This window comes from Micromonospora inaquosa (genome assembly GCF_003857055.1).
Classification (GTDB): domain Bacteria; phylum Actinomycetota; class Actinomycetes; order Mycobacteriales; family Micromonosporaceae; genus Micromonospora; species Micromonospora inaquosa.
The window spans coordinates 1-55,349 of sequence record NZ_QGSZ01000216.1; the positions used below are offsets into that span (position 1 = coordinate 1).

A 55,349-nucleotide genomic window follows, 5' to 3' on the forward strand; every position below is an offset into this window, starting at 1 on the left:
GCTGCGACGCGATCTGCTGCACCGTGGCCTGCTGGTGGGGGGTGGTGCGGCCGTCGGCGCGGGGGCGTCCGAGGCGTGGTGGCTCACCCGTCGCCGCCGGTTGCCGATCGCCGGCGGTCCCGCCAGTGCCACCCTCGGCAACGGCCAGCAGGATGTCGGCTCCGGCGCGCTGGAGGTCGTCTGGTCGGGGCGGACCGACCAGCGCGTGGTGGCCCTCACCTTCGACGACGGCCCCGCACCACAGTGGACTCCGATGGTGCTCGACACCCTGGCCGAGCATCAGGTTCCGGCCACCTTCTTCATGGTCGGGACGCAGGTCCGCCGGCATGCCGACGTCGTCCGCGACCGGCTCGCCGGGCACGAGGTGGGCAGCCACAGTTGGGCGCACCGGGACCTGGCCGAACTGGACGCCGCCGAGGCGTACGACGACCTGCGCCGCAGCCACGACGCGATCGCCGAGCTGACCGGGGAGCCGCCGGTGCTGTTTCGTCCGCCGTACGGCCACCTGGGCGGGGCGGTGCTCCACGCGGCGGCCCGGCTGAACTATCGGCTGGTGCTCTGGTCGCTGCAGATGGTGGAGGGTACGTTCCCCGACGACCCGGTCGGCCACGCCCGGCGGATGGTGGCCGAGGTCCGACCGGGAACGATCGTGCTCGGCCACGACGTGGGGACGCGCCAGCGATTGGTCGCCCTGCGCGGTCTGACCGACATGATCAACGGGTTACGGTCGCACGGTTACACCTTCGTCACGGTCTCGTCGCTGCTGGGAGTGGGTGTGGCTCCGACATCGACCGGGTAGGGTCGCGCTCCGTGGCGTCCACCCTCTCGGTTCTGACCGGCAATCGGAGCTTCCGTAACCTCTTTCTCGCCGAGTTGGTGGTCTTCGGCGCCGACTGGTTCGTCATGGTGCCGCTGTTGGTGCTGCTGCCGGACCTGACCGGCAGCGGCGTCTGGGGCGCACTGGTGTTGGCGGTGGACACCGGCATCGTGGCGTTGCTGCTGCCGTACACCGGCACGATCGCCGACCGCTTCGACCGCCGGAAGATCATGATCGCCGCGAACGTGGCCGCGCTGGCGGGCGTACTGCTGCTGCTCGGCGTGCGCAACGCCGGAACGGCGTGGCTGGCGCTGGTCGCGATCGGGGCGGTGGCGGTCGCCAAGGCGTTCTACTCGCCGGCCGCCCAGGCCGCGCTGCCCAACGTGCTGGAGCCGCACGAGCTCGCTGCCGGCAACGCCGTCGCCGGCTCGGCCTGGGGCACCATGACCGTGGTCGGTGCCTCGCTCGGCGGCGTGCTGAGCACCGCTGCCGGCCCGTACGTCTGCTTCTGGGTGGCGGCGGTGGGCCTGGCGGTCGCCGCGGCCGTCGCCACCCGGATCCGCCGGCCGTTGCAGGCACCCCGGGACGTCGACCAACCGGCCCAGCGGACCTGGTCGGCCGTCCGCGAGGCGCTCAGCTACATCGGTCACCGCCCCCGGGTGCTCGCGCTGGTCACCGTGAAGTCGGCGGTGGGCCTGGGCAACGGTGTGCTGACCGTGTTTCCGCTGCTGGCCGGTGTGTACGGTGTCGGCCCGCTCGGCGCCGGCCTGCTCTTCGCGGTACGCGGCGCGGGAGCGTTGGTGGGACCGCTCCTGATGCGCCGGGTGCTGACCAACCGGGGCTGGCTGCTGCCCGGGCTGGCGTTGTCCATGTCGCTCTACGGCCTGTCCTACCTGGGTACCTCGGTGGTGCGCTGGTTTCCGCTGGTGCTGCTGCTGGTCTTCGTGGCGCACTTCGCGGGTGGCAGCAACTGGGTGATGTCCAACTTCGCCCTCCAGGGCGAGGTCCCGGACCGGTTGCGGGGCCGCGTCTTCGCCACCGACATGATGCTGGCGACGTTGGCGATCTCGGTGAGCCAACTGGCGGTGGCAGTGGTGGTGGACGTGGTCGACGAACGGGTGGTGCTCGCCGGTTGCGGTCTGATCACCCTCGTGTACGCGGTCGGATGGCGGATCGCCACCCGCCGGCTCTCGCTCACCGATCCGGCCGCCGAGCCGGTCCCGGACCCGGCCGGCTGAAGTCGGTGGTCCCAGGCAGCGGGCGCGGAGCCGGTTCGGCGAGTCCCGAGCCCTAGCATGGGCGCGTGCTGACGAACTTGACCGCCGGGCCGGTCCGGGTCCGGACTCCCGCGACCAGCGCCAACCTGGGCCCGGGCTTCGACGCGCTGGGCCTCGCCCTCGGGCTCTACGACGACGTGGCCGCCGAGGTCGTGTCGGGCGGTGTCCGGGTGACAGTGACCGGGCAGGGCGCCGGTGAGCTGCCCGACGACGACCGACACCTGGTGGTGCGGGCCATGCGCGCCGCGTTCGACGTGCTGGGGGTCCAGCCCGACGGGCTGAGCGTGGAGTGCGTCAACCGGATCCCTCAGGCGCGTGGGCTGGGCTCCTCGTCCGCCGCGATCGTCGCCGGGGTGCTGCTGGCCCGCGCCCTCGTCGTCGACGGGGAGCACCGCCTCGACGACGCCGGCGCGCTCCGGCTGGCCGCCGAGATCGAGGGCCACCCCGACAACGTGGCGCCATGCCTCCTCGGCGGTTTCACAGTGGCCTGGTCCGAGCCGGGCGGGGCCCGGGCGGTCTCCCTGCCGGTCGCCGACGCGGTGCGGCCCACTGTTTTCGTCCCGGCGGAACGCGGATTGACGGCGACCGCGCGGGCGGTTCTGCCGGCCACCGTGCCGCATGGCGACGCCGCGTTGACCGCGGGAAGGGCGGCGCTGCTGGTGCACGCGCTCACCACGGACCCGGGTTTGCTGCTGCCGGCGACCGTCGACCGACTCCACCAGGATTATCGGGCAGCCGGGATGCAAGGGACATCTTTCCTGGTCAACGCGTTGCGAGCGGCGGGTGTGGCGGCTGTGGTCAGTGGGGCGGGGCCGACTGTCCTGGCGCTCAGCGAGCCTCCAGCGGACTTCCCGGTGGGAACAGACTGGGAGATCTGGCAGTTACCGATAGACGTCAGCGGGGCGCGGGTCGCGCGGGGTAGACTTGGACACGCCGAGCGGGACCCTGTTGCCGCAGGTCGGAAGAGTTGATTACGCTCTAGACCTAGCACAGCCGCGAAGCACGCGATCTCCTGCGGGGCGGCGCACCCCCGAAGCTCTCGGCGGTCAGCCCGTCTACCCCTGCCAAGGCCCACGCCGCACCGCAGTTTCCACAGGTCGCCGCAGACGGCGAGACCTGCTCACCGACGTTGGTGAGTCGGGATACCGACCGGCTGCTGTGTCACAGACTCCCGCGACGCGTCCTTGCGAGGCGGGTGCACCGAGGCCGCCCGGCCACCTGAGTTTCGACTCCGGGCAGTCCCGGCCTTATCGAGGGAAGGAATCCATTGAGCGACACCACCGACGTGACGTCGGATGTTTCCAACGTCGCTGGCGATGCCACCGCCGCCGCTCCCGCCCGTCGTCGGCGTAGCGGCACCGGTCTGTCGGCGATGCTGCTGCCAGAGCTGCAGAGCCTGGCTGCGTCGCTCGGCATCTCCGGCACGGCTCGCATGCGCAAGGGCGAGCTGATCGCCGCGATTTCCGAGCGGCAGGGCGGCAACGCCGCCGGGACCCCTCGACCACGAGCCGAGGTCGCCGCCGCGGCCGCCCCGACCCGTGAGGGGGTGCGTGCCGAGGTGCGGGAGACCGCCGACCGGCCGGCGGCCGAAGGGCGACGCGGTGCCGAGGAGGCGCCGGCCGAGCCGGCCGCCGAGACCGAGGGCCGTAGCCGCACCCGGCGCAGCCGGACGGCGACGGCGGAGGCCCGGGCCACCGAGGCGCGCCCCGCTGAGGCGCGTGCGACCGAGACGCGGGCGACTGAGACCCGTACCGACGAGGCGGAAGCCGGCGAGCGGGCCGACCGTGGCGAGAACCGCCGCGACCGGGCCGAGCGGGCCGAGCGCCCGGAGCGGACCGAGCGGGCCGAGCGCCCGGAGCGGACCGAGCGGGCCGAGCGCCCGGAGCGGGCCGACCGGGGCGAGCGGACCGAGCGTGCCGAGCGCGGTGAGCGTGCCGACCGGGGCGAGCGGACTGACCGTGCCGAGCGGACTGACCGTGCCGAGCGGGGCGAGCGCGCCGACCGGGGCGAGCGGACTGACCGTGCCGAGCGGGGCGAGCGCAACGACCGGAGCGAGCGGGCCGAGCGCACCGATCGTGGCGAGCGCAACGATCGTGGCGAGCGTGCCGACCGGGGTGAGCGGGCCGAGCGCAACGACCGACCCGACCGTGGTGACCGCAACGACCGCAACGACCGCAACGACCGTGGTCAGCGGGTCGAGCGGGACAGCGACGACGACGACGGCGAGGGTGGCGGCCGGCGCGGCCGGCGCAGCCGTTTCCGGGATCGTCGCCGCGGGCGCGGCGAGCGCGCCGAGACCGGTGCCGACACCGGCGGGCGTGAGCCGCAGGTCAGCGAGGACGACGTGCTCGTCCCGGTGGCCGGCATCATCGACGTGCTCGACAACTACGCCTTCGTGCGGACGACCGGTTACCTGGCCGGCCCGAACGACGTGTACGTCTCGATGTCCCAGATCAAGAAGTACGGCCTGCGCCGCGGTGACGCGATCACCGGTGCGGTGCGGGCGGCCCGCGAGGGCGGTAACAGCGGTGACCAGCGGCGCGACAAGTACAACCCGCTGATGCGGCTGGACACGATCAACGGGATGGAGCCGGAGGAGGCGCGGCGTCGTCCGGAGTTCTACAAGCTCACTCCGCTCTACCCGCAGGAGCGCCTGCGGCTGGAGACCGAGCCGCACATCCTGACCACCCGGGTCATCGACCTGGTCATGCCGATCGGCAAGGGCCAGCGGGCACTCATCCAGTCTCCGCCGAAGGCGGGTAAGACGATGGTGCTGCAGGCGATCGCGAATGCGATCACCCGCAACAACCCGGAGTGCCACCTGATGGTGGTGCTGGTGGACGAGCGGCCCGAAGAGGTCACCGACATGCAGCGGTCGATCAAGGGCGAGGTCATCGCGGCCACGTTCGACCGTCCGCCGCAGGACCACACCACGGTGGCGGAGCTGGCCATCGAGCGGGCCAAGCGCCTGGTCGAGCTCGGCCACGACGTCGTCGTGCTGCTCGACTCGGTGACCCGGCTCGGTCGGTCGTACAACCTGGCGGCGCCGGCCAGCGGCCGGATCATGTCGGGTGGTATCGACTCCACCGCGCTCTACCCGCCGAAGCGCTTCCTCGGCGCGGCCCGCAACATCGAGAACGGTGGGTCGCTGACCATCATCGCCACGGCGCTGGTGGAGACCGGGTCCATGGCGGACACGGTCATCTTCGAGGAGTTCAAGGGCACCGGCAACGCCGAGTTGAAGCTGGACCGGAAGATCGCCGACAAGCGGACCTTCCCGGCCATCGACATCAACCCGTCCGGTACCCGTAAGGAAGAGGTCCTGCTCGCACCGGAAGAGCTGGCCATCATCCACAAGCTCCGGAAGGTGCTGCACTCGCTGGACTCGCAGGCGGCGATGGATCTCCTGCTGGACCGGCTCAAGCAGTCCCGCACGAACATCGAGTTCCTGATGCAGATCGCGAAGTCGACGCCGGGGGAGTGATCCTCCCGCGCTGACCGACGACGAAGGGGCACGGCCACTGCGGCCGTGCCCCTTCGTCATGTCCCCGGCCCGTCGCCCTCGGCCCCCCGGCCCGTTGCCCTCGACTCCCCGGTGCACCTGTCATTGTGGAGTTTTCCTTCGCTTCAATCCAGGGGTCTTGAAACTTCTATTCATAACCGGGTTGACTGTCGTCCATGCGTACCCGCAGACGATCCGCCCGTCGCACTGGCGTCCTGCTGCTGACGCCGCTGCTCTCCCTGGCCGCGCCGCTGCCGGCCACCGCCGCCCCGCCGGCCCCGACCGTCGTCGCCTCGACCACCGTTGCCCCGTCCACCGTCGCCGAGGACGCGCCGCCGGCGTCGTCGTGGCCGTCCAGCTCGGTCGGGCTGGTCGCCGACCCCGCCGCAACCGCCTCGACCTCGGCCGTCGAAGGTCTGGAGCCGGCCGGCGGACTGGAGACCACGAAGGCCACCCGACCGGTCGCCCCGGGCGTGCAACTCACCTCCTTCGACCGGTACGACGCCGATGGCTGGCTGCGCGCCGACGCGCTCACCACCGACCTCACCGGTGGGTCCACCGTCGACTACGTCAACTCTGGGGCGGTCAGCCGGGCCGAGCCGTTGCGCAAGGCGGCGGACGCCACGCGGGCCGTCGCCGCGATCAACGGCGACTTCTTCGACATCAACAACTCGGGTGCCGCCCAGGGCGTCGGCATCCGCGACGGCCAGCTGATCCAGTCGGCGGTCGGTGGCCACCGCAACGCGGTGGCGGTCACCACGAGCGGGCTCGGCCGGGTGATCGAGGTGAACTTCGACGGCAGCGCCACCCTGCCCGCCGGGCCGGTGCCGCTGACCCAGTTCAACAACATGGTGCAGGCCGATGGCATCGGCGCGTTCACCGAACTCTGGGGGACGTACTCCCGGCAGCGGGCGGTGGAGGGCGCGGCCCGGGTGGTCGAGGTCACCGTCACTGGCGGCCAGGTGGTCGGGGTGAGCGGCGTGGCCGGCAGCGGCCCGATCGCCGCCGGCAGCACCGTGCTGCTCGGCCGCGACGCCGGCGCGGACGCGCTGGCGGGGCTTCGCGCCGGTGACCCGGTGGCGGTGGCCTGGCGCCCGAAGCCGTCCGACGGCAGCAGCCTGCGCGCTGCGGTCGGAGGTGGCGACGTGCTGGTTCGCGACGGCGTCGTCCAGAGCATCGCCGACCCGACGCTGGCGCCGCGTACCGCGGTCGGCTTCAGCGCCGACGGGCGAAAGATGATCATGCTGACGGTGGACGGCCGGCAGGTCGAAAGCCGCGGCGTGACGCAGACCGAAATGGGCCGGATGATGGCCGAGCTCGGTGCCCACCATGCGCTCAACCTCGACGGTGGCGGCTCGTCCACGCTGTTGGCCCGGGAGCCTGGCGCACCGGCCGTGCAGGTGGAGAACGGCCCGTCGGACGGCACCGAGCGGGCCGTATCCAACGGTCTGGCCATCTACGCGCCGAAGGGCAGCGGCCGGCTCACCGGCTACTGGGTCGAGACGGCCAGCGACCCCACCGCGGCCCCGGGCATCTCGCCGGTGCGTGGTGGCCGGCCGGACCGGGTCTTTCCCGGTCTGACCCGCGTCCTCACGGCCGCCGGCTACGACGAGACGTACGGCCCGGCGGCCGGCGCGCCCACCTGGCGGGTGACCCCGGCGGTACACGGCCGGGTCGACCGCGACGGGGTGTTTCACGCCGGCACGTCGGGGGCCAGCACGGTCACTGCGGCACGTGGCCGGGCCACCGGCTCGCTGGGTCTCACCGTGCTCGGCCCACTGACCCGGATCGGCTCCACAGTGCCACGGGTCGGCCTGACCGGGCGGGACGGACATGCCCTGGTCGGCGTGGTCGGGTACGACGCCGACGGCAACACCGCGCCGATCGAACCGGCCGACCTGACCCTCGACTACGACAGTGACCTGCTGCGGATCACCCCGACCGCAGACGGCAACCTCGCGGTCAGCGCGCTGCGGGACACCGGCTCCGGCCTGATCACCGTGCACGTCGGACGGTCCAGCACCGTCCTGCCGGTCACCGTCGGGCTGACCGACGTGCCGGTCGCTGGCTTCGACGACGCCGGGTCCTGGCGGTTCAGCCAGGCCCGCGCCAGTGGGTCGGTCGCGCCGGCGCCGGGGCACACCGGCACGGGCCTGCGGATGTCGTACGACTTCAGCCAGTCCACCGGCACCCGGGCCGCGTACGCCGACCCGCCCGCCTGGATCGAGGTGCCCGGCCAACCGCAGGCGTTCGGCATGTGGATCCACGGCAACGGCACCGGGGAGTGGCCAAGTCTGCACCTGCACGACGCCCAGGACACCCAGCACGTGCTGCGCGGACCACTGATCACCTGGACCGGTTGGCGGTACGTGGAGTTCGCGGTGCCGGCCGGGGTGCAGTACCCGGTGCGGGTGCGCCGGTTCTACGTGGCCGAGACGAACGCCGCGGCGCAGTACTCCAGCGAGGTGATCATCGACGATCTGGTGGCGAAGGTGCCACCGACGGTCGACGTGCCGGAGGCGTCCCCGCGTACCGATCGGGTGGTGGTACGCGACGGCACGGTCGACGGCGCACCGTGGCGGTTCGCGGTGCTCTCCGACGCCCAGTTCGTCGCCGCCGACCCGGACAGTGACCTGGTCGCCCAGGCCCGACGGACGCTGCGCGAGGTGAGAGCCGCCAGGCCGGACTTCCTGCTGATCAACGGCGACTTCGTGGACACCGCCTACCCGGCCGACTTCGCGCTGGCCAAGCGCATCCTCGACGAGGAGTTGGGCGACGCCCTGCCCTGGTACTACGTGCCCGGCAACCACGAGATCATGGGTGCCCCGATCAGCAACTTCGAGGCCGCGTTCGGTGCGACCTCGCGGGTGTTCGACCACAACGGCACCCGGTTCGTCACGCTGAACTCGTCCACCGGAACGTTGCGCGGCGGCGGCTTCGACCAGGTGCGGATGCTCCGCCAGGCGTTGGACGCGGCGGCCACCGACCGGCGGGTCGGCTCAGTCGTCGTGCTGCACCACCACCCGGCGCGCGACCCCAGCCCGGCGCAGGCCAGCCAGCTCGGTGACCGCAAGGAGGCGGCGCTGCTGGAGCAGTGGCTGGCCGACTTCCAGCACCGCACCGGAAAGGGCGCGTTGTTCGTGGGCGGGCACGTCGGCACCTTCCACGCCGATCGGGTGGACGGGGTGCCCTACGTGATCAACGGCAACTCGGGCAAGACGCCATCCACCCCGGCCGACCAGGGCGGCTTTACCGGCTGGACGGAGTTCGGCGTGGACCCGGTCACCTCGGCCGAGGCCGATCGTGCCCGCCGTGACCCGCTCGCCGAGGGGCCGGTCTGGGTGGACGCGGAGTTCCACGCGCACGCCGATCGGCTCACGGTGACCGCCCCGGCCAGCGTCGCGGTGGGCACCCCGGTGTCGGTCAGCGCCACGCTGACCCAGCCCGGTGGGCGTACGGTCCCGGTGGTCGCGCCGGTCAGCGCCGACTGGTCCGCGTCACCGGAGGTGTACATCGGCTCGGCGGCCGGCGTACGCCCATGGCACACCGCGCGCTTCGACCCGGCCACCGGCACCCTGACGGCGCTGCGCCTCGGCGCCCCGGTACGCCTCACCGTCACCGTCAACACCATCCGCGCCGAAGCCACCATCGCCCTCACCAGATAGGCGCCGCGGAGGGCCCTTCCCCGACGAAGGGCCCTCCGCGCGCTCAGGTCGCCATCGGCTGCCGGAAGGCGCTCAGAAGTCGCCGTCGGCCACCTGGAAGACGGTGAGGCCGAGGGATCGCCACATCTGGACCACCTGGACGCGGTCGTCGAAGACGCCGACCACCCGGTAACGGTCCCGGATCTCCCGGTCGTAGATCTCCCGCTTGACGATCGAGTCTTTGCGGGAGTCACCGACGGCCCGCAGGTGCAGGCCCAGGTAGGGCACCCGTACGTGCCGGGCCAGCCACGCCTCGGTGGCGCTGCGGGCGGAGGCGTCCCGCCCCGAGCAGAAGACCACCCCGTACCCGGCGGCGTGCATCGCCCGGACCGCCGAGATCACCGCCGTGTTCGGTTGGTCCTCGCCCACCCGGGTCATGTCGTACGGGCTGCGGGAGACGGCCAGCGCGACGGTGCCGTCGATGTCCACCAGAACGATCTCCGGTGGCTCGGTCGACGGCGGGTGCACCACGGCGGGGGGCCCGGTGCGGGCCTGTGGCACCGGCAACGGCAGTGTCCGCCCCCGCAGGTACCGCTCGTGCAGCCGGCGGATCGCGTCCGCGCCGACCTGCTCGGTGGCCGGGCGGGCGGCGTCGCGGCGCAGGCACTCGGCCAGCGGCACGTCGGTGAAATCGTGCACCTCGAAATCCGCGCCGTGCCGGGCGGCCAGGTCGGCCCAGCCGCGCAGGGTCCGCGAGCGCAGGTTGGTGTCGTCCACGCAGACGTCCGCGCGGGCCCGCAGCAGCGCCTCGACCTGAGCCTGTTGTACGGCGGTCACCTGCGCCTCGGCCCACTGGGTGAAGAGCCGCTCGCCGTGCAGCATCCGGCGCAGGTCGTCCCGGTTGACCCGGGAGACGGAGGGCTGGAGCGTGCGGGCGAATGTCGTCTTGCCCGAGGCGGGCAGTCCCCGAGTGGCGATCAGGCGGGTCATCGACGCACCTCCGGCTCGACAGTCGTACCCCGGGCGGGGCACCTGACGGTGGTCCGCCGGTTGCGCGAATGCCCCGCCGGGCGGCGGGAATGCGGACGGGTAGGCACGTGTTGACGATGCCGGACGAGGTGTGCGGCCCGATTACCGGGTTGGCTCAGGCCCATGGCACACTGGTCAATCGGCCACCGGTTCCGGTTCACGCCCGAGCCCGTCGCGTACGGCGCGACGAGCGATGACGGCGACCCGGCGACCACCAACGAGAGGACCGAGGCGAGATGAAGGCAAACATCCACCCGGAGTACGTGACCACCGAGGTCAGCTGCTCCTGTGGCAACACGTTCACGACCCGCAGCACCGCCAAGGGCGGGGCGATCCACGCCGAGACCTGCAGCGCCTGCCACCCGTTCTACACCGGTAAGCAGCGCGTTCTCGACACCGCCGGCCGGGTCGCGAAGTTCCAGCAGAAGTACGCCAAGGTTCAGGCCAAGAAGGCCAAGTAGCTCCTCGTTCGGCGCCCGCGTCCGGTTTTCCGCCGGACGCGGGCGCCGTCCGCGTTTCGCCCCGTTTTCGGCCGGCGGCCTGCTCTGAGGTCGGCCGGTGCCGCACCGTCGAAGGAGCATCCGCAGCATGAGCAGCGAGCGTCTGGCCGGCCTTCTCGACGAGTACGCGGAGCTGGAGAAGCGGTTGGCCGATCCGGCCATCCACGCCGACCAGGCCACCGCGCGCAGGGTCGGCCGCCGGTACGCCGAGCTGGTGCCGCTGCACAAGGCCGCCGACGAGTTGGAGCAGGCCCGCGCCGATCTGGCCGCCGCTCGCGAGCTGGCCGCCGAGGACCCGTCCTTCGCGGGTGAGGCGGACGCCATCGCGGGCTCCCTGCCGGTGCTGGAGGAACGCCTCGCCGAGCTGCTCATCCCGCGTGACCCGCACGACGCCAAGGACGTCATCGTCGAGATCAAGGCCGGTGAGGGTGGCGAGGAATCGGCGTTGTTCGCCGGTGACCTGTTGCGGATGTACACCCGGTACGCCGAACGGCACGGCTGGGTCACCGAGGTGATCGACGCACAGGATTCCGACCTCGGTGGGGTCAAGGACGTCTCCCTGGCGATCAAGACCAAGGGTGTGCCGGAGGGCGGCAACGGCGTCTGGTCGCGGCTCAAGTGGGAGGGCGGCGTGCACCGGGTGCAGCGCGTCCCGGTGACCGAGTCGCAGGGGCGGATCCACACCAGCGCCGCCGGGGTGCTGGTGCTGCCGGAGGCCGAGGACGTCGACGTCACGATCGACCAGAACGACCTGCGCATCGACGTGTTCCGCTCGTCCGGCCCGGGTGGCCAGTCGGTGAACACCACCGACTCGGCGGTGCGGATCACCCACCTGCCGACCGGCATCGTCGTCTCCTGCCAGAACGAGAAGTCCCAGTTGCAGAACCGGGAGCAGGCGATGCGGATCCTGCGGGCCCGGCTGCTCGCCGCCGCGCAGGAGCAGGCCGACGCCGCCGCCTCGGACGCGCGCAAGGCGCAGGTACGCACCGTGGACCGCTCGGAGCGGATCCGCACCTACAACTTCCCGCAGAACCGGATCACCGACCACCGGATCGGCTACACCGCGTACAACCTGGACCTGGCACTCGGCGGCGAGCTGGACGGTGTGCTGGACGCCCTCACCGAGGCGGACCGTGCCGCCCGGCTCGCCGGTGACACCGAGCTGACCCGCCGCTGAGCGCGGCGCTTGAGCTGAGCGTGGCGTGCCGGGCGATCAGCTCGCGCGGGGGCGGGTCTTGGCGCGGAGCATCTCGCGGTCGGCCTGCTCGAACGCGACGCTGAGCGCGTCGCGCAGCCCGCTGCCACCGGAGACCTCGGCGAAGCCGATGCTCACCCCGACCGGGGTGCCCGGCACCAACGATTCCCAGTCCTCCAGCCGGACTGCGGCCTCGATCCGGCGGGCCACCTCGGCGGCCTCGGCCATGCCGGTGTCCGGCAGCACCACCACGAATTCGTCACCGCCGTAGCGGGCCACGAAGTCGCCCCGGCGCATCACCCGGTTGATCACGCCGGCGATGCGTTGGAGCACCAGGTCGCCGGAGTGGTGCCCGTGTCGGGTGTTGACCGCCTTGAAACCGTCCAGGTCGCAGACGCCGATCACCACCCGTTCGCCACGGGTGACCACGGCGGTGATGTACCGCTCCAGCCGGCGGCGGTTGGGCAGCCCGGTGAGCGGGTCGGTCAACGCCTCGCCCTCGAAGCGCGCCGCCTCGCGGCGCATCTCCTCGTGGTCGATGCGGGCGGCGATGCCGTCGATGTAGACGTCGCGCAGCCGGTCGTTGCGTTGCGCGGCGAGCCGGAACGCCAGCCGGTCGGCGCGGTGTGCGGAGAGGTGGTCCCCGGCGCGGGTCAGCGCGATGCTGCGCAGCCGGGCCGGTTCGGCAGCCCCGAGCGTCTCGTTGGACACCTGGACGGTGTCCAGTCGGGCGACCGCCTCGATCGGCCGACCGTCGGCGACGGCGAGGCACACCTGCCCGAGCTGACGCAGGTCGCGGGCGCGGGCGCTGTCCCCGCCGTGGGTGATCAACCGGGCCGGCTCGGTGCCTTCGGTCTCCACCTGGTCACCGAGCGCGGCCTGTCGAGCCGCCGCGTAGCCGTACGCGGCGAGGCTGCTCGGGCGTAGCTGCCCGGCCCGCCCGGCGCGGACGAAGCGGGCCAGGTCGGCGGCCACGTCCCGGAGCACCCGCAAACAACCGTCGCTGTCGCCGTTGTGGTCCAGAGCCACGGCGTTGCGCAGTCGGATGCCCGGTGCGGCGAACGTCTCCTCCGGGATCCCGGCGGTCAGCCCGAGCTGCCGGGCCCGCTCGATGGCGCCCAGCGCGTACCCGTGGAAGCTGAGGTAGCTGTAGGCCATGGCCAGGTCGTGCCAGCCCCAGGCGGTGTCGCGGTCCGGGTCGGCGACGGCGCCCAGCGCCCGGGCCGCTCGGACGAGATGCATGACGCAGCGGTCCAGGGCGCCCTGGTGGTGCGCGGCGAGCGCGGCCAGCGCGTTGAGGTGACCGTGCAGGTACGGCTCGGCGAGGTCGCGGACCGCCGCCGACGCCTCTTCGATGGCCCGGGTGAACTCCGCCGTCCGACCGAGATTGATCAGCGCGGAGAGGCGCTGCACCATGGCGTCCGCTCGTGCCGCCGGGTCGGTGGTGGTGCGGATCACACGCTCCAACAGGACGTACGACTCCGCGGAGCGGCTCGCCTCCTGCAACGCCCGCGCGTGCGTGAGGGCGTCAACCTGGTCATCGACCCGGTCGAGCCAGCCCACCCGCCAACCTCCTGTCGTGCGCGCCTGGGCGCACCTGTTCGTCGCGTCGCCCGCGACGCTTCATGATTATGTCGTGAGTACTTTGCCGCAACACCCCCCCGAAGGGACAGGCCCCGTCCGGCCGTCCGCCGCGGTGGCCCGATCGGCCCACGCGCTCGCCGCCGCCGGGGTCGGCTCCGCCCGGGTGGAGGCCGAGTTGTTGGCGGCGTACGTGCTGGGGGTTCCCCGGGGTCGGCTGGCTCTCGCCGACGACCTCAGCGTCGACCAGCTGGCGCGGCTCGACGAGCTGACGCGTCGCCGCGCCGCACGCGAGCCGTTGCAGCACCTGACCGGTCGGGCCGGGTTCCGGCACCTGGAGCTGTCGGTCGGCCCGGGGGTCTTCGTGCCCCGGCCGGAGACCGAGCTGTTGGCCGGCTGGGGCGTCGAGCAGGCCCAGGGTCGGCCGGACCCGGTGGTGGTGGACCTGTGCAGCGGCTCGGGCGCGATCGCGCTGGCGGTGGCTCAGGAGCTGCCGGGGGCGCGGGTGATCGCGGTGGAGCGGTCCCCGGCGGCGCTGGCCTGGCTGCGGCGCAACGCGGCGGAGCGGGCTGCGGCGGGGGACCGGCCGATCGAGGTGGTCGAGGCCGACGTGACCGCGCCGGACCTGCTGGCGGAGTTGGTGGGCCGGGTGGACGTGCTGCTGTGTAACCCGCCGTACGTGCCGGACGACGTGGTGGTCCCGCCCGAGGTGGCCGGGCACGACCCGGCGGAGGCGGTCTTCGGCGGCGCGGACGGCCTGGTGGTGATCCGGCCGGTCGTCGCCCGGGCTGCGGTGCTGTTGCGCCCGGGGGGTGTGTTCGGCGTCGAGCACGACGACACCCACGGCGCGGCGGTGCCCGCGCTGCTGGCCGAGGACGGCGGGTTCACCGCTGTGGCGGAGCATCTGGACCTCACCGGGCGTCCCCGCTACGCGACCGCGTCCCGACGGGCGGACGGCCAGCAAGCCCCGATCGGCGCGGCGTGGCAGACTGACTCCTCGTGATGCTCTACGACTGCCGGTCGCCCGCCGATCGGGACCGCGGCATCGCCGCGGCGATCGAGGCGGTCAAGAACGGCGAGCTGGTCGTTCTCCCGACCGACACCGTGTATGGGATCGGCGCGGACGCGTTCACCCCGTACGCGGTGAAGGCGTTGCTGGATGCCAAGGGCCGGGGTCGGCAGATGCCGCCGCCGGTGCTGATCGGCTCGCGGCACACCCTGGACGGGTTGGTCTTCTCGCTGCCCACCGCCGCACGGGACCTCGTGGAGGCGTTCTGGCCGGGTGCGTTGACGATCGTGGTCGAGCATTCGCCGAGCCTCCAGTGGGACCTGGGCGACAAGACCGGCACGGTGGCGGTGCGGATGCCGCTGCACCCGGTGGCGTTGGAGGTGCTGCGCGAGACCGGCCCGATGGCGGTGTCGTCGGCCAACAAGACCGGCCAGCCGGCCGCGGTCACCGCCGACGAGGCGCGTGATCAGCTCAGCTACTCGGTGCGGGCCTATCTGGAGGCCGGGCCCTGCCCTGACCCGGTGCCCAGCACGATCGTGGATCTGACCGGTGAGGTGCCGCAGCTCTTGCGGGCCGGGGCGATCCCACTGGAGAAGCTGCGCGACGTGGTTCCGGATCTCGTCGACGGTCGGGCGGTCTGAGTGCCCCCGTTCACGGTTCTGCATGTTTGCATGGGCAACATCTGCCGCTCGCCCATGGCGGAGCGGTTGCTTGCCCTGGCGGTGCGGGAGCGGCTGACCCGGCGGGCGCAGGACCCGGCTCAGGCCGAGGCGCTGGTGCACAGCCACAGCGCCGGCACGGGTGGCTGGCACGCTGGCGAGGAGATGAACCCGCCGGCCGCACGGCAGGTCACCGGTCGTGGTGGGGACGTGGCCGGGTTCGCCGCGCGCAAGCTGCGCTCGGACCACATCGACGCCGCCGACCTGGTCCTGACCGCCACCGCCGACCAGCAGGAGTACGTGGTGGCGCTTCGTCCGGACGCGGCGGCCCGCACGTTCGTGTTGGGCGAGTTCGGCCGGCTGCTGGCCGCGGTGGACGCCGCCGCGCTGCCGCCGGACGGTGCCACCCCGGAGGCCGTGTACGCCCGGGGCGTGGCCCTGGTGGCGGCGGCCCACGACGCGCGGCTGGGCGCTTCGGCGCTGACCACCGATGACTTGGACGATCCGTGGGGTCGTGGCGACCAGTGCTTCAGCCGGGTCGCCGACGAGATCGAGGAGACGGTCCACCCGCTGGCCGGCGTACTGCTGCCCTGAGCGTGGTGCGAGTTTCCTCCGGGTTTGGGGAAAACCCGGGGCTAACGGGGTGTTCCGGGTCATTCTGAACGGGTCCTAGCGTGACCGGCTCCTGCGGGGAGAGCTGATGATCCGGGCCCGACTCGACAAACTGCTGACCGTGGTGATCGCCGGCGTGCTGGCCGGGTTGGTGCTGGCCGGAGCTGCCCTGCCCGTGGCCCTGGTCTTCGGGATCGGCTTCAGCGCCCTGTCGACGCCCTACTCGGAGCTGCCGAACACACTCCGCACGCCGCCCACCGCGCAGCGCTCCAACCTCTACGCCAACGACGGCACCACCCTGATCACGTCCTTCTACCAGGAGGACCGGGTGGACGTGCCACTGCACGAGGTGGCTCCGGTGATGCGTCAGGCGATCGTGGCCGCCGAGGACGTCCGGTTCTACCAGCACAGCGGCGTCGACCTGCGGGGCGTGGTGCGCGCGTTCACCGTCAACAAGCGCGACGGTCAGACCCGGCAGGGCGCCTCCACGCTGACCATGCAGTACGTCCGCAACGTGCTCAGCAACGACCCCCGACTGACCGAGGCGCAGCGGGAAGCAGCCACCGAACTCACCACCGTCCGCAAGCTCCAGGAGATGCGGTACGCGCTCGCCCTGGAGCGGGAACTCGACAAGGACGAGATCCTGACCCGCTACCTCAACATCGCCTACTTCGGCGCCGGGGCGTACGGCATCGCGGCGGCCAGCAAGCGGTACTTCTCCCGATCCCCGTCCGAGTTGACCCTGGCCCAGGCGGCTCTGCTCGCCGGCCTGGTGCGTTCGCCGGACAGCGACGATCCGATCAACGGCGACGCCGACAGCGCGGTGGCCCGGCGCTCGTACGTCCTGGAACGGCTGGTGGAGTCCGGGCAGGTGCCGGCGGACGCGGCCGCGGCGGCGCGTGCCGAACCGCTGCAGTTGCGGCCCAGCGAGACCCCGAACGACTGCACGGGGGTGCCCGACGGGCACAACGACTGGGGCTTCTTCTGCGACTGGTTCACCCGCTGGTGGAGCAGCCAGTCCGCGTTCGGGGCGACCGCCGACGAGCGGCAGCGCGCGCTGCGCCGGGGCGGTTTCTCCATCGTGTCGTCGCTGGACCCGGCAGTGCAGCGGGCCACCACCGAGCAGGTGTTGAAGATCTATCCCATGACCAGCGCCGAGGCGGTGCCCACCGCGGTGGTGCAACCGGGCACCGGGCGGGTGCTGGCGATGTCGGTGAACCGCGCGTACAGCGTGGCGGACAACCCGGTGGGGCAGAAGAACCGCCCGAACACGGTCAACCAGTTGGTCGCCGGCGGCGGTGCGATCGAGGGGTACCAGGGCGGCTCGACGTTCAAGCTCTTCACCCTGCTGGCGGCGCTGGAGTCCGGCCTGCCGCTGTCGACCGACTTCGTTGCGCCGACCCAGTTGCTCACCCGCTTCCCGGTGACCGGGGCGGCGAGTTGCGACGGCCGGTGGTGCCCGGCGAACGCCAGCCCGTCGTCGATGGACGGCCCCCGCACCATGTGGAGCGCGTTCGGCCGCTCGGTGAACACGTACTTCGCCTGGCTCACCGAGAAGGTCGGTGCCGACCGGGTGGTGGAGATGGCCGAGCGACTCGGCATCGTGCTGCGGGCCGAGTCCGACGCCAAGCTGGCCCGCTACGGCGCGAAGGACTGGGGGCCGTTCACCCTGGGCGTGGCCGCGACCACCCCGTTGGACCTGGCCACCGCGTACGCCACGGTGGCGGCCGAGGGGACCTGGTGCGCGCCGCTGCCGGTGGTCTCGATCACCGACTCGGGCGGCCGGCCGGTCGACGCCGCCAAGCCGGACTGCCGGCAGGTCCTCGACGCCGATGTGGCGCGGGCGGCCACTGACGCGGCCCGCTGCCCGGTCGGGGACCAGTCGATGTACGGGCGCTGCGACGGTGCCACCGCACCTGGGCTGCGGGCGAAGCTCGGCCGTCCGGTGGCGGGCAAGACCGGCAGCTCCGAACGGTACGAGACGGAGACGGTGGTGGCGTTCACGCCGCAGCTCGCGGTCGCCTCGATGGCCGCCAACCCGGACGATCCCCGGGACGCTGTCGGTCAGGCGGTGCAGGCCGAGATGGTGAACGCGGTCGGTGAGGTGATGGCCTTCGCCCTGCGCGACCAACCGGTCCGCGACTTCGTTCCGCCGAGCGAACGAACCGCCTTCCAGACCCAACCCCAAGCCGGCAACTAACCCGGGGCGGTCAGGGGGTCTGTTCGGCGTTGCGGGCTATGTTGCGGGCCATTCCGCCGAAGACGACAGCGTGGAACGGGGCCACCGACCCCCAGTAGGCGTGCCCGGCCAGGCCGCGCGGCAGGAAGACCGCGCGTTGCTGGTAGCGGCTGCGGTCGCCGTCGGCGGGCAGCACCCGCATCTCCAGCCAGGCCCGGCCGGGCAGCCGCATCTCGGCACGCAGTCGCAGCAATTCGCCCGGGACGATCTCCTCGACCCGCCAGAAGTCCAGCGCCTCACCGACCTGGAGGCGGTGCGGGTCACGTCGACCCCGCCGCAGCCCGACCCCGCCGACCAGCCGGTCCAGCCAGCCCCGGATCGACCAGGCGAGCGGGAACGAGTACCAGCCGTGCTCACCGCCGACGCCCTCGATGACCCGCCAGAGCGCCGCGGGTGTGGCGTCCACCGTCCGCTCCCGGATGTCGGTGTAGGCGGTGCCGCCGGACCAGTCCGGGTCGCTGGGCAGCGGCTCGGCGGGCGCGTCCGGGCCGCTCGCGGTGGACCAGCGGGTCTCCACCTGGGCGTCGCGCACCTTGGCCAGCGCCAGCGCCACCGCCTCGTCGAAGCCGGTCAGCCCGCCGGGCGGGTCCGGGACGTAGCGGGCGATGTCGTGTTCGTGGGCGACCGCCTCGTGGATCAGGCTCTCCACCAGTGGGCGGGCGATCTTGTTCGGCACCGGGGTGATCAGACCGACCCAGTGCGAGGAGAGCGACGGGGTGAGCGGACGGACCGGCACGATGATCCGTCGGCGCAGCTCGGCCACCCGCGCGTAGCGCTGCATCATCTCGCGGAAGGTCAGCACGTCCGGCCCGCCGACGTCGAAGCCCCGGCTGACCTCTGCCGGCAGGTCGGCGCAGCCGGCCAGGTAGCGCAGCACGTCGCGCACCGCTATCGGTTGGATCCGGTTGTGGACCCACCGCGGAGTGACCATGACGGGCAGTCGCTCGGTCAGGTAACGCAGCATCTCGAACGACGCCGAGCCGGAGCCGATGATCACCGCGGCCCGGAGCACCGCCGTGGGCACCCCGCTGGCCAGCAGGATCCGGCCCACCTCGGCGCGGGACCGCAGGTGCGGGGACGGCACCTCCGCGTCGGATGCCGGCTCCGGACCGCCCAGGTAGACGATCCGCCGTACGCCGGCCGCCCGCGCGGCGGCGGCGAAATTGGTCGCCGCCGCCCGGTCGGCCGCCTCGAAGTCGGACCGGCCCAGCGAGTGCACCAGGAAGTACGCGACGTCCACGTCGGCGAACGCGGCGGGCAGGGTCTCCGGTCGGCTCAGGTCGCCCTCGACGATTTCGGCCGCCGAGGCCCAGGGCACGTCACGCAGCCGCACCGCCTTGCGGGCGAGGCAGCGCACGGTGTGCCCGTTGGCGAGCAGCAGCGGCGTCAGCCGCCCGCCGATGTAGCCGGTCGCTCCGGTGACGAGGCATCTCACGGCTCCCAGTCTGCTGCCCCCTAGACTCGTTCGCTGTGGAGACCGAGACGAGCACCTTCTGGGGGCCGGATTTCGCCCAGCTCAGGGCCACCGACCCGGAGATCGCCGGGGTGGTCCTCGGCGAGCTGGACCGGTTGCGGGGCGGTCTGCAGCTCATCGCCAGCGAAAACCTGACCTCGCCGGCGGTGCTGGCGGCGCTCGGTTCGACGCTGACCAACAAGTACGCCGAGGGTTACCCGGGCCGGCGCTACTACGGCGGCTGCGCCGAGGTGGACCGGGCGGAGGAGATCGGCATCGCCCGGGCCAAGGAGCTCTTCGGGGCCGAGCACGCCAACCTCCAGCCGCACTCCGGGGCGAGCGCCAACCTGGCCGCGTACGCGGCGCTGGTGCAGCCGGGGGACACGGTGCTGGCGATGGACCTGCCGCACGGCGGGCACCTGACCCATGGCAGCCGGGTGAACTTCTCCGGGAAGTGGTTCCACCCGGTCGGCTACCCGGTCCGGCCGGACACCGAGCTGATCGACTACGACGAGGTTCGGGACCTGGCGCGGGCGCACCAACCCAAGCTGATCATCTGCGGCGCGACCGCGTACCCGCGCCTGATCGACTTCGCCCGGTTCCGGGAGATCGCCGACGAGGTCGGCGCGTACCTGATGGTGGACGCGGCGCACTTCATCGGCCTGGTCGCCGGTCGGGCGATCCCGTCCCCGGTGCCGTACGCGGACGTCGTCTGCGCCACCACCCACAAGGTGCTGCGCGGCCCGCGCGGCGGCATGATCCTGTGCCGCGAGTCGCTGGCCCAGCGGATCGACAAGGCGGTCTTCCCGTTCACCCAGGGTGGCCCGCTGATGCACGCGGTCGCGGCCAAGGCTGTCGCGTTGCGCGAGGCCGCCCAGCCGGAGTTCCAGACGTACGCCCGGCAGGTGGTCAGCAACGCCCAGGCGCTCGCCGCCGGGCTGGCCGACGAGGGGATGCGCCCGGTGTCCGGTGGCACCGACACCCACCTCGCCCTGATCGACCTGCGCGAGCTGGGGGTGACCGGCGCCGAGGCCGAGCGCCGCTGCGACGCCGCGTCGATCACCCTGAACAAGAACGCCATCCCGTACGACCCACAGCCGCCGATGGTGGCCTCGGGCATCCGGGTGGGCACACCGAGCGTCACCACGCAGGGGATGCGCGAGGGGGAGCTGCGTCAGGTGGCGACCCTGATCGCCCGTGCGGTGCGCACCGATCCCGGTGCTCCGGGCGGGGCCGACGAGCTGACCCGGCTCGGTGCCGAGGTGGCCGAGCTGGTCGCGGCGTTTCCGGCGTACCCCCGTGGCTGAGCCCGGGGTGGTCGAGCCCGACAGCGACCGGCGGTGGCGGCTGCGGCACCTGCCGGTGTTGCTGGCGGCGTCGGCGGGGCTTGCGGTGGTCGCGGCGGTCGTCGGCGCGGTGACCGGCGGCGCGACGGCGGCGATCGGCGCGGCGGCCGGGGTGGGCGTCACGGTGCTCAGCTACACGCTGACCACGGTGGTGCTGGCCCGGGCCGACCAGATCAACCCGCAGTTGCTGCTGCCGCTCGGGGTGAGCCTGTACGTGCTGAAGTTCAGCCTGTTGGGTGTCGTGCTGGTGGCGGTGGCCTCGACCGGCTGGCCCGGGTTGATTCCGCTTTGCCTCGGCATCGTCGCCGGGGTGGCAGTGTGGACAGCGGTGCACCTCTGGTGGCTGACCAGGGTGTACGCCCACCGGCCACGGGACTGACCTGGCGATCGGCCGGCCCGCCGTCCCACCCAGCGGACGCGCCGCAATGTGTCGGCCTCCGGTCATTTTCCGACGGGCGGAAGGGGAGTAGCGTGCCCACAGACGACGGCGCCCACGAGAAGCCCACACAACGATGGTTGTGCGGGGGGTGAGGCACAGCCTCGTCTTCCCGGCTGATATCGTTCGCCCCGTCATGGCTGATGACCAAACCCCCCGTCCCGCCGGTGAACCGGACGACTATCCGTCCGGCGCCGGTCAGGGTTGGACCGCACTCAGCTACCTCATCGGAGGCATGCTCGTGTGGGGTTTCATCGGCTGGCTGGTCGACCAGTGGCTCGACACCGGTGGCGTCGCCACCGGGATCGGCTTCGTGCTCGGCATGGCCGGGGGAGTCATCCTGGTCATCCGTCGACTCGGCACGCCTACTTAGGAAGGGACGCGGTGTTCGGACAGGCGAACGTCCTGGCAGCGGGCCAGGCGGAATTCCCACCCAGTGTGGAGGACTTCTACCTGCCCAGCATCCTGCCCTGGGGTGCGCACGACTCGTACTGGATCACCAAGTTCACCTTGATGATCTGGATCGCGGTCGGTGTGCTGATCATCTTCTTCCTGGCGACCTACCGGAACCCGAAGTTGGTGCCGACCAAGAAGCAGTGGTTCGCCGAGTCGATCTACGGCTTCGTGCGCAACAACATCTCGGTCGACATGATCGGGCACGCGGGTGTGCGGTTCGCTCCGTACTTCACCACGCTGTTCTGCTTCGTGCTGGTGACGAACGCGTTCGCGATCATCCCGTTCTTCCAGATCTCGCCGAACTCGCACATCGCCTTCCCAGCGATCCTCGCGGTGATCAGCTACCTGCTGTTCAACTACATCGGCATCCGGCACCACGGCTTCGCCAAATACTTCAAGCACGCCCTGATCCCGCCGGCACCGTGGTACATCCTGCCGCTGCTGGTCCCGATCGAGGCGTTCTCGACCTTCATCATCCGGCCGTTCTCGCTGGCCGTTCGTCTCTTCGCGAACATGTTCGCCGGCCACATGCTCCTGCTGGTCTTCACGCTCGGCGGCTTCGCGATGCTCAACGCCAACGCCTGGCTGGCACCGGTCTCGGTGGTCTCCTGGGTGATGACCGTGGCGCTGACCCTGCTTGAGGCACTGGTCATCGTCCTGCAGGCCTACGTCTTCACGGTACTGAGCGCCAGCTACATCCAGGGCGCGCTCGCCGAAGAGCACTGATCCACGCACCAACCGTTGTCGTAACGCGTGAGAGTCACGCGTGATAACCAGGAGGAACCACTAATGGATTACGTCGCCGCGGTAGAGGGCAGCACCGCCGCCATCGGCTACGGCCTCGCGGCCATCGGCCCGGGCATCGGCGTTGGCCTGGTCTTCGCCGCCTACATCCAGTCCACCGCCCGGCAGCCCGAGTCGTCCCGGATGACCCTGCCGTACGTCTGGATCGGCTTCGCCGTCATCGAGGCGCTGGCGCTGTTCGGCATCGCCTTCGGCTTCATCTGGGCCGGCTGATCCCCGCCCTTCAGACCGGGAGGTCATCCATGTTCTTCCTCGCCGCTGAGGGTGGTGAGTCAGGCCACAACCCGATCATCCCGATCGGGGAGGAGATCGTGGTCGGCACGATCGCCTTCGCCGTGCTCTGCTTCGTGCTGATCAAGTTCGTCTTCCCGCGCATGGAGCAGACGTTCCAGGCTCGGGTCGACGCGATCGAGGGCGGCATCAAGCGCGCCGAGGCCGCCCAGGCCGAGGCGAACCAGCTGCTCGAGCAGTACCGTGCCCAGCTCGCCGAGGCCCGGACCGACGCCGCCAAGATCCGTGACGACGCTCGGGCCGACGCCGAGGGCATCCGGCAGGACATCCTCGCCAAGGCGCGGGAAGAGTCCGACCGGGTCATCCAGGCCGGCAAGGACGCGCTCGCCGCCGAGCGGGCCACCATCGTGCGCGAGCTGCGCGCGGAGGTCGGCACGATCGCGGTGGACCTGGCCAGCAAGATCGTTGGCGAGTCGCTGGCCGACGAGGCACGGCGCAAGGGCACCGTCGACCGGTTCCTGAGCGGTCTCGAGAGCACGGGGGCCCGCTGATGCAGGCCGCCAGCCGGGAGTCGTACAAGGTCGCGGCCGAGCGCCTCGACGCGTACGTCCGCGGCGCGGAGCCGTCGGCGGTGGCCTCCACCGCCGACGCCATCCTCTCCGTGGCGACCCTGCTGCGGCGTGAGCCGCGGCTGCGCCGGGCGCTCTCCGAGCCGGCTCGTTCCGGTGAGGACCGCGGCGCGCTGCTCGGCGACATGCTGGGCGGGCGGATCGGCGCCGACGCGCTCGACCTGCTCGTGTCGCTGGTCGCCGGCCGGTGGTCGGCACCGTCGGAGTTGCTCGACGGCACCGAGCGCCTCGGTGTGGAGGCGCTGCTCGCCAGCGCCGACAAGGCCGGCGAGCTGGGCGAGGTCGAGGACGAGCTGTTCCGCTTCGGTCAGGTCGTGGCCGGCCAGTCGGCGCTGAGCAACGCGCTCGCCGACCCGGTCGCACCGGTCGAGCAGCGGGCCACCCTGGCCCGCGAGCTGCTCGCCGACAAGGCCCGTCCGGTCACCGTTCGCCTCGTCGAGGCAGCGCTCGGCGGGTTCGGGGGACGTTCCTTCAGTGGGGCGCTCACCCGGCTGGTCGAGCTCGCCGCCGACCGGCGTGACCGGCAGGTGGCGTACGTGACCGTCGCGGCCCCGTTGAGTGACGAGGACGAGCGTCGGCTGGGTGCGAGCCTCACCGCGATATACGGTCGAGAGGTCTCCGTCAAGCAGACGGTCGACCCCGCCGTCCTCGGTGGCGTGAGCGTCCGGGTCGGCTCCGACCTGTACGACGGCACCATCCTGCGCCGCCTCAACGAGACCCGCAACGCGCTCGCGAAGCGCTGAGCGGCTTCGCCGCCCCGCGGCTGAGCGGCTCCGCCGCCCGGAATCGGGGCGGCTGGACCGCGCAGCGCCCGGATTGACAGACGCCATTCGGACCGGTCGGTACTAGGTATCCCGGGCCCCTGAATTTTAAGGAAGCAGAGGATGGCCGAGCTGACCATCTCGACGGAGGAGATCCGCGGCGCCCTGGAGCGCTACGTCTCTTCCTACTCGTCCGACGTCTCCCGCGAGGAGGTCGGCACCGTCGCCGACACCGGCGACGGTATCGCCCACGTCGAGGGCCTGCCCTCGACCAAGACCAACGAGCTCCTGGAGTTCGAGGACGGCACGCTCGGCGTGGCGTTGAACCTCGACGTCCGGGAGATCGGCGTCGTCGTCCTCGGTGACTCCGCCAAGCTGGAGGAGGGGCAGCGGGTCAAGCGCACCGACCGCGTGCTCTCGGTTCCGGTTGGCGACGCCTTCCTCGGCCGCGTGGTCAACGCGCTCGGCCAGCCGATCGACGGGCTCGGCGACATCGCCGACGAGGGTTACCGCGAGCTGGAGCTGCAGGCTCCGAACGTGATGTCCCGGCAGTCGGTGTTCGAGCCGCTGCAGACCGGCATCAAGGCCATCGACGCGATGACCCCGATCGGTCGGGGCCAGCGGCAGCTGATCATCGGTGACCGGAAGACCGGCAAGACCACGGTTGCCCTGGACGCCATCCTCAACCAGCGGGACAACTGGCGCACCGGCGACCCGAAGAAGCAGGTTCGCTGCATCTACGTCGCCATCGGCCAGAAGGCCTCCACCATCGCCTCGATCAAGGGGCAGCTGGAGGAGGCGGGCGCGCTGGAGTACACCACCATCGTCGCCTCGCCGGCGTCCGACCCGGCCGGCTTCAAGTACCTGGCCCCGTACACCGGCTCGTCCATCGGACAGCACTGGATGTACGGCGGCAAGCACGTCCTGATCGTCTTCGACGACCTGAGCAAGCAGGCCGAGGCGTACCGGGCCGTGTCGCTGCTGCTGCGTCGCCCGCCGGGCCGTGAGGCGTACCCGGGTGACGTCTTCTACCTGCACTCGCGCCTGCTGGAGCGTTGCGCGAAGCTCTCCGACGAGCTGGGTGGCGGCTCGATGACCGGTCTGCCGATCATCGAGACGAAGGCCAACGACATCTCGGCCTTCATCCCGACCAACGTCATCTCGATCACCGACGGCCAGATCTTCCTGGAGACCGACCTGTTCAACCAGGGCGTTCGTCCGGCGATCAACGTCGGCACCTCGGTCTCGCGGGTCGGTGGCGCCGCGCAGGTGAAGCCGATGCGCAAGGTCGCTGGCTCGCTGCGGCTCAACCTGGCCCAGTACCGCGAACTGGAGGCGTTCGCCGCCTTCGCCTCGGACCTGGACCGGGCCTCCCGGGCCCAGCTGGACCGCGGTGTCCGGCTGGTCGAGCTGCTCAAGCAGCCGAACTACTCGCCGTACCCGGTGCAGGAAGAGGTCGTCTCGGTCTGGGCCGGCACCGAGGGCAAGCTGGACGACATCCCGGTGGGTGACATCCGGCGGTTCGAGGCCGAGTTCCTGCAGTACCTGCGGCACAAGCACGAGGGTGTGCTGGCCGGGATCGCCGACAACCAGTGGGGCGACGACATCGTCGGTTCGCTGGACGCGGCGATCACCGAGTTCAAGCAGGTCTTCCTCAACAAGGACGACGAGCGCAAGGTCAACGACGCGCCGGCCGCTCCGCTTGAGGGTGAGGAGAACCGCGAGACGGTGACCCGCTTCCGCGACAGCGCGACCGACCGCCCGGCCGAGAGCTGATCTGATGGCGGCCCAGGTACGCGTTCTTCGTCAACGGATCCGCTCGGCGAAGTCGATGAAGAAGATCACCAAGGCGATGGAGCTCGTGGCGACGAGCCGGATCGCCAAGGCTCAGGCCCGGGTGCAGGCGTCCCTGCCGTACGCCCAGGCCATCACCGGTGTGCTCACGGCGCTGGCGTCCAACGCGCGGATCGACCACCCGTTGCTCACCCCGCGCGAGAGGGTGCGGCGGGCGGGCGTCCTGTTGGTCACCAGCGACCGTGGCCTTGCCGGCGGCTACAGCTCCAACGCGATCAGGATGGCCGAGTCGCTGATCGCACGGCTCAAGGCGGACGGCAAGGAGCCGGTGCTCTACGTCATCGGGCGTAAGGGCGTCGGGTTCTACCGGTTCCGCGACCGGCCGATCGAGGCGAACTGGACCGGGTTCAGCGAGCAGCCGTCGTTCGAGGACGCCCGTACCGTGGGTGAGACGCTGATCAAGGCGTTCACGGCCGGTGCGGACGACGTCGACGGCGGTGCCGGCGCGGACGGGGTGCTCGGGGTCGACGAGTTGCACATCGTCTACACCGAGTTCCACTCGCTGATGACGCAGAACCCGGTCACCAAGGTCATCGGTCCGATGCAGGTGGAGGACCGGCCGCGCTCCGAGGGGCTGCTGCCGGCGTACGAGTTCGAGCCGGAGGCGGAGGCGCTGCTCGACGCGCTCCTGCCGAGGTACATCAACACGCGGATCTACGCGGCGTTGATCGAGTCGGCGGCGAGTGAGTCGGCGGCGAGGCGGCGAGCGATGAAGAGCGCCACCGACAACGCCGAAGACATGATCGAGAAGTACACGCGTGAGATGAACTCGGCCCGCCAGGCTGGGATCACCCAGGAGATCAGCGAGATCGTCGGCGGCGCCAACGCGCTGGCCGCGTCGGGAAGTGAAGTGTGATGACTGCACCAGTAGAGACCAAGACGGCCACGGGTCGCGTGGTCCGGGTCATCGGCCCGGTCGTCGACGCCGAGTTCCCGCGCGACGGCATGCCGGCCCTGTTCAACGCCCTGAACGTCACAGTGAACCTGTCCGGCGGTGAGAAGACGCTGACCCTGGAGGTCGCCCAGCACCTGGGTGACAACCTGGTCCGCGCCATCTCGATGCAGCCGACGGACGGCCTGGTGCGTGGCGCCGAGGTGCGTGACCGCGGCGAGCCGATCACCGTTCCGGTGGGCGACGCGGTCAAGGGCCACGTGTTCAACGCGATCGGCGAGGTGCTCAACCTCAAAGAGGGCGAGACGTTCGAGGCCGACGACCGGTGGGGCATCCACCGCAAGGCCCCGGCCTTCGCGGACCTGGAGCCGAAGACCGAGATGCTGGAGACCGGCATCAAGGTCATCGACCTGCTCGCCCCGTACGTCAAGGGCGGCAAGATCGGCCTGTTCGGCGGCGCGGGCGTGGGCAAGACGGTGCTCATCCAGGAGATGATCACCCGGGTTGCCCGTAACTTCGGTGGTACCTCGGTCTTCGCCGGCGTGGGTGAGCGCACCCGTGAGGGCAACGACCTCATCGCCGAGATGACCGAGTCCGGCGTCATCGACAAGACCGCGCTGGTCTACGGCCAGATGGACGAGCCGCCGGGCACCCGGCTGCGGGTCGCCCTGTCTGCGCTGACCATGGCGGAGTACTTCCGCGACGTGAAGAAGCAGGAGGTGCTGCTCTTCATCGACAACATCTTCCGCTTCACCCAGGCCGGCTCGGAGGTCTCCACCCTGCTCGGCCGGATGCCGAGCGCCGTCGGTTACCAGCCGACGCTGGCTGACGAGATGGGCGAGCTCCAGGAGCGGATCACCTCCGTCCGGGGCCAGGCCATCACCTCCATGCAGGCGATCTACGTGCCGGCGGACGACTACACCGACCCCGCCCCGGCCACCACGTTCGCCCACCTGGACGCGACCACCAACCTGGAGCGGTCGATCTCCGACAAGGGCATCTACCCGGCAGTGGACCCGCTGGCGTCCTCGTCCCGGATCCTCGCCCCGGAGTTCGTCGGCCCGGAGCACTTCCAGGTCGCCACCGAGGTCAAGCGGATCCTGCAGCGTTACAAGGACCTGCAGGACATCATCGCCATCCTCGGTATCGAGGAGCTCTCCGAGGAAGACAAGATCACCGTGGCCCGGGCCCGGCGGATCGAGCGCTTCCTCTCGCAGAACACCTACGCGGCGGAGCAGTTCACCGGCGTGCCGGGCTCGACGGTCCCGATCAAGGAGACCATCGAGGCGTTCCGCAAGATCAGCGAGGGTGAGTACGATCACTTCCCCGAGCAGGCGTTCTTCATGTGCGGAGGTCTTGAGGACCTGGAGCGCAAGGCTGAGGAGCTGATGAAGGGCTGACCCAGCCCCCATCCGTAACAAAAAGACTGCCCCGGCAATGCCGGGGCAGTCTTTTGTTCATGTTCGCGCCCTACCATCGTCGCGGTCCGTTACTCGTGGTCGTCACTTCCGAACCCGCCGAGCTACGGTTCGTTCCGCGCTCTCACCTGAACGAGCGTTGATCTTTGCAACCTTTCGACGACGTCCGCCCGTCTTCCTCGTCGTGGGTGTAACGAACGGAGATGCTCGTGGGTAAGGCCGGCAAGAGTGGCCGCAAGGCGTCGATCTGGCGAGGTGTGCCACGGTGGGCCAGGATCTGCACGGTGTTCGGCACCGTGCTGACCATGCTCAGTGGCGCGGTGCTGGTCGGCACCGAGGTGCTCATGGCCCGCTACGAGGGGGCCGTCGGCAAGGCCGACCTGTTCGGCGACCAGGCGGCGGGTGCCCAGGCGAAGAAGAGCGAGATCAAGGGTCCGCTCAACATCCTGCTCGTCGGCATCGATCCGCGTACGCCGACGGCCGCGCCACTGGCCGACTCGATCATGGTGCTGCACGTGCCGGCGACGATGGACCGGGCCTACCTCTTCTCGCTGCCACGTGACCTCTACGTGCAGATCCCGCCGTTCAAGAAGGCCGAGTTCCCGGGCGAGACCACGAAGATCAACGCTGCGATGTCATTCGGCAGCAAGGTGCCGGGGGCCAACCCCGACGCGGCACGGGGCTTCGAGCTGCTGGCCACCACCGTGCAGAAGGTGACCGGCATCAAGCGCTTCGACGCTGGCGCGATCATCAACTTCACTGGCTTCCAGAAGATCGTCGACGCCATGGGTGGTGTCGACATGTACATCGAGCGCGACGTGAAGTCCGAGCACAAGCAGCCGGACGGCAAGCCGCGGCCGGGCAACACCCGAGGTGAGGGCTACGTCGGCCCGCAGGCGGTCTACAAGAAGGGCAACCAGCACCTGAGCGGGTGGCAGGCGTTGGACTACGTCCGGCAGCGCTACCCGAAGAACGGTGTCCCGGATTCCGACTACGGGCGGCAGCGCCACCAGCAGCAGTTCGTCAAGGCCATGGTCGGCCAGGCGTTCAGCGCCGACGTGGTGTCCAACCCCATCAAGCTGGACAAGGTGCTGCGGGCCGCCGGCCAGTCGCTGATCTTCAACGGTCGGGGCAACAGCGTGGTCGACTTCGGGCTCGCCCTGAAGGACATCCGTCCGAACACCATCGAGATGATCAAGCTCCCGGGTGGCGGGGTCTTCGAGGGTAAGAAATACCTGGGTGAGCACTTCCAGGAAAGGGTCCCGGACTTCTTCACCGCCCTGCACAACGAGCAACTCGACCCGTTCCTGCTCGAGCACCCGGAATTCGTGAACAAGGCCAAGTAGTCCAGGCGTCGTTGTCCCCACCCGCGTTGGGCGCGCCGCATCGTCAGGCTAGACTTTCGGCAATCCGTAGCCGCAGCAAGGAGACAGCGTGGCACAGCAGCTTCACGTCGAGCTCGTCGCCGTCGAGGAGAAGGTCTGGTCCGGTGACGCCGAGATGGTCGTCGCCCGGACGACCGAGGGCGAGCTCGGTGTCCTGCCGGGGCACGCGCCGCTTCTCGGTCAACTCGCCGAGCCCGGCCAGGTGCGCATCAAGCTTGCTGGCGGTGAGCAGGTCGCCTACGAGGTGGCCGGCGGCTTCCTCTCGGTGAGCGCCGACGGTGTCACCGTCCTGGCCGAGAGCGCAACCCCGGTCTCCGCGCAGAGTCGCTGAGCCACACCGGGGATGGAGATCGTCGAAGGATTCGGAATCGGCGTTGTCGTCATCCTCGGCGCGCTTCTGATCCTCTTCGTCCGGCGAGCTCTGGTCACCCGCAGCGGTGGCATCATCCGGCTCAGCGTCCGGGTCTCCACCATGCTCGACGGCCGTGGCTGGTCGCCCGGCTTCGGCCGGTTCGCCGGTGACGAGCTGCGTTGGTACCGGATGTTCAGCTTCGCGATCCGACCCAAGCGGGTGCTCTCCCGCAAAGGGCTGGCCGTGGAGCGCCGCCGGTTGCCCGAAGGTCAGGAGCGGCTCTCCATGCCGGCCGACTGGGTGATCCTCCGCTGTACGAGTCACCACGCACCGGTGGAGATCGCCATGGCGCGATCGACCGTTACCGGTTTTCTCTCTTGGCTCGAGGCCGCCCCTCCGGGGGCGGTCTCGCCGCGTATGGCCTCCCAGGACTGGCCGGCTGCCTGATCGACTCTTCTGTGGTTGCTCTTGGCGTCTGTGGTCGCTCTTGTGGTTTCCGGGGGAGCCCGCCCGGCTCCGGGCGGTCAGGCTTGATCCCTGCGCCGGGCGGGCTCCCCCGGAAACCTCTCGTTGCCGCTGTCCGTCGGTCCGGCGGGCTTTGATCACCTGCCGTTACCTATCCGGCTGAGTCTCGCCTCCTCGGTGCGCGCAACGAGCCAGTCCCGGGGAGCGCGTCGGGTGCGTCTGGGCTGGTTGATCGACTCGGTTTTCTTGATGTCGGCGTGTTCTGGTGGCTGGGATGGCCCGACATCACGGAATCGGAGTCGATCCAGGCGCTGGTCGGCCGGGCTCGCCGAGGAGTCAGGGTGCCGGTTGGCTTGGCTCGTGGAGGAGTCGGCCTTGGCTACGCGTGGTGGCGGGCAGAGTGGGAAACCAGACCTCGACGTGGTGCGGAGCGCCCGACGTTCAGTGCTTGCCGCCCGGCACCCATAGCACATCTCCTGCCGGATTTGCCGTTCTTGACAGGATAAAGAGCAGATCGGAGAGCCGGTTGAGATACTTTGCCGGGAGCGTGCTGGTTCGGTCCGGATCGTGGGTGACCAGCGCCCACGCCGCCCGTTCGGCACGCCGGGCGACGGTCCGCGCCACATGCAGCAGCGCCGCTCCCGCGGTGCCGCCGGGGAGGATGAAGGAGTCGAGCTTGCTCAGGCGTGCGTTGTACTCGTCGCACCAGCCCTCCAGGCGCTCGACGTACTCCTCGGTCACCCGCAGCGGCGGATACTTCGGCTCCGGCTCGACCGGGGTGGACAGGTCGGCGCCGACGTCGAACAGGTCGTTCTGCACCGACGCCAGCACGGTGCGAAGTTCCTCGTCGAGGTTTCCCAGCGCGAGCGCGACGCCGATCGCCGCGTTGCACTCGTCGACATCCGCGTACCCGGCGATCCGTGGATCGGTCTTTGGCACCTGCTCGTTGTTGCTCAGCCTGGTCATGCCGGCGTCGCCGGCCTTGGTGTAGATGCGCGTGAGGTGGACGGCCATGACGCACAGCCTACGGATTCCCGACCTGACGATTCCGGCGCGGCCGGACAGCACCGCCGGTTGGCCGCTGGTGGTGGGTCCCGGCGACGCCGGCGACCCGGCGGTCAACGATGTCGACGTCATCCGGGTTCGCGGTGACGCCCGACTGGCCGGCACCGTGCATGTGGTCGGTGCCAAGAACTCGGCGTTGAAGCTGATGGCGGCCGCGCTGCTCGCGCCGGGCCGCAGCGTGATCACCAACGTCCCACGGATCACCGACATCGCGATCATGGGGGAGGTGCTGCGCCGGCTGGGCTGCGACGTCCAGTTCGACGCGGACGACCCGGTCGACCCGATGGTCGCTCGTGGCGGCGTGGCCCGTTCCCGTTCGGTGACGATCGACGTACCCGAGCAGCCGGGCGCGGAGGCCGACTACGACCTGGTCCGACGGTTGCGCGCGTCGATCTGCGTGCTCGGCCCACTGCTGGCCCGTCGGGGGTACGTGCGGGTGGCCCATCCCGGCGGCGACGCGATCGGGTCGCGGGGGTTGGACATGCACATCTCGGGGCTGACCCGGATGGGCGCGGAGATCTCCGGTGAGCACGGGTTCGTCATCGCCTCCGCCCCGCACGGGCTGCGTGGCGCGGACATCGTGCTGGATTTTCCCAGCGTCGGCGCGACCGAGAATCTGGTGATGGCGGCGGTGCTGGCCCAGGGCACCACGATGATCGACAACGCGGCCCGGGAGCCGGAGATCGTCGACATCTGCACGATGCTGAATCAGATGGGCGCGCGCATCGTCGGCGCGGGCACGTCCATGTTGCGGATCACCGGTGTGCCCGGTCTGCGTCCGGTGCGCCACGCCACGGTGGGGGACCGGATCGTCGCGGGCACCTGGGCGTTCGGCGCGGCGATGACCCGGGGAGACGTGACGGTGACCGGGCTGGATCCGGCCTTCCTGGAGGTCGCGTTGGACAAGGTGGTCGCCGCCGGCGGGCTGGTGGAGACCCGGGGGGACGGCTTCCGGGTACGGATGGACGAGCGGCCCCGGGCGGTGGATGTGGTGACGCTGCCGTACCCCGGCTTCGCCACCGACCTGCTGCCGATGGCGATCGGGCTGGCGGCCGTCAGCGACGGCGCCTCCCTGATCACTGAGAACATCTTCGACGGCCGGTTCATGTTCGCCAACGAGATGATGCGGCTCGGCGCGGACATCAAGACCGATGGGCATCACGCGGTGGTCCGGGGACGGGATCGGCTCTCCGGTGCCCCGGTGCGGGCCACCGACATCCGTGCCGGCGCGGGGCTGATCATCGCCGGGCTCTGCGCGGAGGGGGTCACCGAGGTCTCCCACGTGCACCACGTCGACCGGGGTTACCCGGACTTCGTGGCCGATCTGCGTGCGCTCGGGGTGGCGGTCGAGCGGGGCACCACGCCGGAGGAGCCGGCACTGGAGATCTGAGGTCGGACCCGCGACCCGGCCCGACCGCCACTTAGCCATCGTTCAGTCTCGCCGACTAGGGTGCAGGCAGGCACTCAATCGCAGCGAGGGAGAAGTAGATGGCGGGTCGACTCGCAGTCGTCGGGGCCGGGTTGATGGGTTCCGGCATCGCCCAGGTGGCGGCGCAGGCGGGCTGGCAGGTGACGCTGCGCGACCTGGACGACGCGGCCACCACCCGAGGGCTCGGCGGCATTCGGAAGTCACTGGAGAAGTTCGCCGAGAAGGGCAAGATCGAGGCGTCCGAGGTCGAGGCGACGCTGGCTCGGATCACCCCGACCACCGACCTGGAGGCGGCGGCGGACGCGGACATCGTGGTCGAGGCGGTCTTCGAGCGGCTGGAGATCAAGCACGAGGTGTTCCGCGCTCTGGACAAGATCTGCAAGTCGGACGCGGTGCTCGCCACCAACACGTCGGCCATCCCGGTCACCCAGATCGCCGCGGTGACCGAGCGGCCCGAGGCGGTCGTCGGCACGCACTTCTTCTCCCCGGTGCCGATGATGCAGCTCTGCGAGTTGGTTCGCGGTTACAAGACCAGCGACGCCACGCTGGACACCGCGCGGGTCTTCGCCGAGGAGATCGGCAAGACGGTCGTGGTGGTCAACCGGGACATCGCCGGCTTCGTCACCACCCGGCTGATCTCCGCCCTGGTGATGGAGGCGGTCAAGCTGGTCGAGTCCGGCGTGGTGTCCGCGGAGGACCTGGACACCGCCTGCCGCCTGGGCTTCGGGCACGCGATGGGCCCGCTGGCCACCACCGACCTGACCGGCGTGGACGTGCTGCTGCACGCCTCGAAGAACATCTACACCGACACCGCCGACGAGAAGTTCTTCCCGCCGGAGCTGCTCCAGCGGATGGTCACCGCCGGTGACCTGGGCCGCAAGACCGGCAAGGGCTTCTACACGTACTGAGTGGTGGCGGCCGGGGCGGGCACCCGCCCCGGCCGACCGCTCAGCCGTCGCGCTTGGTGGTCCAGCGAAAGGTGGTCAGGCACAGGACCAAGCCGATCACGCACCACAGGGCCAGCACCATCGCCACCCGGCCCAGCTCGAACGAGCCGCCCGGTTCCTGGGCGCCGAAGCTCTCCGGCAGGAAGACCGACCGCAGCCCCTGGCACATCCACTTGAGCGGGAACAGCGTCGCCACCTGCTGCATCCAGGTGGGCAGTTCGGTGAAGACGAAGAACACCCCGGAGATGAACTGGAGCACCAGGGAGACCGGGGTGACCACCGCCGAGCCGCTGCGGGCGCTGCGGGCCAGCGAGGAGATCGCGATGCCGCTCAGGGTGCAGGCGGTCACCCCGAGCACGGCGACCCAGCCGAAGGTGAGCCACTTTCCGGCGGTGCCCGGCAGGTCAAGGTCGAACAGCGCCACCGCGAAGGCCAGCAGCAGGGCGGTCTCGGCGATGCCGATCACCACCACCATGATCACCTTGCCGGCGAACCAGACCCACTTCGGCATCGGCGTGCCCCGGTAGCGCTTGAGCATGCCCCGGTCCCGCTCGACCGGGATCCAGATGCCGAGGTTCTGGAAGCTCACCGTCATCAGGCCGGTCGCGATCATGCCGGTGATGAAGTACTGGGTGACCTTCACCTCGCCGCCGATCGTCCCGTGGAAGATCGACGCGAAGATCAGGATCATGATGATGGGGAAGCCCATCGTGAAGACCACCGACTCCCGGCTGCGCAGGAACTGGGTGATCTCCAGCCGGCCCTGGCGCAGGGCGAGCGCGCCGGCCCTCGGCCGACGGCTGCGGGTCGTGGCGACCGGCGTCGCCGGCTTCGTCGTGGTCGTCATCACGCGTGTCCGATCATGGTGAGGTAGACGTCCTCCAGGGTCGGCCGGGTCACGGTGAGCCCGGGGACCTCGCCGTCGTAGCGCGCGGCGAGGTCGGCGACGAAGGCCGTCGGCGTCGCGCTCTGCGCGCTCTCCAACGTCCCTTCCGGGGTACGCCAGGAGACCGTGGCGAGGGCCTCCTGTCGATTGCCCAGCCGGTTGGGTGCGGCGACCTCAGCCAGCCGACCGCCAACGATCACGCCGACCCGGTCGGCGAGGGACTCGGCCTCGTCCAGGTAGTGGGTGGTGAGCACGATGGTGGTGCCGACGGCGGCGAGGGCGCGGATCAGGTCCCAGAACTCGCGGCGCGCCTCCGGGTCGAAGCCGGTGGTCGGCTCGTCGAGGAAGAGCAGCTCCGGTCGGCCGATGATGCCCAGCGCCACGTCCAGACGGCGCTTCTGCCCGCCGGAGAGGGTGTGTGTGCGGGCCTTCGCCTTGCCGGCCAGCCCGACCCGCTCGATCACCTTGTCCGGGTCCTCGGCGTCGGGGTAGAAGCCGGAGAAGTGCCGGATCACCTCGGCCACGGTCAGCTCGTCGAACTCGCCGGTGCTCTGGAGCACGATGCCGACCCGGGAACGCCAGGTGACGTCCGGGTTGGCCGGGTCCGCGCCGAGCACTGAGACCTCGCCGGCATCCCGGTGTCGGTAACCCTCCAGGATCTCCACCGTGGTCGTCTTGCCGGCGCCGTTCGGGCCGAGCAACGCGAACACCTCGCCACGGTGCACGTCGAGATCCACGCCCGCCACCGCCACGTTGTCGCCGTACGCCTTGCGCAGCCCTCGGACGGAGATCGCCAACTCATCATCCATGGCGTCCAGTGTGCGCCTGACCCAGCGCTGCCTGGTGCCCCGGGTGTGGCGGTGCGCGCCATTGCGCCCGCTTCGCACCAGGACATCCGCGACATGGACCTGTGTGGTTTTCCACAACCCCTTTTACTGAACGGTAACTTAGACTCCGGCCATGGATGAGATGGCATTCCCGGGGCGGCTGCCCGAGCGGGACCGCCCGTGGGTGATGCGCACCTACGCCGGCCACTCGTCGGCTGCCGCGACCAACGCCCTCTTCCGCCGCAACCTGGCGAAGGGGCAGACCGGGCTCTCGGTCGCCTTCGACCTGCCCACCCAGACCGGTTACGACCCGGACCACGAACTCGCCTCCGGTGAGGTCGGCCGGGTCGGCGTGCCGGTGGCCCATCTCGGCGACATGCGGGCGCTCTTCGACGGCATCCCGCTCGCCGAGATGAACACCTCGATGACCATCAACGCCCCGGCGATGTGGCTGCTCTCCCTCTACGGGACCGTGGCGATGGAGCAGGGGTGGAGCGCGGACACGCTCTCCGGCACCACCCAGAACGACATCATCAAGGAGTACCTGTCCCGGGGGACGTACATCTTCCCACCGGCGGCCTCGCTGCGGCTGACCGCAGACGTCATCGCCCACACGCTGAAGACGATGCCGAAGTGGAACCCGGTCAACATCTGCTCGTACCACCTCCAGGAGGCCGGCGCCACGCCCGTACAGGAGGTCGGCTTCGCGCTGGCCACCGCCGTCGCCGTGCTCGACGCGGTCCGCGACTCCGGCCAGGTGCCCGCCGAGCGGATGGGCGACGTGGTCCAGCGGATCTCGTTCTTCGTCAACGCCGGGGTGCGCTTCGTCGAGGAGATCGCCAAGATGCGCGCGTTCGGCGTGCTCTGGGACGAGATCACCCGGGACCGGTACGGGGTCACCGACGCCAGGCAACGGCGGTTCCGCTACGGCGTGCAGGTCAACTCTCTCGGCCTCACCGAGGCGCAGCCGGAGAACAACATCCAGCGCATCGTGCTGGAGATGCTCGGCGTGACGATGTCCCGCGACGCCCGGGCCCGCGCGGTCCAACTGCCCGCCTGGAACGAGGCGCTCGGCCTGCCCCGCCCGTGGGACCAGCAGTGGTCGCTGCGGATGCAGCAGGTCCTGGCGTACGAGTCGGATCTGCTCGAATATCCCGACCTCTTCGCCGGCTCGCACGTGATGACCGCGCTGGTCGACGAGGTCGTCACCGGGGCGCGGGTCGAGCTGGACAAGGTGCTGGAGCTGGGAGGCGTCGTCGCCGCCGTGGAGACCGGCTACCTCAAGAGCGCGCTGGTCGCGTCGCTGGCCGACCGCCGCCGACGGATGGAGTCCGGTGCCGACGTGGTGGTCGGGGTCAACCGGTACACCGAGACCGAACCCTCCCCGCTGACCGTCGCCGGCGCGGACGCCGTCGAGCAGGTCGACCCCGAGGCCGAGGCGGCCGCCGCGGACGGCGTACGCCGGTGGCGGGCCGACCGGGACGCGGCCGTGGTCGACGCGGCGCTGGCCCGGCTCCGCGCGGACGCCGCGACCACCACCAACCTGATGCCGGCGACCCTGGAGTGCGTGCGGGCCGGGGTGACCACCGGCGAGTGGGCCGGGGCGCTGCGCCAGGTCTTCGGCGAGTACCGGGCGCCGACCGGCCTGGCCGGCGCGACCGGCGGCGGCGCTGAGCCGGGCCTCGCGGCGGTCCGCGAGCGGGTCACCGCCACCGCGCGGGAGCTGGGCAGCGGCCGGCTGCGACTGCTGGTCGGCAAACCCGGGCTGGACGGGCACTCCAACGGCGCGGAGCAGATCGCGGTACGCGCCCGCGACGCCGGCTTCGAGGTGGTCTACCAGGGCATCAGGTTGACCGCAGGGCAGATCGTGGCGGCAGCCGTGGAGGAGGACGTCGACCTGGTCGGGCTCTCCGTGCTCTCCGGCTCGCACCTGGCCGCCGTGCCCGCGGTGCTCGACGGGCTGCGCGCCGCCGGCCGGGCGGACCTGCCGGTGGTGGTGGGCGGCATCATCCCGGCCGGTGACGCGGACACCCTCCGGGCGGCCGGGGTCGCCCGGGTCTTCACCCCGAAGGATTTCGCCCTCACCGGCATCATCGACGACCTGGTGACTGTCATCCGGCGCGCCAACGACCTGCCCTGATCAGGCGTCACCCCGGCGGGCCGGCGGTTCGGCGTGGGTCAGCGGCCGGCGTAGGTCATGCAGTCGGCCATGTCGTTGTCCGGGCCGACCCTGATCGACGTCGCGTGGCACTCCAGCTGCTCGTTGTGCCGGCAGTCGGCGCGCTGGCAGGCGCCCACCTGCGCGATCAGGCTCTCCACCCCGCCCCGGACCGGCGACTCGACGAAGGTGTGGCAGTGCGCGTGATCCATGCTGCCGATGGTGATCGCGAACGCGTGGCAGTCACCCGACTGGTTGTACGCGCAAGCGGCCACTACGCATTCCTGGACTCGGGGCATCTCCAACGCTGCGGTCATGCCGACCTCCTCTAGGCTCTTGCCCCGATACTAGGCTTTTGTCGGCCTGCCGAACCTCGGTATGGCGAGCACGCAGGCCGGGCAGGCGTCAGACGCGGAAGCCGGCGGCGCGGGCAGCCTCACGTTCGCGGCGTCGTTCGGAACGACGGCGGACGAACCAGAAGATGAAGACCACCAGACCGACCAGGAAGACGAGCACCAGCACCGGCAGGATGACCGCCACCAGGGAAATCACCACGCTGGTGGCGTCCTCGGCGGTGCTGGCGACCGGGGCGCCGAAACCGGCGGTGGCAGCGTTGACGACGGGGCGGGCCGCGGACTTGAGCAGGTGCACGCCCAACGCCAGCAGGACGCCGGTGACGACCGGCACCCACTGGTGGGACGAGAAGAAACTCCCCGGGTCGCTGACCGTCACCGTCTCCGACGAGGAGCCGGCGCCGAAGGCCAGGCCACCGGCGGTGGGCCGGACCACGGTATGCACGACGTCGTTGATGTGGTCGACCAAGGGCACCTTGTCCGCCACCATCTCCACGGCGAGCAGCACGGCCATGATGGCGATGACCCAACCGTTGCCGAGCCAGGTCCAGCCGCTGGGCAGGTCGATCAGGTCGGTGTAACGGCCGAGCAGACCGAGGATGAGCAGGGGTATGTAGGCGTTCAGCCCCGCCGAGGCGGCGAGACCGGTGCCGGTGAGGACTTCGAACACGGTCTCAGCATCGCATCGACGCGCCAGTGCCGCTCGCCGGAGACCGGTGGGTGCTCGGCTACCCTCGTCGGGTGCGGTTGGTCATTGCGAAGTGCTCGGTGGATTACGTCGGACGGCTCTCGGCTCACCTGCCGCTGGCCACCCGGTTGCTGATGGTGAAGGCGGACGGGTCGGTGTCTATCCACGCCGACGACCGGGCGTACAAGCCGTTGAACTGGATGAGCCCGCCCTGTCGGCTGGAGGAGGCCCCCGGGGTGTGGCGGGTCGTCAACAAGGCCGGTGAGGAGCTGCGGATCACCCTGGAGGAGATCTTCCAGGACACCTCGTACGAGTTGGGGGTGGATCCGGGGCTGCGCAAGGACGGGGTGGAGGCGCACCTACAGGAGTTGCTGGCCGCCAACCCGGGTGTCCTGGGTGAGGGGTTCACGCTGGTCCGCCGCGAGTACATGACGGCGATCGGCCCGGTGGACCTGCTCTGCCGGGACGCCAATTCCGGCTCGGTGGCCGTCGAGGTCAAACGGCGTGGCGACATCGACGGGGTGGAGCAGTTGACCCGCTACCTCGAGTTGATGAACCGTGACCCGCTGCTCAGCCCGGTCGTCGGGGTCTTCGCCGCGCAGGAGATCAAGCCGCAGGCCCGGGTGCTCGCCACCGACCGCGGCATCCGGTGTGTGGTGGTGGACTACGACAAGCTGCGCGGCATCGTGAAGGACGAGCTGACCCTCTTCTGATCGGCGCCCTACCCCTTGCGCACCGCGATCAGCGACTTGGACAGGCCGAACACCCGCTCCACCAGCATTGTCGAGTCGGGGAAGTAGTGGCGCATCTGCGAACGGTCCAGCAACTCGGTCCAGAGCACCTGGTGGATGGCGGCGGCGTGGCTGCGGGTCGGCTTGTGCCCCAACGGCCAGCGTTGGGCGAACGCGGTGCGCAGTCGTACCGGCAGGAACTGCATTCCCGGCGCGATCCAGTGTGGCTCGATGGGGAAGTAGCGGTACGGCGTCTGCACCCAGTGCCGCTCGGCCAGTGAGCGGGCGGCGGCGGCGAAGCGAAGACGGCGTTCGTGCCCGCCCACATGCTCCAGCACCGAGTTCGAGAAGACCAGGTCGTAGCTGCCCTTGGTGAGGTGCTGCGGCAGGTCGCAGGCGTCGGCCTGCTCGACGTGGGCCCAGTCCGGGACGACGGCGGGCGGCTTCTCCAGGTTGACGACTGTCACCCGGGCCGGTCGGATGGTGGCGCGGTGCCAGGTGCCGAGCCGACCACCGAGATCGACCACGTGCATGTCGCCGATGTCGGGAAAGGTGCGCGCCAACCAGTCCGAGCGGTGCTGACGCCGTCGGGCGCTCCACGACCGGTCACTGTCGACAAGACGGTAGCGCAATCGATTGGGGCCCATTTAACGCAATGTACCGCCGCGGCCACGGCGTACAAACATGTGGATGTGCCGATCTTTGTTGATGATCGGTTATCCGACAGCTACCTCCCGTACATGACCTTGATGGCCTTGACGAGTCGGGCCACGTCGGCGGGGGTGCGGTCGAAGGTCATCGACGGCAGCAGTGACCGGGCGCGACGTCGGGTGATCGCCTTGGCCCGACCGAACTCGCGCAGGCCGTCCTCCCCGTGGATCCGACCGAAGCCGGAGTCGCCCACACCGCCGAACGGCAGGGTGGACATGCCGGCGAAGGTCAGCGTGGAATTGATCGAGGCCATCCCGGAGCGCAGCCGCCGGGCGATGGCCACCGCACGCCGCCGGCCGAAGACCGAACCCCCGAGGCCGTACGACAGGGCGTTGGCGCGGGTGACGGCCTCGTCGGCGTCGCGGACCCGGCTGATCGTCAGCGTGGGGCCGAAGGTCTCCTCGCGGACGGCGGCCGAGTCCTCCGGGACGTCCACCAGCACGGTGGGGTGGACGTACGGCGGCTGCACGGCGCTCGGGCCGCCGAGCACGGCCCGCCCGCCGGAGGTGATCGCGGCGTCGATGTGCCGGCGGATCACGTCGATCTGCTGGGGCATGGTGATCGGGCCGATGTCGGTGCCCTCCGGCCCGACCGTCAGTTGACCGGCGCGGGCCACCACCTTGTCGACGAAGGCGTCGAAGACGGCGTCGACGGCGTACACCCGCTCGATGCCGATGCAGGTCTGGCCCGCGTTGGTCATGCCGCCCCAGACGCACGCCTCGGCGGCCGCGTCCAGGTTGGCGTCGCTGTCGACGATCATGGCGTCCTTGCCGCCGCCCTCGATGAGCACCGGGGTCAGCGACTCGGCGCAGGCGGCCATCACCTTGCGGGCGGTGCTGGTGGAGCCGGTGAAGGCCACCTTGTCGACGCCGGAGCGGCACAGCGCCGCGCCCACGTCGCCCAGCCCGTGCACGGCGGTGAACACCGGCTGCTCGGGCACCACCTCGGCGAAGCTGTCCACCAGCCACTGGCCGACGGCGGGCGTGTACTCGCTCGGCTTGAGCACCACGGCGTTGCCGGCGGCGAGGGCGTACGCGGCGGAGCCGATGGGCGTGAAGACCGGATAGTTCCACGGCCCGATCACGCCGACCACCCCGTACGGCTGGTATTCGAGGTGCCCGGAGAACTCGGCGAGGATGAGCCGGGACCGCACCCGGCGTGCACCGAGCACACGGCGGGCGTTGCGGGCGGCCCAGTCGATGTGCTCGATCGCGGTGACGATCTCGACTATGGCGTCGGCGACCGGCTTCCCGCCCTCGACGTGCACCAACTCGGCCAACTGCTCGATGCGCTTGGCGAGCAGGGCGCGCCACCGCAGCATCCGCTCGCGGCGGCCGGTGAAGCCCAGACCGGCCCACCACTCGCCGGCGGCACGGGCGCGGGCGACGGCCTGCCGCACGTCCGCGTCGGTGGCGACGGGGAGGCGACCGGCCTCAGCGCCGGTCGCCGGGCTGGTGGAGACCAACTGACCCGCCTCGATGACCGGAACGCCCGGGATATGCACTGCCGTCATGGCGGAAGTCTAGACCTGAGGATTACTCACCGGTAGGGTCGCCGATTCGGTGCGCGGCGGCCGGCGTCGCACCAACCCGACCGATCGTTGATCAGTGCAGGTCACGGCGTGGGTGACAGATGCGGCCCGCCCGAATCGTCGAACGGCAGATGGCCGGGAGGTGACGAGAGGCTGACCGGCCGGTCGGTATTGACGACTACCGTCTGATGGCAAGCTGACGCGCGGAGTGACGGTGTGGGGTGGAGGGCTGACTGTCCATGGAGGAACATCCGGAACTGATGCCGCTGTTGACGGTCGCGGGTGGGCCGATGCGCGGCGCGAGTTTTCGCATGCGAGCCGAAGCGCAGGTGATCGGCCGAGCGCCGACCGGCCAGGTGGTCATCAACGACCCGCACCTGAGCCGTCGCCACGCCGAGGTGTGGCTGGCGCCGGAAGGTCCGTCCCTGCGGGACCTGGGCTCGACCAACGGCACGTGGCTCAACGACCGGCGGATCACCGAGGTGGAGCGACTCTCCGACGGTGACGTGATCCGGCTGGGCCGAACCGAACTGCGCCTGTTCGACCCCGGGGTGGCGCTCACCGACCCGGTGGGGCTCAGCTTCGGCCCGTCCCGGCGCGACGTCCGACCGACGTTGCCGCTGCCGCTCGCCGCGCAGCCGGGCACGCGCCGCTGACCGCTCCGGTCAGCCACACCAGGCGGTTGACCCACTGCCGGTCAGAAACACCGGGCCGCCGACCGCCTGGCGGTCGGCCACACCGGGCAGCTTCGCCGGGTGGCGGCCCGACACCTGGACCGGCGGGAACCAGAGTGGCAGCATGCCGCGGATGGAAACCGAGCAGCGGACCGTGACGGCGAACGGCATCACCCAGGCGGTACGGGTGGCCGGCCCGCCGGACGGCACACCGGTGCTGCTGATCCACGGCAACTGCTCGTCCGCGCTGTTCTGGGAGCCGCTGGTCCGGCGGCTGCCCCCGACGCTGCGGGTGATCGCCCCCGACCTGCGCGGTTACGGCGACTCCGCGACCGCCCCGGTGGACGCCACCCGGGGCCTGCGGGACTTCGCCGACGACGTGGCCGCCCTGCTGGACGACCCGACGCTCTTCGACGCCGACGCGCGCCCGGTGGTGGTCGGGCACTCCCTCGGCGGCGGGGTCGCGATGCGCCTGCTGGTCGACCATCCGCACCGGGTGGGGGCGTTGCTGCTCGCCGCGCCGGTCTCCCCGTACGGCTTCGGTGGCACCCGCGACCTGAACGGCACGCCGACCACCCCCGACTTCGCCGGCACCGGCGCCGGCACGGCGAACCCGGACTTCGTCGCCCGACTCGCGGCCGGCGACCGGAGCGCGGACGCGCCAGCCAGCCCCCGCGCCGTGCTGCGAACCACCTATGTGGCCGATCCCGCCTCGCTCGGCGCGGACGAGGAGCTGCTGCTGGGCACGGTGCTCTCCACCGCGACCGGGGACGACAACTACCCGGGCACGGCGGTGCCGTCAGAGAACTGGCCGGGCACCGCGCCGGGGGAGCGCGGGGTGCTCAACGCACTCGCGCCGACCTGGTTCCGGCTCGCCGACGAGCTGGTGGCCGTCGCCGAGAAACCGCCGGTCACCTGGGTACGCGGGGACGCCGACGTCATCGTCTCGGACACCTCGCTCTTCGACCTGGCGTACCTGGGTTCGCTGGATCTCGTGCCCGGCTGGCCCGGCGCGGACGCCTGCCCGCCGCAGCCGATGATCGGCCAGACCCGGGCGGTGCTCGACCGGTACGCGGCGGCCGGCGGCGCGTACCACGAGGTGGTGCTCCCGGGCTGCGGGCACAGCCCCCACCTAGAGCGTCCGGCGGAGTTCGTCGCCGAGTTGTTGGCCCTGACCAGCGGGTCGGCCGCCTGAACGGCGTCCACTGGCGGCGCTGCCGTGCCGTGGGTGAAATATGCCACGGCGTCTCGACAACTCACCGTCGCGTGGCAGACTCGCGCGCATAACCTTAGCGGCCGTTCAGTGGTCGTGCGGAGTCTCTGGGGAGGCCGGTCGTGGCGCGCGAGTTCAGCACCGTTGGCGTGGTGGGGCTGGGCACCATGGGTGCCGGCATCGTCGAGGTCTTCGCCCGCAACGGCATCGACGTGGTGGCCGTGGAGATCTCCGCGCCGGCCCTGGAACGCGGCCGGGCCACCCTCACCGGCTCCACCGACCGGGCGGTCGCGAAGGGCAAGCTCGCCGAGGCGGACCGCGACGCCCTGCACGAGCGGGTGCACTTCAAGGTCGGACTGGACGCGCTGCACTCCGTCGACCTCGTCATCGAGGCGGTGCCCGAGCACCTGGACCTCAAGCAGCGGATCTTCGCCGAGCTGGACCGGGTCTGCCGACCCGAGACGATCCTCGCCACCAACACCTCGTCGCTGAGCGTCACGGAGATCTCGGTGGCCACCAGCCGACCCAACCAGGTGATCGGCATCCACTTCTTCAACCCGGCCCCGGTGATGAAGCTGGTCGAGGTGGTCCGCACGGTCGTCACCGCACCCGAGGTGGTCGCCGACGTGGAAGCGCTCTGCGCCCGCCTCGGCAAGGTCGACGTCACCATCAACGACCGGGCCGGGTTCATCGCCAACGCCCTGCTCTTCGGCTACCTCAACCACGCCGTCGGCATGTTCGAGTCGCACTACGCGACCCGGGAGGACATCGACGCCGCGATGAAGCTCGGCTGCGGCCTGCCGATGGGCCCGCTGGCGCTGATGGACCTGATCGGCCTGGACACCGCGTACGAGATCCTGGACACCATGTACCGGCGCGGCGGACGGGACCGCCGGCACGCCCCGGTGCCGCTGCTCAAGCAGATGGTGACGGCGGGGCTGCTCGGCCGAAAGTCGGGCCGGGGCTTCTACACCTACGAGCGGCCCGGCTCCCCGAAGGTCGTACCCGACGAGGCGACGCCGGTGGCAACGGAGGCCGCGCTCGCCGACGGCGCCCGGGCCATCTACGCCGAGGTCGGCATCGGGAGCGCGACGAGTGAGCTTGCGAGCCCCGCAGCCGTGACCAAGGTCGGCATTGTCGGCTCCGGGACGATGGCCACCGGGATCATCGAGGTCTTCGCGAAGGCCGGTTACGAGGTCGTCTCGGTCACCCGCGGCATGGAGAAGTCCGCGAAGGTCTGCGAGGCGGTCAAGACCTCGCTCAACAAGGGTGTGGTGCGGGGCAAGCTCGCCGAGGCCGACCGGGACGCCGCCCTCGGCCGGATCAGCTGGTCCGCCACGCTCGACCACCTCGCCGACGTCGACCTGGTGGTCGAGGCGGTCGTCGAGGAGTTGAGCGTCAAGAAGGCGCTCTTCGCCAGCCTCGACGAGATCTGCAAGCCGGGCGTCGTGCTGGCCACCACCACCTCGTCGCTTCCGGTGATCGACGTGGCGATGGCCACCCAACGGCCGGCCGACGTGGTGGGGCTGCACTTCTTCAACCCGGCGCCGGTCATGCCGCTGGTCGAGGTGGTCCGCACCATCCGCACCTCCCCGGAGGCCACCGCCACCGCGCGGGCGGTCTGCGCGGCGCTCGGCAAGACCGCGGTGGTCTGCGGTGACCGGTCCGGGTTCATCGTCAACGCGCTGCTCTTCCCGTACCTGAACGACGCGGTGAAGATGTTGGAGGCCAGCTACTCGACGGCCGACGACATCGACCACGCCATGAAGCTGGGCTGCGGCTACCCGATGGGCCCGTTCGAGCTGCTCGACGTGGTCGGGCTGGACGTGGCCCTGGCCATCCAACGCGAGCTGTACCTGGAACTGCGCGAGCCGGGCTTCGCGCCCGCGCCGCTGCTGGAGCACCTGGTGACCGCCGGCTATCTGGGCCGCAAGACCCGCCGCGGCTTCCGCGACCACTCACACCGCTGACCGCGTCTGCGGGGTGTGACCTTTGGGGCCGGCCGAACGAGGGTTTCACCGAGGAGGACCCCGCAACGGTGCTGGGCGGGGTGCAGGTCGCCGAGCACCTGGACCGGCCCGCGACCTGGTGACCGCCCCGGGCGGCCTCACCAGCCGGACGTACGCTTGGTGACTGTGAGCCCCCGTCGCAACCGCCCTCGCCGGGACGAGAACGCCAACCTGGACGCCGACCGGGTCCGGCAGGGCGTCGCCTCGGTGCAGCAATGGACCGACGGCGCCTGGCAGGTACGCGGCATCGGCGCTGGCGCGTCGGTCAAGACGTACCGCTGCCCCGGTTGTGACCAGGAGATCCGACCCGGGGTGGCACACCTGGTGGCCTGGCCGGCGGACGGCCTGGGTGACCTGACCGACCGGCGACACTGGCACAGCGGCTGCTGGCGGGCCCGGGACCGGCGCGGCCCGGCGGTGCAGCGCGGCCGGGGCACCCCGCGCTACTGAACCGGCCCGCTGGCACGCCTTGCGCTTGCGGCCCGAGCGACCTGGGTCACCCTCTTCCCGCCTGGGCGGGCGGCGGCGGCGACTTCGCGACAGACTTGGGCGGTGAGCACAGCGATCCGCGCGTCGTCGATCCTGCCCGGCCGCCGGGAGGACATCGAGCTGCACACCGCCGACGGTCTGCGGCTGGTCGGTGAGCTGGCCCTGCCGGCCGACCGGCCGCCGGTGGCCACCCTGGTCTGCCTGCACCCGCTGCCCACCCACGGCGGAATGATGGACAGCCACGTGTTCCGCAAGGCGGCCTGGCGGCTGCCCGCGCTGGCCGACCTGGCGGTGCTGCGGTTCAACACCCGGGGCACCGGCAGCGTGCGCGGCACCAGCGAGGGAGCCTTCGACGGCGCGGTGGGGGAGCGGTACGACGTGGCCGCCGCCATCGAGTACGCGGAGTTCGCCGAGCTGCCCAACATCTGGCTCGTTGGGTGGTCCTTCGGCACCGACCTGGCGCTGAAGTACGGCTGCGACCCGTCGATCGCCGGGGCGATCCTGCTCTCCCCGCCGCTGCGCTTCTCCGCCCCCGAAGACCTGGGCACCTGGGCCAACTCGGGTCGGCCACTGGTGGCGCTGGTGCCGGAGTTCGACGACTACCTGCGCCCGACCGAGGCGCGGGAGCGGTTCGCCGCCGTGCCCCAGATCGAGGTGGTCGGGGTGCCGGGTGCCAAGCACCTCTGGGTGGGTGACGCGGAGACGGTGCTCGACGAGATCGTCCGGCGGGTCAACCCGGCCGTCGAGGTGCCGCTGCCGACAACCTGGGACGGCCCGATGGAGGCTGGCGACGTCAGCGCGTACGCCGACCGGACGGTGGCGGCCTTCTCCGACACACCGGTCCCCGGCCCGGCCGCCACCAAGGCGGAGTGACCCGCTCGTCCCGGGCCCGGCCGCCGGTCATTGCTGGCCGCCGGCCTGGCTGGCGGCCGGTCCGGGCTGGCCGCTGGTCCGGGCTGGCTTGCTGACGGTCAGCGGCGTTCCTGGCGGGGCAGCACCACCTCGCGCAGGATCAGTTGCAGCGCGGCCACCGTGGGGATGGCGATCAACGCGCCCACCACACCCAGCAGCGCCACCCCGAGCAGCGCGGCCAGCAGGGCCGCCACCTCGTTGACCTCCACCGAGCGCCGCATCACCTTCGGGTAGATGAGGTAGTTCTCCACCTGCTGATAGATGAGGAAGAAGACCGCGCAGGCGATGCCGGTGGGCAGGTCGGCGGCGAAACCGACCAGGCTCACGATCACCGCACCCAGGGTGGCGCCGATCTGCGGGATCAGATCGGTCACCGCGACGACCACGGCCAGCGCGAACGGGTACGGCAGGTCGACGATCAGCGCGAAGACGAACGTGGTCGCGCCGGCCAGCACCGCGATGCTCAGCGCGCCGACCATGTACGAACCGACCTTGGCCAGGATCTCATCGCCGATCAGCTGCACCCGCTCCCGCCGGGACCGGGGCACCAACGAGTAGCCCAGCGAGCGCAGCCGGTCGAAGTAGGCCAGGAAGTAGATCGTCAGCACCAGCACGGTCAGCGTCCGGAACACCGTGCCGAAGATCAGTTGTGCGCCGCCCAGCACCCCACCGAGCGCCCGCCCGACGGTTTCCGCGTTGGCCGCGCCCTGCACCCGCTCCACCACGTCGTACCGCTCCACCAGGTCATTGACCGTCGGGTTGCGGCGCAGCTCGTCGAGCAGACTGGGGATCTGGTCGATGAACTGCCCCGACTGGGTGACGATCGGCGGGACCAGCGCCACCACGCCGCCGCAGAGCAGCAACACCACAGTCAACGCCACCGCGGCCACCGCCAGGCCGTGTGGCACACCCCAGCGGCCCAACCGGACCACCGCCGGGTTGAGACCGACCGCGAGGAAGAGCGCGATCACCACCAGCACGAGGATGCCGCCGGCATTGCGAATCCCCAGATAGAGGGTGTACGCCAGCAGCACGCCCAGCGCCCCGGTGAAGCCGATCAGGAAACTGCTGCGGCGCAGTGGCCGGCCCGGCGTGCCGAACTTTCCGGACGGGACCGCCGGCGGCTCGTCCGGGTCGGTCCCCGGCGCGGGAACCGGCACCGGCAGTGGTGTCTCCGCAGGCGTGGGTGTCTCTGCGGGCGTTGATGTCTCTGCGGGCGTTGGTGTCTCCGTCGGCTGTGGTGTCTTCGTCGGTCGTGGGCCGGCGGTCACGTCCGGCTCATCGCCGGACGGGTCATGCTGTGACACCAGAGACCTCCTGGCTCAGGCGGTCGGACGACGGGTCCATGACGTCACAACTTCCTTCATCAGCTTGATCGACTGGCGGCGGGACGACGCAACGTTTCTGATCATCTCCCGGAGCGCCAGCAGCGTAGCCACCTCATGGTCGCCACCGACCACGAGACCGTCAACCTGGTGTTCCATGTGTCCCACCCAACCACCGTCGACGCCTCGGGCCAGATTGAACGGTCCGGAAAGCCGACGGCACCACGGATGTCGACCAGACCCGTAGATCTTGGACAGTTTCCGTCACGCCCTGACGGAAAGTGTCCAAGATCTGGTGGTGTGGCGGCTTCCCGGCGGTGAAGGCTGTTCGGATGCTGCCCGCCGATGACGCCGACGCACTCGACTGGCTCGCCTTCGAGCAGGCGGGCGTGCTGACCACCGCGCAGGTCACTGGGCTGCTCAGCGAGGGGGCGGTGCGGGGCCGGATCCGCACCGGCCGGTGGCGGTCGATCTGCCGGGGGATCCTGCTGACCGGCAACGGCCGCCTGACCCGCGACCAGCAGCTCTGGGTCGCGGTGCTGGCCGCCGGACCGGGGGCGGTGCTGGCCGGGGTGACCGCCGCAGCCGAAGCGGGGGTGCGAGGGCTGCACCGCGAGCCGCTGCACGTGCTGGTGCCGGCAGACCGCCGTGCGGCGCGGACCACCCTGCGTCGACTGCCGATCGACATGCCGGCGGTCCTGGTGCACCGTACGACGGTGCTACCCGAATCACACCGCCAGCTCGCCCGCCCACCGCGCACCACGACGGCGCGGGCCCTGGTGGACGCGGCGGGGTGGGCGGCCGGCGTGGACGAGGCGCAGGCGGTGCTGGCCGCCGGTTGCCAGCAACGCCGGGTGCTGCCCGAGGAGTTGCGGGCGGTGCTCGACGTGCTGCCCCGGGCGCCGCGCCGGCACCTGATCGGGCAGACCATCGGCGACATCGCGGGCGGCGCGCAGGCGCTCTCCGAGATCGACTTTCTGCGGCTGTGCCGCAGGCACCGGCTGCCCGCCCCCGACCTTCAGGAGCACCGGGTCGACGCGGCCGGCCGCAACCGCTGGCTGGACGCGTACTGGCGACAGTGGCGGGTGCAGGTGGAGATCGACGGCGCGCACCACATGGACGCCAAGCAGTGGGCGGCGGACATGCGTCGGCAGAACGACGTCTGGACCAGCGGCGACCGGATTCTGCGTTTTCCGGCCTGGCTGGTTCGCGCACGTCCGGACGAGGTCGCCGACACCGTCCGCCGCGCGCTCATGGCAGCCGGCTGGACCCCCACCTCACCTTTGCGTCACCCGACGCAGAAGTGAATCTTGGACACTTTCCGTCAGCACCTGACGGAAAGTGTCCACGATCTCGAAGCTGGGGCGGGTGGCGGTCAGTCCTTGTCGAGGGTGACCTTGCTGGGCTTGGCGCTGCGCTCGTCGGTGGTCGGCTTACTGGGTCGCTTGCCGTTCTCACCGGTGCTAGTGATCTTGGTGGGCTTGGCGCCCCGGCCACCCTCGCCCGGAACGGCGGCCACGGTCGGCTCCCCGTCCACCCCGGCGCTCGCCGTCCCACCATCCACGGTGGTCACCGGCTCGGCCACCGGCCGCGTCGTGGACTGCCCGGACTCCTCCGCACCCGCGTTCACCGGCTGCCTGGTGTCGGCGGGCTCGGCCTTCAGCCCGGTGCCCGTACCCGATTCGCCAGCACCGGCGGCCGTGCCGGCGGAAACGCTCACGCCGTCGTCCCCGCCACCGGACCTGCCGTCGTCCCCGCCGGCGCTCGCGCCGGCCGGCGCGGTCGGACCGTCGATCGGGCCGGCGACGCTCTGCAACCGCAGCTCGGACATCTGACGCTGGAGATCGTCGGACTCCTGTCGGGCCTTCCAGGTCTCCTGCCGCAGATCCGCGAGCTGCTGCTGGGCCTGGGCGATCTCCAGCATCACCTGCGCCAACTGCTGCCGGCCCGCCGCCGACTCCTGCTGGGTCGCGGCCAGGTGCTGCTGGGTGGTAGCCAGGTGCTGCTGGGTGGTGGCGGCGTACTCCTCGAACTGCCGCCGGGACGCCGCGACATGCTCGTCGGCCTTGCGGCGCTTGTCGCTGGCCTCGGTCTCGGCCCGACTCAGCAGCTCGGCAGCCTCCGACTCGGACCGCTGGCGCAGCGTCGCCGCGTCCTGCTCAGCTGCCTGAAGGATGCCGGCCGCGCCCTGCTCGATCTCGTTCTTGCGAGCGGCGTACTCGGTCTCCAGCTCGTTCTTCCGGGTGGAGTATTCGGTCTCCAGCTCGTCGCGGCGGGCGGTGAACCCGGTCTCCAGCTCCTGCTGACGGTTGGTGAAGCCGCTCTCCAGCTCCTGCTGACGGCTGGCGAACCCGGTTTCCAGCTCCTGCTGGCGCGCCGCGTGCTGCTTGTCCAACTCGTCGCGGCGCTTGGCGAACTCCTGCTCGGCCGCGGACCGTCGCTGCGCCAACTCCCGGTCGGCCGTCTCCCGACGGGAGTTGACCTCCTGCTCCACCCCGGCCCGCCACGCACCCAACTCCTGCTGGGTCTGCGCCCGGGTGTGCTGCACATACGCCTCGGTCTCGGCGCGCATCCGCTGCACGTACGCCTCGGTCTCGGCGCGGCTGCGCTTCGCCGACTCGGTGGCCTGCGTCGTCAGGCGCTCGGCCTCCTGCTGCGCCTTCGCGCGGGTGGCCCGTCCCGCCATCGACGCGTCGTCGATGATCTGCTTGGCCTCCTGCTGAACCTTGGCATGGGTGGCCCGCCCGGCCTCGGTCGCGGTGTCGGTGAGCCGCTTGGCCTCCTGAAGGGCCTTGGCATGCACCTCCTTGGCGGCATCGCGCAGGTCGCTGGCCTCCTGCCGGGCGTTCGCCAGCGTCTCGCGGGCCGTCTCGCGCAGCTTGGTGGCTTCCTGCTGGGCCCGGGCGTGGATCTCCTTGGCGGAATCCCGCAGCTGGGTGGCCTCCTGCTGGGCCTTTGCCAGCGCGTCCTGCGCCGCCCTGCGCAACTGCGCCGACTCATCCTTGGCCGACCGCAGGGTCGCCTCCGCCTCGGCCCGCCGGGCGGAGCTGTGTCGCTCCTCCTCCGCGCGTCGGGCGGCGAGGGCGATCTCGAAGTCCTTCAGTGCCCGCGCGGCCTGCTCGCGGGCCTCCTCGATGATGTGCTCGGCCGCGGCGCGACGGGCCTCGATCTCCCCGTTCGCGTCGGTGAGGATCTGCTCGGCCTGCTCCTCGGCGAGGGTGAGGATCGACTCGACCCGCGGGCCGAGATGGCGGAACGACGCCCGGTCGACAACGTTCATCTGCTTGCGTACCTGGGTCAGGTCACGCTGGAGAACCTCGACCTGGCCGGCGAGCTTGTGGATCTGTGTGTACGCCTGTTCCCGTTCGGAAGCGAGGGTCGCGATCTCGTGCTCAGCACGCGCGACATAACGGTCGACCTGTTTCTTCTCGTACCCCCGCAGAGCGGACTCGAAGCTGGGCTCCGTCGTCACGTCCCCGCCAAGGGCGAACAGTTCCTCGCCGTGCGACATGCCCCCATCCTCACACGCAACGGGCCCTGCTGGGGCGATACGGACGGGCCTTGTGGGAGCTACTTCACTCCGTTGCAGGTGGCGGATACCACGGGCTGGGAAACGCATACGGCGCGAGGTGGCACCGGTTACCCGGTGTCACCTCGCGCCGTCGATGCCCCGACCTGACGCCTCGCGTCAGCCAGCGGTCTCCGCGGGCACCCGCTCCTGACCGCCGTCGTTCTTCTTGGCGTCCGGCTTGGCAGCCGGAGCGGCCTGCGCCGGCATTCCGGGAACGATGCCGGCGAGCCCGGAGAGCATCTGACCCAACTGCGAGGTGACCGCGTCCTTCTGCCGGGTGAGGTCCTCGACCTCGCGGCGGGCGGCCTGCGTGGTCAGCTCCGCCTCGGTGCGAGCCTCGGTGAGCAGACGCTGCGACTCGGCCTTCGCCTCGTTGAGGGTCTTCTCCGAGTGGGCCTTGGCCTTGTCGACCGTCTCGGCGGCGTTGCGCTCCGACTCGACCCGCCGCGCCTCGGCGCGCTGCTCGATCTCCTTGGCCCGCTCCTGCGCGGCCCGGGCCCGCTGCTCAGCCTCGCTGACCATCTTCTGGGTCTGCGCGACCTGGGCGGCGTGGCGCTCGGACTCCTCGCGCTCGGCCTTCTCCCGCCGCTCGGCCAGCTGAAGCTCGAGGGCCTGGAGGTCCTTGTCGCGCTTGTCGCGCGCATCGGTGAGCAGCTTGGTCGCCTCGGCGCGCTTCTCCTCAGCTTCGCGGGCGGCCTTCGCCCGCTGCTGGGTGATCTCCCGCTCGGCGGTGGCCCGGAGGGTGGCGACCTCACGCTCGACGGTCGACTTCAGCTCGGCCACCTCGTGGGCGGTGACGGTACGCAGCTGCTTGGTCTCACGGTCGGCGTCGGCGCGCAGCGTGTCAGCCTCGCGACGGGCCTGCACCCGGACCTCGGCGGCCTCGCGCTCGGCGGCCGTGCGCAGGTTGCCCGCCTCACGCTCCGCGCTCGCCTTCATGGCCGCGGCTTCGGCGCGGGCCTTGTCGGTGATCTCGCGGGCTTCGAGGCGGGCGGCGGAGAGGATGCCCTCGGACTCGCGCTTGGCCTCGTTGCGGTGGTCGTTGGCCTGCTCCTCGGCGAGCCGGAGGATCTGCTCAACGCGGGTGCCGAGCCCGGAGAGGGTGGGCCGGCTGTTCTCTTCGAGCTGCTTGTTCGTGTCGGTGAGCTTCTGCTCCAGCGCACTCATGCGCTGCTCGGCCTGGCGGAGCCGACGCTGGGCGTCGTTCATCCGCTGCTCGGCCTCGGCACGGGCCTGCTCGGACTGGGTCAGCGCGGCGGTCATCCGGCCGAGGAAGTCGTCGACCTGATGAGTGTTGTATCCGCGCAGGCCAACGGTGAAATCTGGCTGCGAGTTCGCGTTATCGAAGAACGCGAGAGGGGAGGACTGCTGCTGGGGCATTGGGACATACTGGCAGACGCCCCAGGGTGCTTCGCAAGAGCGGTGGGAAGCTTTCATGCCCTCTTTACATGGTCAACTCCCGCGATCGGCGAGGTTGGACCAATCGGCGATCTTGGCAGGTCCCGGCGGGTCGGACACCACGCAGCGTGACGCGGAAAAGGGCCCCGGGGGTTACCCGAGGCCCTTTGTTCGATCCGGGTGGCTTATCCGCTAATGGGGGCGGAAGAACAATGAACGATCATCGCAATGGCCATCCGGCGCTCCGCCGTCCGGCCGGGGCCCCGCAACCGGTCGCGCCGGTCAGTGACCGCGGAACCGGTTGATCGCGTCCTCGTGCCGGGCCCGTAACTCCCCGTCGCGTACGCCCAGCCCGTCGGTGGGCGCGAGGCAGCGCACGCCGACCTTGCCCTGGTGGGCGTTGCGGTGCACCTCGTACGCGGCCTGGCCGGTCTGCTCCAGGGGGTAGGTGCGGGACACCGTCGGGTGCACCTTGCCGAGCGCGACCAGGCGGTTGGCCTGCCACGCCTCGTGATAGTTGGCGAAGTGACTGCCGACGATCCGCTTGAGGTGCATCCACAGGTAGCGGTTGTCGTACTGGTGCTGGAAGCCGCTGGTGGAGGCGCAGGTGACGATGGTCCCGCCGCGCCGGGCCACGTAGACGCTGGCGCCGAACGTCTCCCGACCCGGGTGCTCGAACACGATGTCCGGGTCTTCGCCGCTGGTCAGTTCGCGGATCCGCTCGCCGAGGCGCCGCCACTCGTCCGGGTCCTGGGTCTCCTCGTCCTTCCAGAAGCGGAAGCCCTCGGCGGCCCGATCGATGACCAGCTCCGCGCCCATCCTGCGGCACAGCTCGGCCTTCTCCGGTGAGGACACCACGCAGACCGGGATCGCGCCGCCGTTGAGCGCCATCTGGGTGGCGTACCCGCCGAGGCCGCCGGACGCGCCCCAGATCAGCACCACGTCGCCCTGTTTCATGTTGGCGCCGTGGTGCGAGACGAGCTGCCGGTACGCGGTGGAGTTGACCAGCCCGGGGCTGGCCGCCTCCTCCCAGCTCAGGTGCCGCGGCTTGGGCATCAGTTGGTTGGCCTTGACCACGGCCAGCTCGGCCAGCCCGCCGAAGTTGGTCTCGAAGCCCCAGATTCGCTGCTGCGGGTCGAGCATGGTGTCGTCGTGTCCGGCCGCGTCCTCCAACTCGACGGAGAGGCAGTGCGCGACCACCTCGTCGCCGGGCGCCCAGCGGGTCACCCCGGGGCCGGTGCGCAGCACCACGCCCGCCGCGTCCGAGCCGACCACGTGGTACGGCAGGTCGTGCCGGCGGGTCAGCTCGGAGACCCGGCCGTAGCGTTCCAGGAACCGGAAGGTGGACACCGGCTCGAAGATGCTGGTCCACACCGTGTTGTAGTTGATCGCGCTGGCCATCACCGCGATCAGCGCCTCGCCCGGCGCCAGCTCCGGCGTCGGCACCTCCTGCACGTGCAGCGCCTTGCGCGGGTCCTTGTCCCGGGTGGCCATGCCGTCGAACATCCGGGCCTCCTCGGCGCGGACGACCACGCCCCGGTAGGTCTCCGGTACGGGCAGCCCGGCGACGCCGGCGAGTTCGCGGTCCGGATCGTTCGATTCCTCCGCCGCCATGATCGCTTCGAGGATGTCCTGCACGGTGACCTCCGGTTCGTCCACACCCGCGCGGGCCCGGGTGCTGCCATCGTCGGCGCCGGTGGGCACGACCGCCATGTCGGCATTCGACACATCCGGCACCGGTCGCGCTCCTGTGGGGCCGGACGTTACTGAACGGTAGCTAGGCCGGGAAGTCCTCTGTGAAAAACTGCATCCGCCGATGCGTGAAGGTGTCTAACCACCCCGCCAACCGCGCACGTCAGTGCGCGGTTGGCGGGGTGGTTAGACAC

50 protein-coding genes are annotated in these 55,349 nt (G+C 70.9%); 34 read left to right on the forward strand and 16 right to left on the reverse strand.

Annotated features, from left to right (window positions below; genetic code table 11):
• Position 1: 1 nt before the first annotated feature.
• The 5 genes from DLJ59_RS16475 (at position 2) to DLJ59_RS16495 (ending at position 9,261) form a co-directional block, all read left to right on the forward strand.
• Positions 2 to 799 carry a polysaccharide deacetylase family protein gene (locus tag DLJ59_RS16475; protein WP_124773525.1) on the forward strand — a complete coding sequence of 266 codons (798 nt, stop codon included), beginning with the start codon at positions 2 to 4 and terminating at the stop codon, positions 797 to 799.
• An 11-nt stretch (positions 800 to 810) separates the two neighbouring features.
• Positions 811 to 2,055, forward strand: a complete 1,245-nt coding sequence (locus DLJ59_RS16480; RefSeq protein ID WP_124773526.1) for an MFS transporter — start codon at positions 811 to 813, stop codon at positions 2,053 to 2,055.
• A gap of 65 nt (positions 2,056 to 2,120) precedes the next feature.
• Positions 2,121 to 3,065: a homoserine kinase gene (thrB, locus tag DLJ59_RS16485; RefSeq protein ID WP_124773527.1), complete on the forward strand. Its 945-nt coding sequence runs from the start codon at positions 2,121 to 2,123 to the stop codon at positions 3,063 to 3,065.
• A 296-nt stretch (positions 3,066 to 3,361) separates the two neighbouring features.
• Positions 3,362 to 5,578, forward strand: coding sequence for a transcription termination factor Rho (rho, locus tag DLJ59_RS16490; RefSeq protein WP_124773528.1), 2,217 nt, complete (start codon positions 3,362 to 3,364; stop codon positions 5,576 to 5,578).
• Positions 5,579 to 5,772: 194 nt separating this feature from the next.
• Positions 5,773 to 9,261: a phosphodiester glycosidase family protein gene (locus DLJ59_RS16495; protein ID WP_124773529.1), complete on the forward strand. Its 3,489-nt coding sequence runs from the start codon at positions 5,773 to 5,775 to the stop codon at positions 9,259 to 9,261.
• A 72-nt stretch (positions 9,262 to 9,333) separates the two neighbouring features.
• Here the strand turns inward: DLJ59_RS16495 and DLJ59_RS16500 are convergent, their stop codons facing one another.
• A complete protein-coding gene (locus DLJ59_RS16500) occupies positions 9,334 to 10,230 on the reverse strand; it encodes a phosphatase domain-containing protein (RefSeq protein ID WP_124773530.1) in 897 nt (298 codons plus the stop codon).
• 275 nt (positions 10,231 to 10,505) lie between these two features.
• Here DLJ59_RS16500 and rpmE point away from each other — a divergent pair, with 275 nt between their 5' ends.
• Both rpmE and prfA read left to right on the forward strand, forming a co-directional pair.
• A complete protein-coding gene (rpmE, locus tag DLJ59_RS16505; protein ID WP_030333150.1) occupies positions 10,506 to 10,730 on the forward strand; it encodes a 50S ribosomal protein L31 in 225 nt (74 codons plus the stop codon).
• A 127-nt stretch (positions 10,731 to 10,857) separates the two neighbouring features.
• On the forward strand, positions 10,858 to 11,946 hold the full coding sequence (gene prfA / locus DLJ59_RS16510; RefSeq protein WP_124773531.1) for a peptide chain release factor 1: 1,089 nt from the start codon (positions 10,858 to 10,860) through the stop codon (positions 11,944 to 11,946).
• Between the two features lie 36 nt (positions 11,947 to 11,982).
• On the opposite strand, the gene DLJ59_RS16515 is transcribed toward prfA, so the two are convergent.
• Entirely contained in the window at positions 11,983 to 13,527 is a 1,545-nt protein-coding gene (locus tag DLJ59_RS16515; RefSeq protein ID WP_124773532.1) for a GGDEF domain-containing protein, read from the reverse strand.
• Positions 13,528 to 13,600: 73 nt separating this feature from the next.
• Between DLJ59_RS16515 and prmC the strand changes: the two genes are divergently transcribed.
• From prmC to DLJ59_RS16535, 4 genes are all read left to right on the forward strand, one after another.
• The gene (gene prmC / locus DLJ59_RS16520) at positions 13,601 to 14,548 is read left to right on the forward strand and encodes a peptide chain release factor N(5)-glutamine methyltransferase (RefSeq protein ID WP_124773533.1); all 948 of its coding nucleotides are present in this window, start codon (positions 13,601 to 13,603) and stop codon (positions 14,546 to 14,548) included.
• The gene (locus DLJ59_RS16525; RefSeq protein WP_091406475.1) at positions 14,548 to 15,195 is read left to right on the forward strand and encodes an L-threonylcarbamoyladenylate synthase; all 648 of its coding nucleotides are present in this window, start codon (positions 14,548 to 14,550) and stop codon (positions 15,193 to 15,195) included. Before prmC ends, DLJ59_RS16525 begins: the two co-directional genes overlap by 1 nt.
• Positions 15,196 to 15,807, forward strand: a complete 612-nt coding sequence (locus tag DLJ59_RS16530) for an arsenate reductase/protein-tyrosine-phosphatase family protein (RefSeq protein ID WP_124773534.1) — start codon at positions 15,196 to 15,198, stop codon at positions 15,805 to 15,807.
• Positions 15,808 to 15,913: 106 nt separating this feature from the next.
• Entirely contained in the window at positions 15,914 to 18,025 is a 2,112-nt protein-coding gene (locus DLJ59_RS16535; protein ID WP_124773535.1) for a transglycosylase domain-containing protein, read from the forward strand.
• Positions 18,026 to 18,035: 10 nt separating this feature from the next.
• Here DLJ59_RS16535 and DLJ59_RS16540 read toward each other — a convergent pair whose 3' ends face one another.
• The gene (locus DLJ59_RS16540) at positions 18,036 to 19,499 is read right to left on the reverse strand and encodes an SDR family oxidoreductase (RefSeq protein WP_124773536.1); all 1,464 of its coding nucleotides are present in this window, start codon (positions 19,497 to 19,499) and stop codon (positions 18,036 to 18,038) included.
• 35 nt (positions 19,500 to 19,534) lie between these two features.
• Between DLJ59_RS16540 and DLJ59_RS16545 the strand changes: the two genes are divergently transcribed.
• The 13 genes from DLJ59_RS16545 (at position 19,535) to DLJ59_RS16605 (ending at position 30,528) form a co-directional block, all read left to right on the forward strand.
• Positions 19,535 to 20,824 (forward strand): serine hydroxymethyltransferase, encoded by a 1,290-nt coding sequence (locus tag DLJ59_RS16545; RefSeq protein ID WP_124773537.1) that lies wholly within the window; start codon positions 19,535 to 19,537, stop codon positions 20,822 to 20,824.
• Positions 20,817 to 21,242 (forward strand): hypothetical protein, encoded by a 426-nt coding sequence (locus DLJ59_RS16550; RefSeq protein ID WP_124773538.1) that lies wholly within the window; start codon positions 20,817 to 20,819, stop codon positions 21,240 to 21,242. The genes DLJ59_RS16545 and DLJ59_RS16550 overlap by 8 nt, the downstream gene beginning before the upstream one ends.
• 193 nt (positions 21,243 to 21,435) lie before the next feature.
• The gene (locus tag DLJ59_RS16555) at positions 21,436 to 21,672 is read left to right on the forward strand and encodes an AtpZ/AtpI family protein (protein ID WP_124773539.1); all 237 of its coding nucleotides are present in this window, start codon (positions 21,436 to 21,438) and stop codon (positions 21,670 to 21,672) included.
• Between the two features lie 11 nt (positions 21,673 to 21,683).
• Positions 21,684 to 22,481, forward strand: a complete 798-nt coding sequence (gene atpB / locus DLJ59_RS16560; protein WP_124773540.1) for a F0F1 ATP synthase subunit A — start codon at positions 21,684 to 21,686, stop codon at positions 22,479 to 22,481.
• A 63-nt stretch (positions 22,482 to 22,544) separates the two neighbouring features.
• Positions 22,545 to 22,772: an ATP synthase F0 subunit C gene (locus DLJ59_RS16565; protein WP_074314047.1), complete on the forward strand. Its 228-nt coding sequence runs from the start codon at positions 22,545 to 22,547 to the stop codon at positions 22,770 to 22,772.
• Between the two features lie 29 nt (positions 22,773 to 22,801).
• A complete protein-coding gene (locus DLJ59_RS16570; protein ID WP_124773541.1) occupies positions 22,802 to 23,341 on the forward strand; it encodes a F0F1 ATP synthase subunit B in 540 nt (179 codons plus the stop codon).
• Positions 23,341 to 24,162, forward strand: a complete 822-nt coding sequence (locus DLJ59_RS16575) for a F0F1 ATP synthase subunit delta (RefSeq protein ID WP_124773542.1) — start codon at positions 23,341 to 23,343, stop codon at positions 24,160 to 24,162. Before DLJ59_RS16570 ends, DLJ59_RS16575 begins: the two co-directional genes overlap by 1 nt.
• Positions 24,163 to 24,303: 141 nt before the next feature.
• The gene (atpA, locus tag DLJ59_RS16580) at positions 24,304 to 25,956 is read left to right on the forward strand and encodes a F0F1 ATP synthase subunit alpha (RefSeq protein ID WP_124773543.1); all 1,653 of its coding nucleotides are present in this window, start codon (positions 24,304 to 24,306) and stop codon (positions 25,954 to 25,956) included.
• A gap of 4 nt (positions 25,957 to 25,960) precedes the next feature.
• The gene (locus DLJ59_RS16585) at positions 25,961 to 26,890 is read left to right on the forward strand and encodes a F0F1 ATP synthase subunit gamma (RefSeq protein WP_124773544.1); all 930 of its coding nucleotides are present in this window, start codon (positions 25,961 to 25,963) and stop codon (positions 26,888 to 26,890) included.
• Positions 26,890 to 28,326 carry a F0F1 ATP synthase subunit beta gene (gene atpD, locus DLJ59_RS16590; protein ID WP_124773545.1) on the forward strand — a complete coding sequence of 479 codons (1,437 nt, stop codon included), beginning with the start codon at positions 26,890 to 26,892 and terminating at the stop codon, positions 28,324 to 28,326. Before DLJ59_RS16585 ends, atpD begins: the two co-directional genes overlap by 1 nt.
• 221 nt (positions 28,327 to 28,547) lie before the next feature.
• Positions 28,548 to 29,690, forward strand: a complete 1,143-nt coding sequence (locus DLJ59_RS16595) for an LCP family protein (RefSeq protein ID WP_124773546.1) — start codon at positions 28,548 to 28,550, stop codon at positions 29,688 to 29,690.
• An 88-nt stretch (positions 29,691 to 29,778) separates the two neighbouring features.
• A complete protein-coding gene (locus tag DLJ59_RS16600) occupies positions 29,779 to 30,060 on the forward strand; it encodes a F0F1 ATP synthase subunit epsilon (RefSeq protein WP_030333186.1) in 282 nt (93 codons plus the stop codon).
• A 12-nt stretch (positions 30,061 to 30,072) separates the two neighbouring features.
• Positions 30,073 to 30,528: a DUF2550 domain-containing protein gene (locus tag DLJ59_RS16605; RefSeq protein ID WP_030488055.1), complete on the forward strand. Its 456-nt coding sequence runs from the start codon at positions 30,073 to 30,075 to the stop codon at positions 30,526 to 30,528.
• A 459-nt stretch (positions 30,529 to 30,987) separates the two neighbouring features.
• Here DLJ59_RS16605 and DLJ59_RS16610 read toward each other — a convergent pair whose 3' ends face one another.
• Positions 30,988 to 31,560: a cob(I)yrinic acid a,c-diamide adenosyltransferase gene (locus DLJ59_RS16610; RefSeq protein WP_124773547.1), complete on the reverse strand. Its 573-nt coding sequence runs from the start codon at positions 31,558 to 31,560 to the stop codon at positions 30,988 to 30,990.
• On the opposite strand from DLJ59_RS16610, the gene murA reads away from it, so the two are divergent.
• Both murA and DLJ59_RS16620 read left to right on the forward strand, forming a co-directional pair.
• Positions 31,559 to 33,001, forward strand: coding sequence for a UDP-N-acetylglucosamine 1-carboxyvinyltransferase (murA, locus tag DLJ59_RS16615; RefSeq protein WP_124773548.1), 1,443 nt, complete (start codon positions 31,559 to 31,561; stop codon positions 32,999 to 33,001). The two genes, DLJ59_RS16610 and murA, sit on opposite strands and share 2 nt — an antisense overlap.
• A gap of 98 nt (positions 33,002 to 33,099) precedes the next feature.
• Positions 33,100 to 33,948, forward strand: a complete 849-nt coding sequence (locus tag DLJ59_RS16620; RefSeq protein ID WP_124773549.1) for a 3-hydroxyacyl-CoA dehydrogenase family protein — start codon at positions 33,100 to 33,102, stop codon at positions 33,946 to 33,948.
• A 40-nt stretch (positions 33,949 to 33,988) separates the two neighbouring features.
• Here DLJ59_RS16620 and DLJ59_RS16625 read toward each other — a convergent pair whose 3' ends face one another.
• On the reverse strand, positions 33,989 to 34,834 hold the full coding sequence (locus DLJ59_RS16625) for an ABC transporter permease (protein WP_124773550.1): 846 nt from the start codon (positions 34,832 to 34,834) through the stop codon (positions 33,989 to 33,991).
• Positions 34,834 to 35,682, reverse strand: coding sequence for an ABC transporter ATP-binding protein (locus DLJ59_RS16630; RefSeq protein ID WP_124773551.1), 849 nt, complete (start codon positions 35,680 to 35,682; stop codon positions 34,834 to 34,836). Before DLJ59_RS16630 ends, DLJ59_RS16625 begins: the two co-directional genes overlap by 1 nt.
• Before the next feature lie 151 nt (positions 35,683 to 35,833).
• Here DLJ59_RS16630 and DLJ59_RS16635 point away from each other — a divergent pair, with 151 nt between their 5' ends.
• Positions 35,834 to 37,840 (forward strand): protein meaA, encoded by a 2,007-nt coding sequence (locus tag DLJ59_RS16635; RefSeq protein WP_124773552.1) that lies wholly within the window; start codon positions 35,834 to 35,836, stop codon positions 37,838 to 37,840.
• Positions 37,841 to 37,878: 38 nt separating this feature from the next.
• Here DLJ59_RS16635 and DLJ59_RS16640 read toward each other — a convergent pair whose 3' ends face one another.
• Both DLJ59_RS16640 and DLJ59_RS16645 read right to left on the reverse strand, forming a co-directional pair.
• Positions 37,879 to 38,175 (reverse strand): DUF1540 domain-containing protein, encoded by a 297-nt coding sequence (locus DLJ59_RS16640; RefSeq protein WP_124773553.1) that lies wholly within the window; start codon positions 38,173 to 38,175, stop codon positions 37,879 to 37,881.
• 88 nt (positions 38,176 to 38,263) lie between these two features.
• The gene (locus DLJ59_RS16645) at positions 38,264 to 38,881 is read right to left on the reverse strand and encodes a DUF4126 domain-containing protein (RefSeq protein WP_124773554.1); all 618 of its coding nucleotides are present in this window, start codon (positions 38,879 to 38,881) and stop codon (positions 38,264 to 38,266) included.
• A 71-nt stretch (positions 38,882 to 38,952) separates the two neighbouring features.
• On the opposite strand from DLJ59_RS16645, the gene nucS reads away from it, so the two are divergent.
• The gene (nucS, locus tag DLJ59_RS16650) at positions 38,953 to 39,612 is read left to right on the forward strand and encodes an endonuclease NucS (protein WP_124773555.1); all 660 of its coding nucleotides are present in this window, start codon (positions 38,953 to 38,955) and stop codon (positions 39,610 to 39,612) included.
• An 8-nt stretch (positions 39,613 to 39,620) separates the two neighbouring features.
• Here the strand turns inward: nucS and DLJ59_RS16655 are convergent, their stop codons facing one another.
• The gene (locus DLJ59_RS16655; protein ID WP_124773556.1) at positions 39,621 to 40,277 is read right to left on the reverse strand and encodes a methyltransferase domain-containing protein; all 657 of its coding nucleotides are present in this window, start codon (positions 40,275 to 40,277) and stop codon (positions 39,621 to 39,623) included.
• An 80-nt stretch (positions 40,278 to 40,357) separates the two neighbouring features.
• On the reverse strand, positions 40,358 to 41,854 hold the full coding sequence (locus tag DLJ59_RS16660; RefSeq protein ID WP_124773557.1) for an aldehyde dehydrogenase family protein: 1,497 nt from the start codon (positions 41,852 to 41,854) through the stop codon (positions 40,358 to 40,360).
• Between the two features lie 257 nt (positions 41,855 to 42,111).
• On the opposite strand from DLJ59_RS16660, the gene DLJ59_RS16665 reads away from it, so the two are divergent.
• Complete coding sequence (locus DLJ59_RS16665; RefSeq protein ID WP_124773558.1) at positions 42,112 to 42,528, forward strand: FHA domain-containing protein; 417 nt, start codon at positions 42,112 to 42,114, stop codon at positions 42,526 to 42,528.
• A 9-nt stretch (positions 42,529 to 42,537) separates the two neighbouring features.
• On the opposite strand, the gene DLJ59_RS37905 is transcribed toward DLJ59_RS16665, so the two are convergent.
• Positions 42,538 to 42,672 (reverse strand): hypothetical protein, encoded by a 135-nt coding sequence (locus tag DLJ59_RS37905; protein WP_279635758.1) that lies wholly within the window; start codon positions 42,670 to 42,672, stop codon positions 42,538 to 42,540.
• On the opposite strand from DLJ59_RS37905, the gene DLJ59_RS16670 reads away from it, so the two are divergent.
• The 4 genes from DLJ59_RS16670 to DLJ59_RS16685 all read left to right on the forward strand — a co-directional run bounded on the left by DLJ59_RS16670 (position 42,671) and on the right by DLJ59_RS16685 (position 47,130).
• Positions 42,671 to 43,741, forward strand: coding sequence for an alpha/beta hydrolase (locus tag DLJ59_RS16670; protein WP_425271432.1), 1,071 nt, complete (start codon positions 42,671 to 42,673; stop codon positions 43,739 to 43,741). The two genes, DLJ59_RS37905 and DLJ59_RS16670, sit on opposite strands and share 2 nt — an antisense overlap.
• Before the next feature lie 140 nt (positions 43,742 to 43,881).
• The gene (locus tag DLJ59_RS16675) at positions 43,882 to 45,729 is read left to right on the forward strand and encodes a 3-hydroxyacyl-CoA dehydrogenase family protein (protein ID WP_124773560.1); all 1,848 of its coding nucleotides are present in this window, start codon (positions 43,882 to 43,884) and stop codon (positions 45,727 to 45,729) included.
• Between the two features lie 165 nt (positions 45,730 to 45,894).
• The gene (locus DLJ59_RS16680; protein ID WP_244236068.1) at positions 45,895 to 46,218 is read left to right on the forward strand and encodes a hypothetical protein; all 324 of its coding nucleotides are present in this window, start codon (positions 45,895 to 45,897) and stop codon (positions 46,216 to 46,218) included.
• Positions 46,219 to 46,320: 102 nt separating this feature from the next.
• Complete coding sequence (locus DLJ59_RS16685; RefSeq protein WP_124773561.1) at positions 46,321 to 47,130, forward strand: alpha/beta hydrolase; 810 nt, start codon at positions 46,321 to 46,323, stop codon at positions 47,128 to 47,130.
• A gap of 98 nt (positions 47,131 to 47,228) precedes the next feature.
• On the opposite strand, the gene DLJ59_RS16690 is transcribed toward DLJ59_RS16685, so the two are convergent.
• Together DLJ59_RS16690 and DLJ59_RS16695 are read right to left on the reverse strand one after the other, a co-directional pair.
• The gene (locus DLJ59_RS16690) at positions 47,229 to 48,476 is read right to left on the reverse strand and encodes an AI-2E family transporter (RefSeq protein WP_425271433.1); all 1,248 of its coding nucleotides are present in this window, start codon (positions 48,474 to 48,476) and stop codon (positions 47,229 to 47,231) included.
• Positions 48,477 to 48,491: 15 nt separating this feature from the next.
• A complete protein-coding gene (locus DLJ59_RS16695) occupies positions 48,492 to 48,653 on the reverse strand; it encodes a hypothetical protein (protein ID WP_208648724.1) in 162 nt (53 codons plus the stop codon).
• Positions 48,654 to 48,775: 122 nt separating this feature from the next.
• Here DLJ59_RS16695 and DLJ59_RS16700 point away from each other — a divergent pair, with 122 nt between their 5' ends.
• The gene (locus tag DLJ59_RS16700; RefSeq protein ID WP_244236069.1) at positions 48,776 to 49,801 is read left to right on the forward strand and encodes an endonuclease domain-containing protein; all 1,026 of its coding nucleotides are present in this window, start codon (positions 48,776 to 48,778) and stop codon (positions 49,799 to 49,801) included.
• A 68-nt stretch (positions 49,802 to 49,869) separates the two neighbouring features.
• Here DLJ59_RS16700 and DLJ59_RS16705 read toward each other — a convergent pair whose 3' ends face one another.
• The 3 genes from DLJ59_RS16705 to ccrA all read right to left on the reverse strand — a co-directional run bounded on the left by DLJ59_RS16705 (position 49,870) and on the right by ccrA (position 55,101).
• Positions 49,870 to 52,005, reverse strand: a complete 2,136-nt coding sequence (locus DLJ59_RS16705; protein ID WP_124773562.1) for a coiled-coil domain-containing protein — start codon at positions 52,003 to 52,005, stop codon at positions 49,870 to 49,872.
• Between the two features lie 177 nt (positions 52,006 to 52,182).
• Positions 52,183 to 53,445 (reverse strand): DivIVA domain-containing protein, encoded by a 1,263-nt coding sequence (locus DLJ59_RS16710; protein ID WP_124773563.1) that lies wholly within the window; start codon positions 53,443 to 53,445, stop codon positions 52,183 to 52,185.
• 300 nt (positions 53,446 to 53,745) lie between these two features.
• A complete protein-coding gene (gene ccrA, locus DLJ59_RS16715; RefSeq protein WP_124773566.1) occupies positions 53,746 to 55,101 on the reverse strand; it encodes a crotonyl-CoA carboxylase/reductase in 1,356 nt (451 codons plus the stop codon).
• Between the last annotated feature and the right edge of the window lie 248 nt (positions 55,102 to 55,349).

What these genes read in the sequence shown, in the direction of transcription:
- DLJ59_RS16495 (WP_124773529.1), top strand. Translation starts at nt 5,773, where the DNA reads ATGCGTACCCGCAGACGATCCGCCCGTCGCACTGGCGTCCTGCTGCTG.
- DLJ59_RS16500 (WP_124773530.1), bottom strand. Translation starts at nt 10,230, where the DNA reads ATGACCCGCCTGATCGCCACTCGGGGACTGCCCGCCTCGGGCAAGACG.
- rpmE (WP_030333150.1), top strand. Translation starts at nt 10,506, where the DNA reads ATGAAGGCAAACATCCACCCGGAGTACGTGACCACCGAGGTCAGCTGC.
- prfA (WP_124773531.1), top strand. Translation starts at nt 10,858, where the DNA reads ATGAGCAGCGAGCGTCTGGCCGGCCTTCTCGACGAGTACGCGGAGCTG.
- DLJ59_RS16525 (WP_091406475.1), top strand. Translation starts at nt 14,548, where the DNA reads ATGCTCTACGACTGCCGGTCGCCCGCCGATCGGGACCGCGGCATCGCC.
- DLJ59_RS16535 (WP_124773535.1), top strand. Translation starts at nt 15,914, where the DNA reads ATGATCCGGGCCCGACTCGACAAACTGCTGACCGTGGTGATCGCCGGC.
- DLJ59_RS16555 (WP_124773539.1), top strand. Translation starts at nt 21,436, where the DNA reads ATGGCTGATGACCAAACCCCCCGTCCCGCCGGTGAACCGGACGACTAT.
- DLJ59_RS16565 (WP_074314047.1), top strand. Translation starts at nt 22,545, where the DNA reads ATGGATTACGTCGCCGCGGTAGAGGGCAGCACCGCCGCCATCGGCTAC.
- DLJ59_RS16570 (WP_124773541.1), top strand. Translation starts at nt 22,802, where the DNA reads ATGTTCTTCCTCGCCGCTGAGGGTGGTGAGTCAGGCCACAACCCGATC.
- DLJ59_RS16575 (WP_124773542.1), top strand. Translation starts at nt 23,341, where the DNA reads ATGCAGGCCGCCAGCCGGGAGTCGTACAAGGTCGCGGCCGAGCGCCTC.
- atpA (WP_124773543.1), top strand. Translation starts at nt 24,304, where the DNA reads ATGGCCGAGCTGACCATCTCGACGGAGGAGATCCGCGGCGCCCTGGAG.
- DLJ59_RS16585 (WP_124773544.1), top strand. Translation starts at nt 25,961, where the DNA reads ATGGCGGCCCAGGTACGCGTTCTTCGTCAACGGATCCGCTCGGCGAAG.
- atpD (WP_124773545.1), top strand. Translation starts at nt 26,890, where the DNA reads ATGACTGCACCAGTAGAGACCAAGACGGCCACGGGTCGCGTGGTCCGG.
- DLJ59_RS16595 (WP_124773546.1), top strand. Translation starts at nt 28,548, where the DNA reads ATGCTCGTGGGTAAGGCCGGCAAGAGTGGCCGCAAGGCGTCGATCTGG.
- DLJ59_RS16605 (WP_030488055.1), top strand. Translation starts at nt 30,073, where the DNA reads ATGGAGATCGTCGAAGGATTCGGAATCGGCGTTGTCGTCATCCTCGGC.
- murA (WP_124773548.1), top strand. Translation starts at nt 31,559, where the DNA reads ATGACGCACAGCCTACGGATTCCCGACCTGACGATTCCGGCGCGGCCG.
- DLJ59_RS16610 (WP_124773547.1), bottom strand. Translation starts at nt 31,560, where the DNA reads ATGGCCGTCCACCTCACGCGCATCTACACCAAGGCCGGCGACGCCGGC.
- DLJ59_RS16620 (WP_124773549.1), top strand. Translation starts at nt 33,100, where the DNA reads ATGGCGGGTCGACTCGCAGTCGTCGGGGCCGGGTTGATGGGTTCCGGC.
- DLJ59_RS16625 (WP_124773550.1), bottom strand. Translation starts at nt 34,834, where the DNA reads ATGACGACCACGACGAAGCCGGCGACGCCGGTCGCCACGACCCGCAGC.
- DLJ59_RS16630 (WP_124773551.1), bottom strand. Translation starts at nt 35,682, where the DNA reads ATGGATGATGAGTTGGCGATCTCCGTCCGAGGGCTGCGCAAGGCGTAC.
- DLJ59_RS16635 (WP_124773552.1), top strand. Translation starts at nt 35,834, where the DNA reads ATGGATGAGATGGCATTCCCGGGGCGGCTGCCCGAGCGGGACCGCCCG.
- DLJ59_RS16640 (WP_124773553.1), bottom strand. Translation starts at nt 38,175, where the DNA reads ATGACCGCAGCGTTGGAGATGCCCCGAGTCCAGGAATGCGTAGTGGCC.
- DLJ59_RS16655 (WP_124773556.1), bottom strand. Translation starts at nt 40,277, where the DNA reads ATGGGCCCCAATCGATTGCGCTACCGTCTTGTCGACAGTGACCGGTCG.
- DLJ59_RS16660 (WP_124773557.1), bottom strand. Translation starts at nt 41,854, where the DNA reads ATGACGGCAGTGCATATCCCGGGCGTTCCGGTCATCGAGGCGGGTCAG.
- DLJ59_RS16665 (WP_124773558.1), top strand. Translation starts at nt 42,112, where the DNA reads ATGGAGGAACATCCGGAACTGATGCCGCTGTTGACGGTCGCGGGTGGG.
- DLJ59_RS16670 (WP_425271432.1), top strand. Translation starts at nt 42,671, where the DNA reads ATGCCGCGGATGGAAACCGAGCAGCGGACCGTGACGGCGAACGGCATC.
- DLJ59_RS37905 (WP_279635758.1), bottom strand. Translation starts at nt 42,672, where the DNA reads ATGCTGCCACTCTGGTTCCCGCCGGTCCAGGTGTCGGGCCGCCACCCG.
- DLJ59_RS16695 (WP_208648724.1), bottom strand. Translation starts at nt 48,653, where the DNA reads ATGGAACACCAGGTTGACGGTCTCGTGGTCGGTGGCGACCATGAGGTG.
- DLJ59_RS16705 (WP_124773562.1), bottom strand. Translation starts at nt 52,005, where the DNA reads ATGTCGCACGGCGAGGAACTGTTCGCCCTTGGCGGGGACGTGACGACG.
- DLJ59_RS16710 (WP_124773563.1), bottom strand. Translation starts at nt 53,445, where the DNA reads ATGCCCCAGCAGCAGTCCTCCCCTCTCGCGTTCTTCGATAACGCGAAC.